The sequence below is a fragment of the uncultured Agrobacterium sp. genome, assembly GCF_913777885.1.
Taxonomy (GTDB): domain Bacteria; phylum Pseudomonadota; class Alphaproteobacteria; order Rhizobiales; family Rhizobiaceae; genus Agrobacterium.
Map to the genome: position 1 here is coordinate 229994 of NZ_CAJYTV010000017.1, position 56608 is coordinate 286601.

At 58.9% G+C, this 56608-nt stretch carries 56 protein-coding genes (2 of these 56 cut by a window edge); 40 read left to right on the forward strand and 16 right to left on the reverse strand.

Going from position 1 to position 56608, the window contains the following annotated elements:
* From acnA to QZ869_RS16240, 3 genes are all read left to right on the forward strand, one after another.
* A protein-coding gene (acnA, locus tag QZ869_RS16230) for an aconitate hydratase AcnA (RefSeq protein WP_296098897.1) crosses the window boundary here: on the forward strand, positions 1–299 show its final stretch. 2395 nt of this gene lie to the left of the window's left edge; the window shows 299 of its 2694 coding nt (coding positions 2396–2694); its start codon lies off the left edge, out of view; the stop codon is at positions 297–299.
* Between the two features lie 268 nt (positions 300–567).
* Positions 568–1350 (forward strand): thioredoxin family protein, encoded by a 783-nt coding sequence (locus tag QZ869_RS16235; protein WP_296020507.1) that lies wholly within the window; start codon positions 568–570, stop codon positions 1348–1350.
* 305 nt (positions 1351–1655) lie between these two features.
* The gene (locus tag QZ869_RS16240; RefSeq protein ID WP_296020505.1) at positions 1656–2048 is read left to right on the forward strand and encodes a DUF2794 domain-containing protein; all 393 of its coding nucleotides are present in this window, start codon (positions 1656–1658) and stop codon (positions 2046–2048) included.
* Between the two features lie 193 nt (positions 2049–2241).
* Here the strand turns inward: QZ869_RS16240 and QZ869_RS16245 are convergent, their stop codons facing one another.
* From QZ869_RS16245 to QZ869_RS16255, 3 genes are all read right to left on the reverse strand, one after another.
* Positions 2242–3024, reverse strand: a complete 783-nt coding sequence (locus QZ869_RS16245) for a Bax inhibitor-1/YccA family protein (RefSeq protein WP_296039729.1) — start codon at positions 3022–3024, stop codon at positions 2242–2244.
* A gap of 265 nt (positions 3025–3289) precedes the next feature.
* The gene (locus QZ869_RS16250) at positions 3290–5839 is read right to left on the reverse strand and encodes an ABC transporter permease (protein WP_296105933.1); all 2550 of its coding nucleotides are present in this window, start codon (positions 5837–5839) and stop codon (positions 3290–3292) included.
* Positions 5836–6549, reverse strand: coding sequence for an ABC transporter ATP-binding protein (locus QZ869_RS16255; RefSeq protein ID WP_296105935.1), 714 nt, complete (start codon positions 6547–6549; stop codon positions 5836–5838). The genes QZ869_RS16250 and QZ869_RS16255 overlap by 4 nt, the downstream gene beginning before the upstream one ends.
* Positions 6550–6616: 67 nt before the next feature.
* Here QZ869_RS16255 and QZ869_RS16260 point away from each other — a divergent pair, with 67 nt between their 5' ends.
* The 10 genes from QZ869_RS16260 (at position 6617) to QZ869_RS16305 (ending at position 15567) form a co-directional block, all read left to right on the forward strand.
* Positions 6617–7267 carry an arylesterase gene (locus QZ869_RS16260; RefSeq protein ID WP_296105936.1) on the forward strand — a complete coding sequence of 217 codons (651 nt, stop codon included), beginning with the start codon at positions 6617–6619 and terminating at the stop codon, positions 7265–7267.
* A 68-nt stretch (positions 7268–7335) separates the two neighbouring features.
* Complete coding sequence (thpR, locus tag QZ869_RS16265) at positions 7336–7929, forward strand: RNA 2',3'-cyclic phosphodiesterase (protein WP_296020490.1); 594 nt, start codon at positions 7336–7338, stop codon at positions 7927–7929.
* A gap of 155 nt (positions 7930–8084) precedes the next feature.
* Positions 8085–8390, forward strand: a complete 306-nt coding sequence (locus tag QZ869_RS16270) for a 4a-hydroxytetrahydrobiopterin dehydratase (RefSeq protein ID WP_112519409.1) — start codon at positions 8085–8087, stop codon at positions 8388–8390.
* A 51-nt stretch (positions 8391–8441) separates the two neighbouring features.
* A complete protein-coding gene (locus QZ869_RS16275) occupies positions 8442–8819 on the forward strand; it encodes a YkvA family protein (RefSeq protein ID WP_296105938.1) in 378 nt (125 codons plus the stop codon).
* Positions 8820–9182: 363 nt separating this feature from the next.
* The gene (locus QZ869_RS16280; protein ID WP_112519410.1) at positions 9183–9686 is read left to right on the forward strand and encodes an invasion associated locus B family protein; all 504 of its coding nucleotides are present in this window, start codon (positions 9183–9185) and stop codon (positions 9684–9686) included.
* A gap of 269 nt (positions 9687–9955) precedes the next feature.
* Positions 9956–11128: a 23S rRNA (adenine(2503)-C(2))-methyltransferase RlmN gene (rlmN, locus tag QZ869_RS16285; protein ID WP_296106072.1), complete on the forward strand. Its 1173-nt coding sequence runs from the start codon at positions 9956–9958 to the stop codon at positions 11126–11128.
* 521 nt (positions 11129–11649) lie between these two features.
* The gene (locus QZ869_RS16290; protein WP_296075042.1) at positions 11650–12603 is read left to right on the forward strand and encodes an ABC transporter substrate-binding protein; all 954 of its coding nucleotides are present in this window, start codon (positions 11650–11652) and stop codon (positions 12601–12603) included.
* A 167-nt stretch (positions 12604–12770) separates the two neighbouring features.
* Positions 12771–13652, forward strand: a complete 882-nt coding sequence (locus QZ869_RS16295; protein ID WP_112519413.1) for an ABC transporter permease — start codon at positions 12771–12773, stop codon at positions 13650–13652.
* Positions 13649–14443 (forward strand): ABC transporter ATP-binding protein, encoded by a 795-nt coding sequence (locus tag QZ869_RS16300; protein WP_296105942.1) that lies wholly within the window; start codon positions 13649–13651, stop codon positions 14441–14443. The genes QZ869_RS16295 and QZ869_RS16300 overlap by 4 nt, the downstream gene beginning before the upstream one ends.
* 164 nt (positions 14444–14607) lie before the next feature.
* On the forward strand, positions 14608–15567 hold the full coding sequence (locus QZ869_RS16305; RefSeq protein WP_296081022.1) for a DUF3829 domain-containing protein: 960 nt from the start codon (positions 14608–14610) through the stop codon (positions 15565–15567).
* A 241-nt stretch (positions 15568–15808) separates the two neighbouring features.
* Here QZ869_RS16305 and QZ869_RS16310 read toward each other — a convergent pair whose 3' ends face one another.
* A complete protein-coding gene (locus QZ869_RS16310) occupies positions 15809–16456 on the reverse strand; it encodes a LysE family translocator (protein ID WP_112519415.1) in 648 nt (215 codons plus the stop codon).
* 78 nt (positions 16457–16534) lie between these two features.
* Entirely contained in the window at positions 16535–17389 is an 855-nt protein-coding gene (locus QZ869_RS16315; RefSeq protein ID WP_296105944.1) for an SDR family oxidoreductase, read from the reverse strand.
* Between the two features lie 259 nt (positions 17390–17648).
* Between QZ869_RS16315 and QZ869_RS16320 the strand changes: the two genes are divergently transcribed.
* Entirely contained in the window at positions 17649–18872 is a 1224-nt protein-coding gene (locus tag QZ869_RS16320; protein WP_112359232.1) for an argininosuccinate synthase, read from the forward strand.
* 64 nt (positions 18873–18936) lie between these two features.
* Here the strand turns inward: QZ869_RS16320 and QZ869_RS16325 are convergent, their stop codons facing one another.
* Positions 18937–19404, reverse strand: a complete 468-nt coding sequence (locus QZ869_RS16325) for a MarR family transcriptional regulator (RefSeq protein ID WP_296105945.1) — start codon at positions 19402–19404, stop codon at positions 18937–18939.
* A 279-nt stretch (positions 19405–19683) separates the two neighbouring features.
* Between QZ869_RS16325 and QZ869_RS16330 the strand changes: the two genes are divergently transcribed.
* The 4 genes from QZ869_RS16330 to ppa all read left to right on the forward strand — a co-directional run bounded on the left by QZ869_RS16330 (position 19684) and on the right by ppa (position 25224).
* Positions 19684–21750, forward strand: coding sequence for a M3 family metallopeptidase (locus QZ869_RS16330; protein ID WP_296105947.1), 2067 nt, complete (start codon positions 19684–19686; stop codon positions 21748–21750).
* Positions 21751–21918: 168 nt separating this feature from the next.
* Positions 21919–23739, forward strand: coding sequence for a translational GTPase TypA (gene typA, locus QZ869_RS16335; RefSeq protein ID WP_296039711.1), 1821 nt, complete (start codon positions 21919–21921; stop codon positions 23737–23739).
* A 210-nt stretch (positions 23740–23949) separates the two neighbouring features.
* Positions 23950–24456, forward strand: coding sequence for a GNAT family N-acetyltransferase (locus QZ869_RS16340; protein WP_296020465.1), 507 nt, complete (start codon positions 23950–23952; stop codon positions 24454–24456).
* 234 nt (positions 24457–24690) lie between these two features.
* A complete protein-coding gene (gene ppa, locus QZ869_RS16345) occupies positions 24691–25224 on the forward strand; it encodes an inorganic diphosphatase (protein WP_296020462.1) in 534 nt (177 codons plus the stop codon).
* A gap of 2 nt (positions 25225–25226) precedes the next feature.
* Here ppa and QZ869_RS16350 read toward each other — a convergent pair whose 3' ends face one another.
* From QZ869_RS16350 to hemC, 7 genes are all read right to left on the reverse strand, one after another.
* The gene (locus QZ869_RS16350) at positions 25227–25535 is read right to left on the reverse strand and encodes a DUF167 domain-containing protein (RefSeq protein WP_296020543.1); all 309 of its coding nucleotides are present in this window, start codon (positions 25533–25535) and stop codon (positions 25227–25229) included.
* 2 nt (positions 25536–25537) lie between these two features.
* Positions 25538–25852 (reverse strand): YggT family protein, encoded by a 315-nt coding sequence (locus QZ869_RS16355; RefSeq protein ID WP_296020460.1) that lies wholly within the window; start codon positions 25850–25852, stop codon positions 25538–25540.
* 260 nt (positions 25853–26112) lie between these two features.
* Positions 26113–26604, reverse strand: a complete 492-nt coding sequence (locus tag QZ869_RS16360; RefSeq protein WP_296020458.1) for a TerB family tellurite resistance protein — start codon at positions 26602–26604, stop codon at positions 26113–26115.
* Between the two features lie 26 nt (positions 26605–26630).
* Positions 26631–28424 carry a heme biosynthesis protein HemY gene (locus QZ869_RS16365; RefSeq protein WP_296098868.1) on the reverse strand — a complete coding sequence of 598 codons (1794 nt, stop codon included), beginning with the start codon at positions 28422–28424 and terminating at the stop codon, positions 26631–26633.
* Positions 28425–28427: 3 nt separating this feature from the next.
* A complete protein-coding gene (locus tag QZ869_RS16370; RefSeq protein WP_296105951.1) occupies positions 28428–29930 on the reverse strand; it encodes a hypothetical protein in 1503 nt (500 codons plus the stop codon).
* A gap of 132 nt (positions 29931–30062) precedes the next feature.
* On the reverse strand, positions 30063–30821 hold the full coding sequence (locus QZ869_RS16375) for a uroporphyrinogen-III synthase (protein WP_296020453.1): 759 nt from the start codon (positions 30819–30821) through the stop codon (positions 30063–30065).
* Between the two features lie 3 nt (positions 30822–30824).
* Positions 30825–31754: a hydroxymethylbilane synthase gene (gene hemC / locus QZ869_RS16380; protein ID WP_296035205.1), complete on the reverse strand. Its 930-nt coding sequence runs from the start codon at positions 31752–31754 to the stop codon at positions 30825–30827.
* Between the two features lie 72 nt (positions 31755–31826).
* Between hemC and tsaD the strand changes: the two genes are divergently transcribed.
* Genes tsaD through QZ869_RS16405 form a run of 5 tightly spaced genes read left to right on the forward strand, consistent with a single transcriptional unit; the run spans position 31827 to position 35342 of the window.
* Positions 31827–32924, forward strand: coding sequence for a tRNA (adenosine(37)-N6)-threonylcarbamoyltransferase complex transferase subunit TsaD (gene tsaD / locus QZ869_RS16385; RefSeq protein WP_296105952.1), 1098 nt, complete (start codon positions 31827–31829; stop codon positions 32922–32924).
* Positions 32921–33910 (forward strand): NAD(P)H-dependent glycerol-3-phosphate dehydrogenase, encoded by a 990-nt coding sequence (locus QZ869_RS16390; RefSeq protein ID WP_296105954.1) that lies wholly within the window; start codon positions 32921–32923, stop codon positions 33908–33910. The genes tsaD and QZ869_RS16390 overlap by 4 nt, the downstream gene beginning before the upstream one ends.
* Positions 33911–33936: 26 nt before the next feature.
* Complete coding sequence (locus QZ869_RS16395; RefSeq protein WP_296020444.1) at positions 33937–34230, forward strand: YciI-like protein; 294 nt, start codon at positions 33937–33939, stop codon at positions 34228–34230.
* 14 nt (positions 34231–34244) lie between these two features.
* Positions 34245–34688, forward strand: coding sequence for an EVE domain-containing protein (locus QZ869_RS16400; protein WP_296020442.1), 444 nt, complete (start codon positions 34245–34247; stop codon positions 34686–34688).
* A 9-nt stretch (positions 34689–34697) separates the two neighbouring features.
* A complete protein-coding gene (locus QZ869_RS16405) occupies positions 34698–35342 on the forward strand; it encodes a methyltransferase (protein ID WP_296105956.1) in 645 nt (214 codons plus the stop codon).
* A gap of 30 nt (positions 35343–35372) precedes the next feature.
* Here the strand turns inward: QZ869_RS16405 and QZ869_RS16410 are convergent, their stop codons facing one another.
* Positions 35373–35738: a hypothetical protein gene (locus QZ869_RS16410; protein ID WP_296105958.1), complete on the reverse strand. Its 366-nt coding sequence runs from the start codon at positions 35736–35738 to the stop codon at positions 35373–35375.
* 303 nt (positions 35739–36041) lie between these two features.
* On the opposite strand from QZ869_RS16410, the gene sdhC reads away from it, so the two are divergent.
* The 16 genes from sdhC to QZ869_RS16490 all read left to right on the forward strand — a co-directional run bounded on the left by sdhC (position 36042) and on the right by QZ869_RS16490 (position 53252).
* Positions 36042–36434 carry a succinate dehydrogenase, cytochrome b556 subunit gene (sdhC, locus tag QZ869_RS16415; RefSeq protein WP_296035216.1) on the forward strand — a complete coding sequence of 131 codons (393 nt, stop codon included), beginning with the start codon at positions 36042–36044 and terminating at the stop codon, positions 36432–36434.
* Between the two features lie 12 nt (positions 36435–36446).
* Complete coding sequence (sdhD, locus tag QZ869_RS16420; RefSeq protein WP_296020435.1) at positions 36447–36827, forward strand: succinate dehydrogenase, hydrophobic membrane anchor protein; 381 nt, start codon at positions 36447–36449, stop codon at positions 36825–36827.
* 6 nt (positions 36828–36833) lie between these two features.
* Positions 36834–38675 carry a succinate dehydrogenase flavoprotein subunit gene (sdhA, locus tag QZ869_RS16425; protein WP_296105960.1) on the forward strand — a complete coding sequence of 614 codons (1842 nt, stop codon included), beginning with the start codon at positions 36834–36836 and terminating at the stop codon, positions 38673–38675.
* A 17-nt stretch (positions 38676–38692) separates the two neighbouring features.
* The gene (locus QZ869_RS16430; RefSeq protein ID WP_296020430.1) at positions 38693–39472 is read left to right on the forward strand and encodes a succinate dehydrogenase iron-sulfur subunit; all 780 of its coding nucleotides are present in this window, start codon (positions 38693–38695) and stop codon (positions 39470–39472) included.
* 203 nt (positions 39473–39675) lie between these two features.
* Entirely contained in the window at positions 39676–40206 is a 531-nt protein-coding gene (locus QZ869_RS16435) for a protease inhibitor Inh/omp19 family protein (protein ID WP_296020427.1), read from the forward strand.
* Between the two features lie 64 nt (positions 40207–40270).
* Complete coding sequence (gene zapE / locus QZ869_RS16440; RefSeq protein ID WP_296105963.1) at positions 40271–41434, forward strand: cell division protein ZapE; 1164 nt, start codon at positions 40271–40273, stop codon at positions 41432–41434.
* Between the two features lie 178 nt (positions 41435–41612).
* Positions 41613–42575: a malate dehydrogenase gene (gene mdh, locus QZ869_RS16445; RefSeq protein ID WP_296020422.1), complete on the forward strand. Its 963-nt coding sequence runs from the start codon at positions 41613–41615 to the stop codon at positions 42573–42575.
* 32 nt (positions 42576–42607) lie between these two features.
* Positions 42608–43801: an ADP-forming succinate--CoA ligase subunit beta gene (sucC, locus tag QZ869_RS16450; protein WP_296020420.1), complete on the forward strand. Its 1194-nt coding sequence runs from the start codon at positions 42608–42610 to the stop codon at positions 43799–43801.
* An 18-nt stretch (positions 43802–43819) separates the two neighbouring features.
* On the forward strand, positions 43820–44722 hold the full coding sequence (gene sucD, locus QZ869_RS16455; protein WP_296035224.1) for a succinate--CoA ligase subunit alpha: 903 nt from the start codon (positions 43820–43822) through the stop codon (positions 44720–44722).
* 255 nt (positions 44723–44977) lie between these two features.
* Entirely contained in the window at positions 44978–47974 is a 2997-nt protein-coding gene (locus QZ869_RS16460; protein ID WP_296020415.1) for a 2-oxoglutarate dehydrogenase E1 component, read from the forward strand.
* Between the two features lie 55 nt (positions 47975–48029).
* Positions 48030–49274: a 2-oxoglutarate dehydrogenase complex dihydrolipoyllysine-residue succinyltransferase gene (gene odhB / locus QZ869_RS16465; protein WP_296105965.1), complete on the forward strand. Its 1245-nt coding sequence runs from the start codon at positions 48030–48032 to the stop codon at positions 49272–49274.
* A 67-nt stretch (positions 49275–49341) separates the two neighbouring features.
* Complete coding sequence (locus tag QZ869_RS16470) at positions 49342–49755, forward strand: MAPEG family protein (RefSeq protein ID WP_296020412.1); 414 nt, start codon at positions 49342–49344, stop codon at positions 49753–49755.
* 13 nt (positions 49756–49768) lie between these two features.
* The gene (locus QZ869_RS16475) at positions 49769–50407 is read left to right on the forward strand and encodes a LysE family translocator (protein ID WP_296105968.1); all 639 of its coding nucleotides are present in this window, start codon (positions 49769–49771) and stop codon (positions 50405–50407) included.
* Positions 50408–50439: 32 nt separating this feature from the next.
* Entirely contained in the window at positions 50440–51192 is a 753-nt protein-coding gene (locus tag QZ869_RS16480) for an SDR family oxidoreductase (protein ID WP_296105969.1), read from the forward strand.
* A gap of 24 nt (positions 51193–51216) precedes the next feature.
* Positions 51217–52623: a dihydrolipoyl dehydrogenase gene (lpdA, locus tag QZ869_RS16485; RefSeq protein WP_296105971.1), complete on the forward strand. Its 1407-nt coding sequence runs from the start codon at positions 51217–51219 to the stop codon at positions 52621–52623.
* Between the two features lie 134 nt (positions 52624–52757).
* The gene (locus QZ869_RS16490) at positions 52758–53252 is read left to right on the forward strand and encodes a cytochrome b/b6 domain-containing protein (RefSeq protein WP_296020404.1); all 495 of its coding nucleotides are present in this window, start codon (positions 52758–52760) and stop codon (positions 53250–53252) included.
* Positions 53253–53325: 73 nt separating this feature from the next.
* On the opposite strand, the gene QZ869_RS16495 is transcribed toward QZ869_RS16490, so the two are convergent.
* Positions 53326–55323, reverse strand: coding sequence for a BCCT family transporter (locus QZ869_RS16495; RefSeq protein WP_296081299.1), 1998 nt, complete (start codon positions 55321–55323; stop codon positions 53326–53328).
* Between the two features lie 270 nt (positions 55324–55593).
* On the opposite strand from QZ869_RS16495, the gene QZ869_RS16500 reads away from it, so the two are divergent.
* Positions 55594–56058 carry a DUF2867 domain-containing protein gene (locus QZ869_RS16500; protein WP_296105973.1) on the forward strand — a complete coding sequence of 155 codons (465 nt, stop codon included), beginning with the start codon at positions 55594–55596 and terminating at the stop codon, positions 56056–56058.
* Here the strand turns inward: QZ869_RS16500 and QZ869_RS16505 are convergent.
* Positions 56055–56608 carry the 3' portion of a TraB/GumN family protein gene (locus QZ869_RS16505; protein ID WP_296105974.1) on the reverse strand. It continues 544 nt past the right edge of the window, so the window shows 554 of its 1098 coding nt (coding positions 545–1098); its start codon lies off the right edge, out of view; it ends in the stop codon at positions 56055–56057. The genes QZ869_RS16500 and QZ869_RS16505 overlap by 4 nt on opposite strands.

The window sequence follows — 56608 nt, forward strand, 5'->3', positions numbered from 1 at the left end:
TGGCGCAGTCCTTCGAGCGTATTCACCGCTCCAACCTGGTCGGCATGGGCGTCGTGCCCTTCACCTTCCAGGAAGGCACAACTTGGGCAAGCCTGGGTCTGAAGGGCGACGAAACCGTCACCATCGAAGGCCTCGAAGGCGAGATCAAACCGCGCGAAACCAAGATCGCAAAGATCACCTATTCGGACGGCACAGTGAAGGAAGTTCCGCTGCTTTGCCGCATCGATACGCTGGACGAAGTGACCTACATGGACAATGGCGGCATTCTGCAGACCGTTCTTCGCGATCTGGCAGCCTGATCCATCCGTCAAAGACATCGAACGCCGGGAGCAATCCCGGCGTTTTTTTGTGTCCGATCGGGACGCTCTGCGCATGAGATCATAATTGGGAAATTGCGTGAACGCGACGGCTCGCCATCCAGGTCTTTTGCACCCGCACGGGGCTTGCGATGCTCACCCCATCGTGACTTCCTCTTGAACAGAGTTCGAGGCTATTTTCCGCCTTGCCTCCACACCCAAATTGATTGCATCAATGGTTCGGACCGGCATTCAGACAAGGGTTCATATCATGCCGAATAAAATTGGCCCGCAGCGAAGCGGCACTTTTCGAAATGGGCTTCGCAGCTTCGGCGTTTCCCTGTGCCTTTTCGGCGGGCTTTCTGGCGGTGCAGCCTATGCACAGGACGGGCTGAAAGGCGTGGTCGAACTCTTTACCTCGCAGGGCTGCGCGTCCTGCCCACCGGCGGATGCCAATTTGCGCAAGCTTATCCAGAACGGCGATGTGATTGGCCTGTCCTATCACGTGGACTACTGGAACTATCTCGGCTGGACGGATTCGCTGGCGTCGAAGGAAAACACCGAGCGGCAATATGGCTATGCCCGGGCGCTCGGGCGCAACAATGTCTATACGCCGCAGGCCGTGGTCAACGGACGCGACCATGTGAAGGGCGCGGATATCCAGACTATCTACAAGCGGCTCGACGATTTCAATCATGCGGGCGAGGGCCTGAGCGTTCCCGTCAGCACCGAGCGCGTCGGCGACGAGATCGAGATCGACATTGGCGCCGGTGAGGGCAAGGCAGAAGTCGTCGTTGCCTATTTCAACCGCGAGCAGGTCGTGGACGTCCAGAAGGGCGAGAACCAGGGCAAGACCATTTCCTACTGGCACAGTGTCTATGACGTGCAGACGGTGGGCATGTGGGATGGCAAAGCCATGACGGTCAAGCTGCCAGCAAGTGTTATGGCAAAGGCCAAGTCCGGAGGTTGCGCCGTGTTGCTGCAAAAAATGGATGCAGCGGGCAATCCCTCAGCTATCGTCGGCGCGAACGTGCTGATGCATTCTGAGGGGTAAGGCTCTCGGAACAGGTTTTCCCGATCCCCGCGAGGGGGAGATCCGGTCCGGGCATTGGGGGCTGGGGGTAAAGGGTCAATGCACCGGACCGGGTCATCTTGGTGCCTAGGCATCAATTGACGATCGCACTATTCCATCGAATTCGGGCCATGATTTGTTTGAAATTGGGCATTTGAGCCCGTTTACGTGCCTCATTGGTTACCGATCATGATGTCGTTTGCGCATCGACGTTGCGGGCTTGCAATTTGTCCAAGCCGGGCACAGACTGTCGCGCAGATGTCATATGCAGTCGAGCGAGGTGCCGGATGACCGATCAGCCGGATTTGCATTACGCGAATTCTCAGACGCGAGAAGGCTCAACCGTCGTTGATCTTCGGGAGTATAAACAAAGCAAGGATCCCTTGCCTGTCACCTTCCACCGCCGGGAATTGGACGCGATTCTGCGCATCTATGGCCGCATGGTGGGCGAGGGCGAGTGGCGCGACTATGCCATCGACCACATGAAGGAAAAGGCGGTGTTCTCCGTCTTCAAGCGCTCCGGCGAAATGCCGCTGTTCAGGATCGAGAAAAACCCGAAGCTAGCTGCCAAGCAGGGCGCTTACTGCGTTATCAACACCGATGGCCGCATTCTCAAGCGTGGGCATGAGTTGCCTCAGGTGCTGAAGGTATTCGACAAGGCTTTGAAGCTGATCGACTAGAGCGCCGTGCGCCTATTGGACGCGCAACGAGCGCTTCGCCGCTTTGAATTGATGTATCGTGCTTTCCGCAGATCGGGTCCGATTTTAGGGCCGGTGCTAAAAAACAGTCGGAAGCGGCGCTTCCTCTGCCTCGTAAGTGGACATGAAAAAGGCGGCCGGTGGCCGCCTTTATGTTTGAGCGCTGTCGCGACCCTTAGTTGTTCCGGTTGCCCAGGAACTGAAGCAGGAACATGAACAGGTTCAGGAAGTCGAGGTAGAGCGTCAGCGCACCCATGATCGCCTTGCGACCGGCTACGAGAACGTCGTCACCTTCGAAGTACATTTCCTTGATCTTCTGCGTATCGTAAGCCGTCAGACCCGCAAAGATCAGGACACCGATTGCAGAGACAGCGAAGCCTAAGCCGTCGGACTGCAGGAAGATGTTGACGATCGACGCGATGATCAGACCGAACAGGCCCATGATCAAGAACGAGCCCATGGCGGACAGGTCCTTCTTGGTCGTGTAGCCGTAGAGCGAAAGCGCGCCGAAAGAAGCAGCCGTGATGAAGAACGTCTGGACGATGCTGGCTTCAGTATATCTCAGGAAGATCGAAGAGATCGAGAGACCGACAAGAGCCGCATAGACCCAGAAGGTCGACTGGGCGGCAGACACGCTCATCTTATGCACGCGGAAGCTCAGGAAGAAAACCAGAGCTAGCGGAGCCAGCATGACGGCCCAGCGAAGCGGGGATGCATAGATCGCGTAGCCCAATTCCGTCAGCATCTTGCCGTTGGGCAAAGTCGCGACAGCCGCAGCTGGATCAGATGTCACAGCGAGGCTAGCAAAACCGAAGGCAGCAACACCGGTAATCACCAGTGCGAGCGCCATAAGGTTGTAGACCTTCACCATGTAGGAGCGAAGACCTTCGTCGATCATCGCACCAGACTGAGCACGGCCCTGGGCCACGCGGTTCTGGTAGTTGTTAAAGTCAGCCATTGTTTCCTCTTTTAGCTCCGAAGTTGCTACGGTGTCGGGATAAGACCGTTGTACGGACATTACCCCAGGCGCCGCTGCGGAGCTACAGCAAGCCTACCAGAGAATATGAGACGATGGCGCATTTGTTACAAGAGCGGAGAATGCCGAAAAAACACCGTATGCGCGAAAAGCGATAACGTTTTTGACATCATTACGAAGAATTAATCGTAAAAGTTAAATCGCGCACAACTTTTCCGATTTCAGCTTCTGCTTTGCATCTAGTGGATTATTCACCCGCCTGGCGCAGCACAGGTGCTGCCTTCTGCCCGAGAATGCGCCATGTGCCGATCAGGCCGATGCCCACCGTCATCAGGAGCGACACGACAAGCGTGCCGATCGCCACATCTGGCAGGAAGCTGGACGGCAGCTTCATGATGCGGGCAATCACGAACCACGCGGAGACACCACCCGCCAGAAGGGCAAAGGTGGCGGTCGCAAAGCCGAGGATGATATACTCATAGGAGAAGGCTCGGATCAGCATGGAGCGGGTGCCGCCGAGCGTCTTCAAAATCACCGCATCACGGGTGCGCGCACGGTTCCCCGCCGCCAGCGCACCGGCCAGCACCAGCACGGAGGCAATCAGCGCAACGGCAGCCGCCGCACGGATCGCGGTGGCCAACTGTCCCACCAGCCTGTCGACGATATCGAGCGCATCCTTGACTCGCACGGTGGTGATTGTCGGATAAGCATTGGTGATGCTGCGCAGGATCTCGCCTTCCTTGGCGGGTGTCGCCGAAGGGTCAGCGAGGGTTGCGAGCCAGGCATGCGGTGCACCGCGGAAGGTGTTGGGCGAAAAGACCATGACGAAATTGATCGACATGGACTGCCATTGCACGTCACGCAGATTGGCGATCCTGGCGGTGATGCTACGGCCAAGGACGTTGACGGTCACCGTATCGCCGATCTTCAGGCCAAGCTCGCGCGCTTCTTCGGCGGCAAAGGACACCAGCGGCTCGCCGCTATAATCCTTGCCCCACCACGTGCCTTGCGTGAGCTTGGCATTTTCGGGCAGATCTTGAGAATAGGTGATGCCGCGATCGCCGCGCAGAACCCAGCGGCCCGATGGTGGCACCTCGATCTTGGTGACGTCCTGACCGTTGAGCGCCAGGATACGGCCGCGCAGCATTGGGACCTCGGTGAGGGTGCCTTCCGGCGCTTCGCGCTTGACGAGGTCGCGGAAACCGTCGCGCTCGCTTCCCTGGATATCCACGAAGAAGAAATTCGGCGCTTTCTCCGGCAGTGTCGACGTCAATTCCCGCCGCAGATTGCCGTCGATCAGCGTCAGCGTCACCAGAAGTGTAAGGCCAAGACCAAGCGACAGCACCACGGAGGGCGTTAGCGCGCCTGGGCGGTGGATATTGCCGATCGCAAGTCTGAGAGCTGCGGAATGGACGCGTGGGCTGCGTTTCGCCAAGGCTTTGATGCCGGCGGCGACCAGCCGCAAGACGACGAAAGCAAACGCGATGGCGCCAAGGAAGACCGAGGCGATGAAACGATCATCCGCCGTGAAGATCGCAAGGCTCGCGAGCACTGCGAGAAGAACTGCCGTGGCAGCGAGATACGGCCAGGAAGGAAGCCGTCCCTCTTCGAAACCCTGTTCGCGGAAGAGGGCCGTGGCTGGAACCTCCCGCGCCTGGCCGAGCGGCACGATGGCGAAAGCAAGCGTGGTCAGCATGCCGAAGACGGCGGCAAGCCAGAGTGCCGATGGGTAGAAGGCAAGCTCCTTCGGCACCGGCAGCACGCCGTCCATAAAGCGCATGGCGATGAGGGGGGCTACGGCACCGAAGAGTAGTCCAATCAGGATTCCGACGCAGGCAATGAAGCCGATCTGGAACAGATAGGTCATTGTTACTACGCTTGCCGGTGCGCCGAGGCATTTCAGCGAAGCAATAGTCGTGCGCTTGGAATCGAGAAAGGCGCGCACGGCATTCGCCACTCCGACACCGCCGACGATCAGCGCCGTCAGACCAACCAGAGTCAGAAATTGGGAAAAGCGGTTGACGTTTTCGGTCAGTTGCGGTGCTGCGCGGTCGCTGGTGCGAATGGACCAACCGGCATTGGGAAATTCCTTGTTGGTCGTCTCAATAATCGTTGCGCGCTTGGATTGGTCGGTCAGGCGAACCTTGTAAGCATGCTCGATCAGGCTTCCTGTCTGGATCAGACCGGAGGCGACAAGCGCATCCCGGCTGATGAGCAGGCGGGGGGCGAAGCCGAAGCCGTCGGAAAGCGTGTCCGGCTCGGTCACAATGGTACCCGTCAGTTTCAGCCTTGCATTGCCAAGAAGCAGGTCGTCGCCGACCTTGATGCCCAGACGCTCAAGAAGCATGGGAGCGGCCACCGCGCCGAAGCTCTCACCCTGTTTGGCCAGAAGCTCGGGAAGCGGACGCGCGGGTTCGGAAACGAAATCCCCGTAGAGCGGATAGGCACCATCGACGGCCTTCACTTCGGCGAGCGTCTGCTGCGATCCGTCCTCAAGGCGGGCCATAGAGCGCAGACCGTCGGAGACGGCGACCTCGCCGAGACTGTCGATATAAGCGCGTTCGTCTGTATTGGCTTCGCGGTTTCTGAGCTCGAAACGCACATCGCCGGCCAGAATGGACTGACCCTCATCGGCAATGGCGCTGGTGACGGCCCGCGAGACGGAATTGACGGCGGCAATCGCTCCAGTGCCAAGTGCAATGCAGGCGAGGAAAATGTAAAAACCGCCGAAACCGCCGCGGATTTCCCGGCGCGCCAGTCTCAGCGCATTTCGAATGTTGGCGGCTGACGGAATCATGCGCTTGCCGCCTGTCTGGCGGCGTTGGAACTGGCGCTATCCCCTTCGATCTGACCGGAGCGCACCTTGATCTGACGGGTGCAGCGGGCCGCGAGCGAGGGATCGTGGGTGACGAGGATCATCGTCATGCCGCGCTCGGCCTGTTTGGAGAAAAGAAGGTCGGCGATCTGCTTGCCGGTGTCGGTGTCTAGATTGCCGGTGGGCTCATCCGCAATCAGCACGGCAGGCGAAGGCGCCAGCGCTCTGGCAATCGCCACGCGCTGCTGTTCACCGCCCGACAACTGGCCGGGGTAGTGGTTGAGGCGTTGCCCGAGACCAACGGCGGTCAATTCGCGGGTCGCAATCTCGAAGGCATTGGGCACATTGGCAAGCTCGAGTGGAACGGCGACATTCTCCAGCGCAGTCATATTGGCGATCAGGTGAAAGGACTGGAAGACGATGCCGATATTCTTGCCGCGAAAATCGGCCAGCGCGTCCTCTCCAAGCGTATGGAGATGCGTTCCCGCAATCGTGATCTCGCCGCTATCCAGTCTCTCAAGGCCTGCCAGCACCATCAGCAACGTGGACTTGCCAGAGCCGGAAGGCCCGACAATACCGACTGCTTCGCCTTCCTGAATGGTGAGATCGATGCGTTTCAAAACGTGGACGGAAGCAGCAGCACTGCCAAGAGTGAGATCCGCTTTCTTCAGCTCGATGGTGCTTTTCGCCACGTTTCGCGTTCCTATATATCCAAGAGTGCAGAAGCCTTGCCCGGCTTCACCAATTAGGAAGGCTGGTATGAATTTTAAAGCCGCTGCCGCTCACTTCGTCGTCATTTGTGGAGCGCTCTTTTCATCCTCTTATGCGCAGGCTCAAGACAAGCCATTGCAGATCGTCGGCTTTGGCGACAGTCTCATGGCCGGTTATCAGCTGGCGCCAAACGAGAGCTATGCCGCGCAGCTTGAAGCGGCGCTGAAGGCCAAGGGCGTCAATGTGGTGGTCACCAATGCCGGCGTTTCGGGCGATACGAGCTCCGCCGGGCTCGCCCGTGCCGAATGGTCGGTCCCGGACGGGACGGACGGCGTAATCCTGGAACTTGGTGCCAACGACGCGCTGCGGGGCATTCCGCCGGCCGATACCGAGAAGAACCTCTCAGCCATCATCGAAGGGTTCCAGAAGCGCAAAATTCCGGTCCTGTTGGTGGGCATCATCGTGCCGCCGAATATGGGCGGCGATTACGGCAAGGCGTTCAACCCGATCTATGAGCGGCTGGCGCAGAAGTATCAGGTACCGCTCTATCCGTTCTTCCTGGATGGTGTGGTGCTCGATCAGAGCCTGCAACTGGAAGACAGGATACATCCCAATGCTAAGGGTGTGGCGGTGATGGTGGAAAAGTCGCTGCCAGCAGTCGAGGCCTTTGTTAAGACTATCAGTGCGCAAAAAAAATAAGCACTTGCGCAGCCAAGCGTTGCATGATTCGCTGCTCTTGTTCTGCCAAAAGATTCGGGGAGCTCGCCATGCCGAGACTGTTTACCGCCCTCGAAATTCCGCGCAACGCGGCGATGAGCCTTTCATTGTTGCGCGGTGGTCTACCGGGAGCCCGGTGGATTGACGTGGAGAATTATCACATCACCTTGCGCTTTATCGGGGATATAGACGGCCGCACTGCCGATGAGGTGGTCGACCGGCTGGATCGCATCGAGCGTGAGGAATTTCAGATCAACCTGACGGGCATCGGTTCCTTCGGATCGAAGAAGCCGCACTCCATCTGGGCAGGGGTGTCTCCTTCCCCGGAAATGGTCGCTCTCCAGGCAGAAATCGAGCGCATTTGCCAGAGACTTGGCCTGCCGCCGGATCCGCGAAAGTTCACGCCGCATGTCACGCTGGCAAGGCTTCGCAATTCGAGGCTAGACGATGTGGTCCATTATCTTTCGGGCCGCGGGGATTTTCGCACCTCCACCTTCACCGTCGGACGCTTCGTCCTGATGTCGTCGAAAGAGTCGGTCGGTGGCGGCCCTTACATCGTCGAAGAGGCTTTTCCACTATATGAAAGTCGTTCGGGCGGCATCTATGCCGATGCCGGCCTGCTTCCGGAAAAGACGCTGTTCTGAAACGTGTCTTGGAGACGCCCGATCATAGCATCGCTTGGCTGTCGCTTTGGTCGTGCGCCATTTTCAGACGGTGGTCTGTGGGCCCCGAGTGAACCAAAGTGTATGCATTTCCGTTGAACCCCGGGCGAAACAGGAATGCGAGGGGAGGGTTCATCGTGACCTATGCGAAGCTTGAAACGGACGCGGTGCTGACGGCGCTTGAGGAGATTGACGGTTGGTCACTGCGCGAGGATGGTTTGGCGATCGTCAAGGCATACAAATTTGCCAGTTTCGCCGAGGCTTTCGGCTTCATGGCGGAATGTGCGCTCGTGGCGGAAAAGCTCAACCACCATCCTGAATGGTCGAATGTCTATTCGCGGGTGAAGGTCTGTCTCACCACGCATGATTCCCAGGGGATCACCGAGCGTGACATCCTGCTGGCCAAGGCGATGGAGAAGGCGGCTGCCGGGCGCGGCAATTGAACGCTGCACCAGCTTTCCTATATCATGGCCATGACCAAAGGAAACTCGACCATGGATGACGTCAAGATCGGTGAAATCCTGCTTCCCGGTGATCCCGACACGCAGAGGGAGCGCGAGCAGACGGTGCGCTCCAAGTTCTGGCCCAAGATGAAGCGGGTCGTCAGCAAGGTGCCTTTTGCGAGAGACGCTGCGGCTGCCTATTATTGCGCGGTCGATCCGGGAACGCCGCTTCGTGCGAAGGGTATTCTTCTTGCCGCGCTTGGCTATTTCATCATGCCCATCGATGTTGTGCCGGATATGTTGGCGGTCATCGGCTTCACCGATGACATCGCCGTTTTGACCGCAGCGCTCGCCATGATCCGTGCCCACATCAAGATGGAGCACTACGACGCTGCGGATGTGGCGCTGGAGAAGATGCGCGAAGAGTAACGGCCCTGTGATGCGCCGTTAGCAACGCTTCCAAATCCTGACAAATTCTTGCCTGAATTGGCGTGTCATAGCTGTGGATGTGGCGCTGTCTCGCGTCGCCTGGAGCATCTTCTTGCATGCGTCAGGACGTTCTGACGCATGTGCTTTGTCCGAGCTTTCGTAAGCTTCGGTAGGGCAGGCTTCTCAGGGCGCGCGGGAAGTATCCGAACTGTAACACCGCGATACAATTCTCACCTTTTAACGATGGCGTTGACGGTTTGGTAACCGTTCCTTAGCCAAAATAAAGATGACGGCCTTCACCTAGCACCGGCCCGGCCTAGCCGTTCGGGCAACTGGAAGACAATAAACCCGGCAGGAAATTCAATGTTTGTAAGAAGTGTAGCAACCGCAGCCGCCATTTTGCTGACCAGTGTCAGCATTGCCTCTGCACAGTCGCCCACGCGCATCCAGCAGTTCAACGCTTGGGGTGCCTATTCGTACAAATCGGGTAAAAGCACCGTTTGCTATGTTCTGTCCGTCCCAACCGCCAAGGAGCCGGCGAGCGTCGACCATGGCGATATCTTTTTCATCGTGTCGCAGCGCCCTGGCCAGAACATCTCCTATGAGCCGCAGGCTATGGTGGGCTATCCTTTGAAGGAAGGCTCCAAGGTCAATGTGACGATCGATGCCAAGAACTTCGTCATGTTCACCAAGGACAAGGCGGCTTGGGTCGAGAACGCCGCTGAAGAGCCGGCACTTGTTGCAGCCATGAAGACGGGCAAGAGCATGACCGTCAAGGCGACGTCGGGTCGTGGCACGGCAACCTCCTATTCCTATTCGCTGTCCGGCATCTCGGCAGCACTGAAGCAGATCGAAAGCTGCAAGTAAGCAAACGTCGAAGATCAAGTCTGATGGCCGGTCTCTTGACCGGCCATTTGCGTTTTGGCCGGTTTGATGCTAGATGCGCGCCCAACACAAATGCTGGCGACACCAGGATGATCGCCGCAGTTTTGGATTTCTCGACATGCAGATGACGTTCCGCCGTTTCGACAGGTCGGTTTCGCTCGTGCATTGGATGATGGGATAGGACGATGTCCACTTTGGAAGCTACACCCGGTCTTGCAGTCAAAGCGCCTCTGGTCGCCAACAGCGATCTCATGTCGGACAAGCCGTCGCTCATCGGCATGACGCGCGAAGAGATGGCCGACGCGCTGATGGAGATCGGCGTACCGCAAAAGCAGGTGAAGATGCGCATCAGCCAGTTGTGGAACTGGCTTTACGTGCGCGGCGTCTCCGATTTCGACAACATGACCAATGTCGCGAAAGACCTCCGCGAGACGCTGAAGGCGAAGTTTACCATTGCCCGGCCCGAGATCGTCGAAGAGCAGATTTCCAATGACGGCACGCGCAAGTGGCTGATGCGTTTTCCCCCGCGTGGTGCCGGTCGTCCGGTGGAAATCGAAACCGTCTATATTCCTGAAGAAGGCCGTGGCACGCTGTGCATCTCCAGCCAGGTCGGCTGTTCGCTCACCTGTTCCTTCTGCCACACCGGCACGCAGCGTCTGGTGCGTAATCTGACGGCCGAGGAAATTCTGTCGCAGCTTCTGCTTGCGCGTGATCGTCTGGGCGATTTTCCGGATGGCTCAACGCCGGTCGGCGCCTATGTTCCGAGCGAGGGCCGCAAGGTGTCCAACATCGTGATGATGGGCATGGGCGAGCCGCTCTATAATTTCGAGCATGTGAAGACCGCACTTTTGATCGCTACCGATGGCGACGGCCTGTCGCTGTCCAAGCGCCGCGTGACACTTTCCACCTCCGGGGTCGTGCCGGAAATCTTCCGCACCGGCGACGAGATCGGCGTGATGCTGGCAATCTCCCTGCATGCCGTGCGCGACGAACTGCGCGACATGCTGGTGCCGATCAACAAGAAGTATCCGCTGAAGGAACTGATCGAAGCCTGCCGCAACTATCCGGGTCTTTCCAATGCGCGCCGTATCACCTTCGAATATGTGATGCTGAAGGACGTCAATGACAGCCTGGAAGATGCCAAGATGCTGATCCAGCTTCTTAAGGGTGTTCCAGCCAAGATCAATCTCATCCCCTTCAACCCATGGCCTGGCACCAACTATCAGTGCTCGGACTGGGCGCAGATCGAGAAGTTTGCCGACTTCATCAATCAGGCCGGCTACGCCTCACCGATCCGCACGCCGCGCGGGCGCGATATTCTGGCAGCCTGCGGCCAGCTGAAGTCGGAATCGGAACGCATGCGCAAGACCGAGCGCCTGGCGTTTGAAGCGATGATGATTGCCAATCATGGGGCTGACGACTGAGTTTACGGTGTCGTCGCTCCGAGAGCAGCTTCAGTCTTGAGCTTCTCCGGTACGGGTCTGTGGCGACGCTCTTTCTGACGTCGCGCAGGATGGTTTCCTGAACATTCCGATGACATTTCCCAGCCACCGTCTCAAGACCCTCATTCCTGTGACTTTGGTGATCTATCCAGGATAGTGCATGCCGACAAAGGCGTAAGGCGTCCTGTTTGCGGCAGGTTTGAGTGCTTATTGCAAGAACAAACCTCCATCGCGACCGCGGAAAACTTGTTTTACGTCAAGCGGTCGTGCGCTTCCGGCTTCAGAGTATCAGGCTTGCGCGGTATGGACCGCATTTGCGAGTAGAGGATCGGCAGTTTCGTTCCATTTTTCGACGGACTTATAGACCTCAGCAGCTTTTGATTGAACCTTACCCCTCCACCTAATCAAATATTTGATCGCTCCGATCTCTCCCGCGCGATTGATTTCGGCTTAACCCTTTCTTAAAGAGAGCGGGAAAAGCAAAATAATCGGAGGAATACCCTATGCGCGCACTTATTCTGGCGCTCGCCGCCGCCACGGCTCTCGTCCTGCCTGCCAAAGCGGAAGACGTGACCGTCGCTGTGACTGCCATCGTCGAACATCCGGCCCTCGATGCCGCACGTGATGGCGTAAAGGCAGCACTTGCCGAAGCTGGCTACAAGGAAGGCGAGAATCTCAAGTTCGTCTACCAGTCCGCGCAGGGCAATCCAGGTACCGCCGCGCAGATCGCTCGTCAGTTCGTCGGCGACGCTCCAAATGTCATCGTGCCGATCTCCACGCCGTCGGCGCAGGCCGTCGTTGCCGCAACGCGCGACATTCCGGTCGTCTTCACCGCGGTTTCCGATCCCGTCGGCGCGCAGCTTATCAAGTCGATGGAAAAGCCCGGCCGCAACGTCACCGGTCTTTCGGACGCGCTTCCCGTCAACGAGCATCTGGCTCTGGTCAAGGAAATCGTGCCGTCTGCCAAGACGATCGGCTACATCTACAACTCGGCCGAGGCCAACTCTGTCTCGACGCTCGCTCTGTTGAAGGAAGCAGCGGCAAAGGCCGGTCTGACGGTTGTCGAATCCGTCGCCACCAAGTCCTCCGAAGTTCAGGGCGCGACCCGCGCATTGGTCGGCAAGGCGGATGTAATCTACGTTCCGACCGACAACACTATCGTTTCCGCCTTCGAGGCGGCTGCCGGTGTTGCGGCTGAGGCGAAGATTCCGCTCTTTGCTGCCGATACGGATTCCGTGGCACGTGGCGCTATCGCAGCGCTCGGCTTCAACTATTTCGATGTGGGCAAGCAGACGGGTGCTGTCGTCGTGCGTATCCTGAAGGGTGAGAAGCCTGGCGATATTGCGGCAACCACAGCTGTCGGCACCGACCTCGTTCTCAACAAGAAAGCCGCTGAAAAGATTGGCGTGACCTTCCCTGAGAGCGTCGTGAAGCGCGCTACGAAGGTGATCGAGTAACGTCTCCTCGTCGGCCTCGCGCGATTGACATTGTTTATGTCGTTCCGTCCACACAAGGCCGGATCACCGAGATACATCACTTCCAATCGAGAGTGCCGCGCTTCAGCGGCACTCTTGCTCTATCGGCCCGGCGAAACGCCCGGTCGAAAAACCCAAGGACTTCTGTCGTGAGCCAAATCGCCTTCTGGGGTGCCGTCGAACTGGGGCTGGTCTTCGCCTTTGTCGCGATCGGTGTTTATCTCGCCTTTCGCGTGCTCGATTTTCCCGATCTGACCGTTGATGGTTCTTTTCCGCTCGGCGCTGCCGTGGCGGCGGTGCTGATCATTGCCGGTCTCAATCCATGGCTTGCGACAGGCGTTGCGATGATTGCCGGTGCTGGCGCCGGCATGGTCACAGCACTTTTGAATGTCCGCTTCAAGATCCTCAATCTTCTGGCCTCGATCCTGACGATGATTGCGCTGTTTTCTGTCAATCTGCGCGTCATGGGCAAGCCGAATGTCGCCCTTCTCAATCAGGAAACGGTCATCGAGCCTTTCTATGGTCTTGGCTTATCCGATTATCTGGTGCGGCCTCTCTTCGTTGGTTTGCTGGTTATCGTTGCTGTCATCCTTGTGTGGCGCTTTCTGGAAAGCGATGCAGGTCTTGCCATGCGCGCCACTGGCGCGAATGCCCGCATGGCCCGCGCTCAAGGGGTAAAGACCGGCAACCAGATCTATCTCGGCATGGCGCTTTCCAATGCGCTCGTTGCGCTGGGCGGGGCGCTGTTTGCCCAGACTAACGGCTTTGCCGATGTGACATCGGGTGTCGGCACCATCGTTGTCGGGCTTGCCGCCGTCATCATCGGCGAAACGCTGTTCGGCTCTCGCGGCATTCTGATCGCGTTGATCGGCTGCGTCTTCGGCTCGATTGCCTATCGGCTGGCTATCCAGCTTGCGTTGTCGAGTGATGCGCTTGGCCTCAAGGCCTCCGACCTCAATTTCGTTACCGCCGTTCTGGTTGCCGTCGCCCTCATCCTGCCGCGCCTGCGCCGTGGAGGAGCCGCATCATGATTTCGCTGTCCGATATTCAGGTCATCTTCGGCAAAGGAACGCCGCTGCAAAAGCAGGCGCTGGCGAAGATCAATCTCACGATTGAAACCGGCTCCTTCGTCACCGTGATCGGCTCGAACGGTGCTGGCAAGTCGACGCTTCTCGGCGTTCTGGCGGGCGACGTGCTGCCGAGTGCTGGCAAGGTCACGATCAGCGGCGTGGACGTCACACGCAAGCCGACCGCCAGCCGTGCGGGGCAAGTGGCGCGTGTGTTTCAGGATCCGTTGGCCGGAAGCTGCGGTGCGCTCACCATCGAGGAAAATCTGGCGCTGGCAGCCGCACGCGGAAAGGTTCGCGGTCTGCTTCCGGCGCTCGGCGGTGGACGTCGCGCCTTCTTCCAGGATCGTATCGCTTCGCTGGGCCTTGGGCTGGAAAACCGGTTGAAGGACCGCATGGATCTTCTCTCCGGCGGCCAGCGCCAGGCGGTCTCGCTGGTCATGGCAACGCTTGCCGGGTCCGATGTTCTGCTGCTGGATGAACATACTGCTGCGCTCGATCCGGGCATGGCCGAATTCGTCATGGAACTGACCCGCAAGGTGGTGGAGGAGCGCAAGCTTACCACGCTCATGGTGACGCACTCCATGCGCCAGGCGCTGGATTACGGGGACCGCACCATCATGCTGCATGCCGGTGAAATCGTGCTCGATGTTTCCGGCGAAAGCCGCAAGGGTCTCCAGGTGGAAGATCTGATCGAGATGTTCCGCAAGATCCATGGTCAGACTCTCGATGATGATGAATTGCTCATCGGGTGATGCACAGGACGGGCTATGCTCCTGTCACCGTTAAAGTGCGGGCAACAAGACCACGCTGGAACTTCACGACCGCTGCACCATTTCTACCGCATCCAATCCCTCACGAGGGACTGGATGTCCTGTCATGTTCGTTTCAGGTCGAATGTCACAGTCATGGAGAAATGATGTTTTTCAGAAAAAGTCTTTTCGCCGCACTCGCAGCCGCTTTTGCAATTCTTCTGACCGGTTGCAACGACAAGGATAATGAAAATAAGGGTGTTGTCGCCCCAGCGGCAGACCAGGCGGCGGTTTCCAAATACAACGCTTATGTCAAGGCAGCCAATTCGCTGGCCGTGAGCTTCAACCAAGTTCTGCAAAGCCACGCTCAGACATATGCTCGTGCCTTGGCTGGCGACAAACCGCTTCAGAATTACTCCGTCGCAAGCCCCATAGACGTTACCAAGGTCAAGTCTGCCCTGAATGAGGCGTTCGTCAAGGAGGCGACGTTTGCAGATATCGATCCTGCAGCGAAGTCTTATGCCGATGCTCTGGCCGGTTTCGAGCCGATCAACACTGACCTTGCGAATTATGCGCAATCCAAAGGGTATCTCGCAGATGGTGGCAAGACCGCACGTGAGAAGGACCCAGCCTTTGTGGATGCCCTGAAGAAGGTAGCGGCGGCAGAGGAGGCCTTCTTCAATAGTATGCAGAAGCACGATTACGATTTGGCGCGCAAAGCCTATGACGAGGCTGCGCCGGATAGTGTGGAGCGTGATCGAGCAGGGATCATTTTGTTTTCAAAGGACACAGTCTCCAAACTGACTGCCATGTTCGCAGCACCTGGTGACGCCAATCTCCGCGATGATACGAAAGCCAGCCTTAACCGCCTGAGTGATGTGTCGGTGGCATGGGACAAGAAACTTCGGTCCAGCGATGCGAAGGGATGTCCCGCCACGATGAGCGCTATCAACACCTTCATTGCTGGCGCACGCACAGCCGTGCAAAGAGCGGAAAAGGGGGATTACAGCGTTGAAATTGATCCTCGCTACGTCAACACCATCCAAGATCCCGTTTACACGGATGGCCGTCAGTTGAACATGAACTATAGCTGGCTGATCAGTTCATTTAATGGCAACAGGTGCTGATGGGCGCTGACTTGTAAGCTCACCCTCATCCTCGCCCTCGAGGCGGAGATCAATGTACTACGATGACTTATAAACGGTCTTGAACAGTCAGACCACACGACGTTGCGGCTCCGTCTGGCAAGGCGGCAGTATGGTCCACGCAAAAATGTGCAACGGTTGCGATAACGACATGCGATAAACAATGATCCAGAGCTTGTGAGCAGATCTGAAAGATCGCGAAACGCTTTTGACAGCTCTCGCCTTACTTCGCCTGCGTCAGGAAAATCTTGACGGCGAAGAGGGAGAAGACGCCAGCGATGGTGTAATCCAGACCGCGCAAAACCTTGCGATTGCGCTGCAGCCAGTCGGAGAGCGAGTCTGCAGCCACCACGATTCCGATGCCGATGGGCAGCGCGACGATGATCGACCAGAGACCGAGGAAGATCAGCTTTCCGGTAACGTGCGGATCTGTCGCCGTGACGAATTGCGGCAGGAAGGTCATGAAGAAGATGATGACTTTCGGGTTGAGCAGGTTGACCCATAGACCGTTGACCAGAGCCGATGTCATCGATGCGCCCGCCTTCTGTTCCTTCGGGCGCTCCATGACGAAGTTGGAACCGTGGCGGATGGCCTGGATGGCCAGCCAGACGAGATAGGCGGCACCGCCTGTCTTCAGCACCATGAAGGCTGTCGGTGAAGCGACGATGAGGGCTGCCACGCCAAAGGCGACCAGCAGCGTATGGACGGTGATACCGAGATTGGTGCCCACGAGCGTCATGAAGCCTGCCTTGCGGCCCTCGCGCAGGGAGCGGCTGATCCAGAGCGTCATGTCCGGACCGGGCGTCACCGCCAGAACCAGGATGGCGACGGTAAAGGCAATCAGGGTTGGCAGGCTCGGAATGAAGTCCACGGTGATACCATCCAAAACGGGGTTGCTGCATACTCATAACGCCGTTTCGTGAGCCTGCCAATTCCTCTTCGTATTGCGTCAGCTATTCAAAAACGTCTTGAAGTGCTCGGCATAATCGCCATGCCAGCGCGACAGCGGTGGTCTGTTCTGGACAATGTCGTTGGCAGCCCAAAGAATGCGCTTCTCGTCGGTCTTTCTATCCACCTCGTTGTCGGGGCAGAGAATGTAGAAATCGCCGCGCCCAATGCTCTCCAGCATGAAGTCCACCGTCTGCTCCGGCGTCCATGCGCCATCCGGCTTTTTCGTACGCTCGCCTGCGGTAAGACCGGTGAAGACGAAGCCGGGAATCAGGAGATGCGCTGAAATCGCGCCGGTGTTTGAAGTGCGCAGCTCATGTTGAAGCGCTTCGGTGAACGCCTTCACGCCCGCTTTCGATACGTTATAGGCCGGATCGCCGGGTGGCGTGGTGATGCCCTGTTTCGAGCCGGTATTTATGATGAGGCCCGGCTCTCCATGGGCGACCATGCCCCCGCCGAATACGCGGGTGCCGTTGATGACGCCCATAAGGTTGACGCCGATCACCCTGTCCCAGTTGACTTGGGGGCCGAAAAGGGCGCTGCCCGGCTGGATGCCGGCATTGTTCATCAGCACATGGACGCGGCCAAAGCGCTGGATCACCGCTCGTTCGAGTGCCTCGAGTTCATCGAGCTTGGAGACATCCGTCGGGATGGCGACGATCTTCGCCGCGCCATCCTCAACCGTGGCGGCAATGTCACGTTCTGCCGCTCGCAATTTCTCACCGTCCAGATCGACCAGCACGACGCTCATGCCGAAACCGGCACATTGTTTTGCCGCTGCAAGACCTATGCCGGAGGCGGCTCCGGTGATGACGGCAACATTATCCTGTTGGAATGCGGGGTGAAATGTCGACATTGGTTTCTCCTTCTCCAGGGCCGTCCTTATCAAACGGCAGTGGCATCCCATGCAACCAGACGCCTTTTGGTGCGCCTTATGAAATCTATCGCTTTTCTCGTTTCAGTCACGTGACAAGTCATCCGGCAAGCAAAGCGTTCCCAGTTCCGATCAGTTTTCATTATCTCTTGCGCCGACCGATAAACTCGCTAAAAGTGCCGCAATCCCAAGGAAAGGCGAGGCTTGAAGCGATCGCCGGTTATGCAAATGGATTTCACGAATGGCACTCCCGAAAGACGTTAAAAAAGTCGTTCTCGCCTATTCCGGCGGTCTCGATACCTCGATCATCCTGAAGTGGCTCCAGACCGAACTCGGGGCGGAAGTCGTCACCTTCACCGCCGATCTCGGTCAGGGCGAAGAGCTCGAGCCGGCGCGCAAGAAGGCCGAAATGCTCGGCATCAAGGAAATCTTTATCGAGGATGTGCGCGAGGAATTCGTTCGCGATTTCGTCTTCCCGATGTTCCGCGCCAATGCCGTCTATGAAGGCGTCTATCTGCTCGGCACCTCGATTGCCCGCCCGCTGATTTCCAAGCACCTGATCGAAATCGCCAAGAAGACCGGCGCTGATGCCATTGCCCATGGCGCCACCGGCAAGGGCAACGACCAGGTTCGCTTCGAGCTTTCCGCTTACGCGCTGAACCCGGATATCAAGATCATCGCCCCTTGGCGCGACTGGACGTTCAAGAGCCGTACGGATCTCTTGAACTTCGCCGAACAGCACCAGATCCCGGTTGCCAAGGACAAGAAGGGTGAGGCACCGTTCTCCGTCGACGCCAACCTGCTGCACTCCTCCTCCGAGGGCAAGGTTCTGGAAGACCCTGCACAGGAAGCCCCGGAATACGTGCATATGCGTACTATTTCTCCGGAAGCGGCTCCCGACAAGGCAACCATCATCAAGGTCGGTTTCCGCAAGGGTGATGCCTGCTCGATCAACGGCGTTGAAATGTCGCCAGCGACAATTCTCAAGACGCTGAACGATTATGGCCGCGACAATGGCATCGGTCGTCTCGATCTCGTAGAAAACCGCTTCGTCGGCATGAAGAGCCGCGGCGTCTACGAAACCCCCGGCGGCACGATCCTGCTGGCAGCCCACCGCGCCATCGAATCCATCACGCTCGACCGCGGTGCAGCCCACCTCAAGGACGAGTTGATGCCACGTTATGCCGAGCTGATCTATTACGGCTTCTGGTTCTCGCCGGAGCGCGAGATGCTGCAGGCCCTGATCGACAAGAGCCAGGAGCATGTGGAAGGCGAAGTGACGCTGAAGCTCTACAAGGGCAACGTCATGGTCACCGGTCGCGAGTCTGCCAAGTCGCTCTATTCCGACAAGCTCGTTACCTTCGAAGACGACCAGGGCGCTTATGACCAGAAGGATGCGGCCGGCTTCATCAAGCTCAACGCTCTGCGCCTGCGCACGCTCGCCAAGCGTAATCTCGGCAAGTAAGTCTGCGCGTAACCTTGCGTTTTCAAAGCCCCGCTTAAAGGCGGGGCTTTTTCATGCCCTCATGTCAGCTTTCCGCGCGAGTCTTGTCCATGGCGGCGGTGTGAAGATTCTTCTGCATGACAGACAGCAGCGCATGGAAGCGTTCGATGTCTTCCCTGTCCAACCCTTCTGTCGCCTGCGCTATCAGGCCATCCACCTCTTCGCGCACCGATTTCAGCATGTCTGTCGAGCTTTCGGTCAGGTAGATGCATTTCGACCGGCGGTCGTCCGGGTTCGGGCGGCGCTCCACGAGTGCAAGCGATTCCAGCTTGTCGAGATAGGTGCAGACCGTCATCGGTTCGAGACCGATGCGGGCGGCAATATCGGCCTGCTTGGCGCCATCGATGGCAGCAACCGTCAACAGCGCGCGGGCTTCGCCCGGTGTCAGCCCAAGGCCAGCCGTTGCGATGCGTCGCTCGAAAACGCTGTTGAGAAAACGGGCGCTGCTGTTCAGCAGAAAGGCCAGAGGTTCTCGTTCGGGATTTGATGTCATCAATCGGTGCTTTTCATTAGAATTCTTCTACTTTGTGACAATTTCTCGTCTTCCATGCAATCCGACAAAAGGAGAAAGTCATCGCCACGTCGCTGCACATGGTGCGTGCGCGTCTCTTGGATGCAGGCGCTCATGCGCTTTCAATCTCCACTTCTTGATTTTTCCAAAATCCAACCCGGTTTTCGCGGTGATGCCCTGGCCGTTCTTGGCGTCAGATATTGAAAGCTGCTAGCGGGCATGCCCATATGGCTGACAATCACATTTGCATGAGGACAAACCATGACATCGACGATCGCGCACTACTCCGCTCTGACCGACTGGAACGGGAAAAACGGGCTGCCGCGTTTCGATACTGTCAGGGATGAGGATTTTGCCGGTGCTTTCGATGCGGCACTGACAGCCCACAATACGGAGATCGACACCATAGCAGGCGATGGCGAAGCGCCGACATTCGCCAATACGGTTGTTGCGCTGGAAACTGCTGGCGACGAACTCTCTCGCGTTTCGGCCCTGTTCTGGAATAAGGCTGGCGCCCACACCAATCCGCAAATCCAAGCGTTGGAGCGTGAGATCGCGCCCAAGATGTCGCGCCACTATTCGCGCATCGGCATGAATGAGGCGCTGTTCAAGCGCATCGATACGCTCTGGGAGAAGCGCGAGACGCTTGGACTGACCAATGAGGAACTGCGGGTCTTGGAACGCCACTGGAAGGGCTTCGTGCGCGCAGGCGCCAAGCTCGAAAAGCCGCAGCAGGAGCGCTTGGCCGCGATCAACGAAGAGCTCGCAGGTCTTGGCGCCCAGTTTGGCCAGAATGTTCTGGCGGATGAGAAGAGCTGGAAGCTATTGCTGTCCTCAGATGAAGAGCTCGTCGGTATTCCAGATTTCCTGCGCGACGCCATGGCAGGTGCCGCGAAGGAGCATGGCGAAGAAGGCAAGTTCGCAGTCACGCTGTCGCGCTCCATCATCGAGCCTTTCCTCACCTTTTCCGAAAGCCGCGATCTGCGCGAGCAGGCCTTCAAAGCCTGGGTGGCGCGGGGTGAAAATGGTGGTGAGAGCGACAATCGCGAGATCGTCAAGAAGACGCTGGCGCTGCGCGAGGAAAAGGCAAAGCTGCTCGGCTATGACAGTTTTGCCGCCTACAAGCTGGATGACACGATGGCGAAGACGCCGGATGCGGTGAACGGTCTTTTGACGGAGGTTTGGGAACAGGCTGTTGCGCGTGCGGGCGAAGAGGAAGCCGAGCTTGCCACGATCATTGCGCAGGAGGGCAAGAACCATGAGGTCATGCCCTGGGACTGGCGCCATTATGCCGAGAAGCTCCGAGCAAAGCGCTTCAACTTCTCCGAAACCGAGCTGAAGCCCTATCTGCAACTGGAGAAAATCATCGAGGCCTGCTTCGATGTGGCCACACGTCTCTTCGGCATTCGTGCCGTCGAGTTGAAAGACGTGCAGGCCTATCATCCGGATGTGCGCACCTTCGAAATCCGCGATGCCAATGGCGAACTGAAGGCGATGTTCCTTGGCGATTATTTCGCCCGGCCCTCCAAGCGGTCGGGCGCATGGATGAGTTCCTTCCAGTCGCAGCACAAGCTGCCGCTGAAGAATGGCGCGGTTGGCGAATTGCCGATTATCTACAATGTCTGCAACTTCGCCAAGCCATCGGCAGGCAAGCCAGCGCTTCTGTCACTCGATGATGCACGCACACTGTTCCACGAGTTTGGCCATGCTCTGCATGGCATGATGTCGAACGTCACCTATCCGTCGGTCTCAGGCACCGGCGTTTCGCGCGATTTCGTCGAACTGCCTTCGCAGCTTTACGAGCACTGGCTGACGGTGCCGGAAATCCTCGAAACCTATGCGCTGCATTACGAGACCGGCGAGCCCATGCCGAAGGCGCTGCTCGACAAGGTGCTGGCGGCCCAGACATTCAATGCCGGCTTCAACACGGTGGAGTTCACGTCTTCCGCGCTTGTCGACATGGCATTCCATACCCGCGGCACAGTGGAGGATCCGATGGCGGTGCAGGCAGAGGTTCTGGCCTCGCTCCGTATGCCGAAGTCGATCACCATGCGTCATGCAACGCCGCACTTCCAGCATGTGTTTTCCGGCGATGGCTATTCGGCTGGCTACTATTCCTACATGTGGTCGGAAGTGCTGGATGCCGACGCCTTCGAGGCTTTCGAGGAAACCGGCAATCCCTTCGATCCGGAAACGGCGCGCAGGCTTCTCGACAATGTCTATTCCGTCGGTGGTGCGGTCGATCCGGAGGAGACCTACAAGGCCTTCCGCGGCAAGATGCCGAGCCCCGAGGCCATGCTTAAGAAGCGCGGACTGGTGGCAGCCTGACCCCGTTCAGGGCGCAAAAACCTGTCACACATCTCTGATACGGCGTTTTCGCAAGGGGCTTATGTCGTAAGCCCCCCTTTCGCATTTGCAAAAAAAAGGTTATGAGCCCGCCAAACTAAATTGGCGCATCCCATACGATCAGCGCCCCAACCTCAGAGATATAATCATATGGCCCTTCGCAACATCGCGATCATCGCGCACGTTGACCATGGAAAAACGACACTTGTTGACGAGCTTTTGAAGCAGTCTGGTTCGTTCCGCGACAACCAGCGCGTTGCCGAGCGTGTTATGGATAGCAACGATCTGGAAAAAGAACGCGGCATCACCATTCTCGCCAAGGCGACGTCGGTTGAGTGGAAGGGTGTTCGCATCAACATCGTCGACACCCCCGGCCACGCCGACTTCGGTGGTGAAGTCGAGCGTATCCTGTCCATGGTGGACGGCGCCATCGTTCTGGTCGACAGCTCCGAAGGCCCGATGCCGCAGACGAAATTCGTCGTCTCCAAGGCGCTGAAGGTTGGTCTCCGCCCGATCGTCGCGATCAACAAGATCGACCGTCCGGATGGCCGCCACGAAGAAGTCATCAACGAAGTCTTCGACCTTTTCGCCAACCTCGACGCGACCGACGAGCAGCTGGACTTCCCGATCCTTTACGGCTCCGGTCGTGATGGCTGGATGAACGTCAACCCGGAAGGTCCGAAGGATCAGGGTCTGGCACCGCTGCTCGATCTGGTTCTCGAGCACGTTCCGGAGCCCAAGGTCGAAGAAGGTCCGTTCCGCATGATCGGTACGATCCTCGAAGCCAACAACTTCCTTGGCCGTATCATCACCGGCCGTATCGCGTCCGGCTCGATCAAGCCGAACCAGGCCGTCAAGGTTCTGGGCCAGGATGGCAAGACGATCGAAACCGGCCGTATTTCGAAGATCCTCGCCTTCCGCGGCATCGAGCGTACCGCGATCGAAGAAGCCCATGCAGGCGACATCGTCGCTATCGCTGGCCTTTCCAAGGGCACCGTCGCTGACACCTTCTGTGACCCGTCGGTCACCGAAGCGATGACGGCGCAGCCGATCGACCCGCCGACCGTGACCATGTCCTTCATCGTCAATGACAGTCCGCTGGCTGGCACCGAAGGCGACAAGGTGACGAGCCGCGTCATCCGCGATCGTCTCCTCAAGGAAGCCGAAGGCAACGTTGCGCTGAAGATCGAAGAGGCCGAAGGCAAGGACTCGTTCTTCGTGTCCGGCCGTGGCGAATTGCAGCTGGCCGTTCTGATCGAAACCATGCGTCGCGAAGGCTTCGAGCTTGCCGTGTCGCGTCCGCGCGTCGTGATGCACAAGGATGAGAACGGCACTCTGCTGGAGCCGATCGAAGAAGTCGTTATCGACGTCGATGAAGAGCATTCCGGTGTCGTCGTCCAGAAGATGTCCGAGCGCAAGGCTGAAATGGCCGAGCTTCGTCCTTCCGGTGGCAACCGCGTTCGTCTGAAGTTCTATGCCCCGACCCGTGGCCTGATTGGCTACCAGTCGGAACTGTTGACCGACACGCGCGGTACGGCGATCATGAACCGCCTGTTCCACGACTATCAGCCCTTCAAGGGCCAGATCGCTGGCCGTGTTAACGGCGTTCTCTTGTCGAACGGTTCGGGCGAAGCTGTCGCTTACGCCATGTTCAACCTGGAAGACCGTGGTCCGATGATCATCGAGCCGGGTGAAAAGGTCTATGCCGGCATGATCATCGGCATTCACACCCGCGACAACGATCTCGAAGTCAACGTGCTGAAGGGCAAGCAGCTCACCAACATTCGCGCCGCCGGCAAGGATGAAGCCGTGAAGCTGACGCCGCCGATCCGCATGACGCTCGACCGCGCGCTGTCGTGGATCCAGGACGACGAGTTGATGGAAGTCACGCCGAAGTCGCTTCGTCTGCGCAAGCTGCACCTTGATCCAAACGATCGCAAGCGCTTCGAAAAGGCCAAGATGGCCGGCTGATCACAGCCATTAACCAGTTTTTGCGAAACCCGGCCTGAGCACCCCTCAGGCCGGGTTTTTCTTTGTGCGGGCGAATCAGGCCCGCTTGTCTGATTGGTAAAAAAAGCGTTAATCTCAGCGCCATCGTCCACATGAATAGGCTGTGGGTAAGCTTCCCGCCGTTAACCTTTATGGCTGGTAAGTTTTCATGGCTGGGGCCAGAATCGCGTTATGAAGACGTTATCCATAGATGTTCGCCGGGCTGAACCGGAAGACGCTGGCGCTATTGCACAGACGCACAGGCTGTCCTGGGAACAGGCCTATTCGGGTCTTATCCCGCACAAGCCGCTATGGCAGATGCTGGACCGCCGCGACGAGGACTGGTGGCGGCGCGCTGCCCGTGGCTCCGCAACACTTCTGGTGGTGGAGGTTGCCGGCGTCCTGGCCGGTTACACGACGCTTGGGCTGAACCGTGCCCGCGGTCTTCCTTATGATGGCGAGATCTACGAGCTTTATCTGCGTCCGGAATATCAGGGCATCGGGCTCGGTACCGTGCTTTTCAAAGAAGGCCGCCGCCTGTTGAAGTCGCTCGGCTGCAACGGCGTGGTGGCGTGGTGCCTCGAAGACAGCGATGTCGCCAGCCGCTTTTTCCGCTCGCATGGCGGAAAGGATATTGCCGAAGGCATGGAAGACTTTGCCGACAAGCAGTTGCGCAAGATCGGTTTTGCCTGGCGCTAAGGACGCTTCGAGCTGCAGGCTATGTATGAGCAACACGATGATATCGATCGTCGAAGGTTGGAACGCGTGTGCGTTAGGACTTCTCGCCCGCTGTTTCTTGTAACCGTCTCAATCCTTTAGACTGCGCCCATTCTTGGTTCGCCAAAAGCGCAAAGGTTGCGGCGGGTGATGTTGCAATAAGGCTGCTTTCCCAGTATCGAGAACCATCTCAACTCACCGAAATAAGGAAAGAGTATGCGTATAGATGCAATCTCCGTCGGCAAGAACCCGCCTGAAGACGTCAATGTGATCGTTGAAGTGCCGGTCGGCGGCCATCCTATCAAGTACGAGATGGACAAGGATGCAGGCGCACTGATCGTCGATCGCTTCCTTTACACACCGATGACCTATCCGGGCAATTACGGCTTCGTGCCGCACACGCTCTCGGATGATGGCGACCCGATCGATGTGTTGATCTGCAATACCCGCCCACTGGTTCCAGGCTGCGTCATCAATGTCCGCCCGATCGGCGTGATGATCATGGAAGACGATGGCGGCAAGGACGAAAAGATCCTCGCGGTTCCGGTTCCGAAGTTGACGCGCCGTTACGACAAGGTCGTCAACTACACGGACCTGCCAGAAATCACGCTGAAGCAGATCGAGCACTTCTTCGAGCACTACAAGGATCTGGAACCCGGCAAGTGGGTGAAGATGGGCGGCTGGCAGGATGTCGACGTTGCCAAGAAGCTGATCGTCGAAGCTGTCGAGCGTTACAAGGCTCAGGGCTGATTTCAGCCCAACATCGTCTTGAGTTTTAAGATGATCTCCTCCGGTTCGCCTTCGAGCCGGAGGATTTTTTTGCGCGATGTTTCGCCTGAGATGAAGCTGATCGAGGATTTGGTGATCTTGAGCGCCTTCGACAGAAGCGCAATCAGCGCCTTGTTCGCTTTGCCATCCTCAGGCACGGCGGTAACACGGGCTTTCAGGTAAGCCTGCCCTTCGGCGTCCCGCTCTACGCCGTCGATCGCGTCACGCCCGCCAGAGGGCGTGAGCCTTACCCTCAGTTCAATCTGCGAACCGACGATCTTCCAGGGCTTCAGCGTCAAATGAAGAGCGAGATCAGGAAAGGTCTGATCGGATTCATCAGGATCATCTTGATAAAGACGATGGCCAGCAGCACGATGAGCGGCGACAGATCGATACCGCCCATATTGGGAAGGCGGTTACGGATCGGGCGCAGGACAGGCTCGGTGGCTTGATAGAGGAAGTTGCCGATTGCGTTGACGAACTGATTGGAAGAATTGATGACGTTGAACGCATAGAGCCAGGAGAAGATCGCGCTCGCGATCAGAATCCACCAATAGATGTCAAGCGCCAAGCTAATGACGGTAATCACTGCATCAATAAACCCTGGCATCCGTGTCTCCTATGTTGTTGGAAGACATTTAGACATTGCCAGATGAGCCGACAAGTGGTGCGGTGCGGGAACAGATCAATTGCGCGCCATCCAGCGAGCGTTTTCAAAATCAGCCTTAACACGAGACGAAGAAGCCGGCGGGTGCCACCGGCTCTTAAGCGTTACGCGCCCTTTTGGACGCACAAAGGACGATTCATATCTTGCATCTACCGTCATCCGGTCAAAATCGGCTTCGAGTTTTAGACGGGTACTGTTACCGATCAGGTTACGTCAGCCTCGCTTGCGTCTTGGACCTCAAGGTGCTTGTGGCCTTCCACTTGTTGGCGCTGGAGGACGCGGTCTCGGACGGAGACGCCAAGAAGCTCGGCGATACGCCAGATCACGTTGTCTTCCATCTCGTTGCGCTCGCCGTCTGCGTAGACGATGTCCCAGAGGATGCCGATGAGTTCGACGCGCTCCTGCTCGTTCAGATGGCGGCGGATATCGGTGGTGAAGCGGTAGTAATCCACGGCCTCCTTGCCGGCCTCCTGGCCTGCATCCATCAGCGCGTCCAGCTTGCCTGAACTGAGGTCGTAATGCTCCTGTAGCAATTCGCGCAGGCGTTGGCGCTCCACCTTGGACACCGTGCCATCCGCTTCCATCACTTGAAAGCAGAGAGCAGCGATGGCGACGCGCAGGTCATCGGGCGGAAAATCGCGAGACGTATCGCTGTTCGTCAGGCTTTGAAAGAAGGACTGGATACGTTCGAGCATGGCTCTCCTTGAGCATCAATGGCGCCTTAAAACAGATTGAGGCGAGTTTTTCCGTCGGTGGCGGCAGAGGTTTTTTTTACGCCCGGATCATCCGGAAGACCGCCGAAGAAAGGCACGGCTTCACCGTCCTTTTCAGCAGCTGTGGTTTTCTGCACGGATGGTTTGGCGTCGGGGCTTTTCGGGACCACGGGCTTTGCGGGTTCGACAAGGGGACTGCCCTCTGCTTTTTTAACGCCCGGATCATCCGGCGCACCGCCGAAGAAAGGAACCGGCTCCTCCGTCTTTGCAGGAGAGACTGCCTGCGGCGATTGTGCTGGTGCTGGTGGAGCCTTTGGCTTCGATGCCTCGATCACGGGCTTGATCTCAGACATCGGCTCAATTTTAGCATCGGCCTTAGGCTCGATATGCGGCTTGGGTTCGGTCTTCACCGGAACTGGGATTTCGATAATCCGCTCACGGATTTCAGGCTGCGCCACGTCAGGCAGTGATGCAAGTGCCGTGTCGACGCTCACATCTTCCACCGGGCCCTCGAGCTGGCCGAAAGGCGCCTTCCATTCAAAGGCATCGAGACGACCGGAGACGGGCGAGACGGGGTGCCACTTTTCCGAGACGATACCGTCCGCTACCCATGCCGGGTCGCGTGGCGCGCGCAACGCCTGCGCCATCCAATGGCGTATACGGCCCTGATCGCCGCTTTCGGCCTCTTCTATATCGGCAAGCAGCAGGAAAATGCTTTCGCGGGGTGCGATGCGGGCTGCGGCCTGGGCCTTTGCTCTCGCCTTGTCGAAATCCTGTGCGGCGAGCGCGGCTTGCGCCACGGCAAACAGTGACTCGATATTGTTGGGTTTCAGGCTCTCCAGACGCTCGGCACGCTTCAGCCTGTCAATGGCAGTGTCGCCGCTACGGGCTCGGACATAAAGCTCGGCGATCTGAGGATGCGGTTCGGCCCTCCAGACAGGTTCCAGAACAGCCGCGGCCTTGCGTAGATTGTCCTCGCGCAAATAAGATTTAGCAGCCACGAGCGCAGCTGGGACCAATGCCTTAGAGAGCTTCAATGCAGCCTTGGCATCGTCGCGTGCCGCTTTAGGATCGCTTTCGAACTTTTCTTCCGCCTTGGCCGTCAGAAGAACAGCCTTCAGACGTTCGGCTTCGCCCCGCTCGATGACGTGGGCGGCTTTCTGCTGGTCGAGCAGACGAATTGCGTCATCCCACTCGCCACTACGGCATTTGCTTTCCAGCGTTGCCTGAGCCGCCCAGGGTAGGTAGGGCGCGTTTCGTGCCGCGTCCTCGGCATATTGCAGAGCAGCCTCGTGCGCGCCTTGGCGGCGAGCTTCGATATAAAGACCGCGAAGGCCGAGCTCGCGTGTTTCGGGATCGTTCGCCATCGCCTCGAACTTGCGACGCGCGGCGTCATACTTGCCTTCGATCAGATCGGCCTGCGCTTCCAGCAAATGGATCAACGGTTCCTGGTCTGCACTGAGCAGGCCTTGCGTCCTTGCTGTCATCTTGCGGGCGAGGAGGGCGTTGCCAGCGCCAGCGGCAATCAGACCGGTGGAGAGGGCCTGATAGCCGCGGTCACGCTTGCGGGCGCGGAAATAGCGCCTTGCCATGTGCGGCGAGTTCCACAGTGTGCTGATCATCCACCATACCAGCATGATTGCGGCGACCAGCGTGGCGACGATGGTGGCGGCCACCATAAGGCTCATCTCGATCAACTGTCCCTGCCAGGTGATGGCAAGGACGCCCGGACGATCCGCCAGCCAGGCGAAGCCGACCGCAATGAGAAGGACGATGACGACGAAGCTAACGATCCTGGTCATGTCTTACCCCTGCTGGCCCGTGCTGCTGACAGCGCGGTTCAATGTACTGTTGACGAGATCCTCGACCTGAATGCGGGCATCGAGAGATTTCTTGTAGTCGGCGGATGAGGTTCTGGCCGGTTCCGGCAGTGCATCCCATTCGAGAGCGGCACCCTTCAGATCGCCATTCTGCAGCTTGTCTTCCATGCGCGCGATCTTTGCATCCGCGCCTTCGCCTTCGACATTGCCGACGGGACGAACCTTGACCAACGACATGGCGCTGTCTGCGAGGCGGTCGAAGATGCCCTGGTTTGGATCGGACGGTGTAAGTGCTGCAAGCATCCCGTTGGCCACATCTGGGAAACGGCGTACCAGTTCGGCGCGGGTCGGCACGCCAGTATTGGCGAAGGGCTTCAAAGCCTGGACCGCGGGGTCGTCCGGCGTGACCTTCGACAGCGTATCGAGTTCGGTGAGGAAGGGGCCGCCGCGATCGATCGCCGCCTTCAGCGCTGCCGAGGCTATCGCGCGCGCAACTTCGACATCGTCACGCGGCTCGTTGATCTTGGCTTCTGCTGCATCCAGTCGCTGCGTCAGCGTCGCGATCGTCTGGCTCTCGGCGGAGCGCTCGGATTGCAAGGTCGAAATCGTCTTTTCGAGCTCGGCGATCTTGGCGGAAGCATCGCCGCCGGAGGCGGTGGAGCTTTCCAGCGCGGCAAGGCGTTGCTCAAGCGCCGAGGCATCTCCTGTCTGCGTCTTGGGCGCGTCCGCGATCTGCTGCTGCAGGGTCGCGACCTGAGATTTTAGCGCGGCAAGTTCCGACGACGATCCGCCATCCGCTGTGCTGGACGGCAGATAGCCTGCATATTGCATGCTACCGGCGGCGAGAAGCGCAATCAGCCCGCCGACGATACCCGCAGCCATCAGGCCGGAGCTTCCCTGCGTTTTCGTATCGCGCGATGCGGTCGTCGAGGCTGTCGCTGGCTTATCCGCGGCCGATGTGGCGGATGACGACGATGCGGAGCTTTGCGGCTTGAAGCTGTCACTTTTGAGCGCGTCTTTTGGGGAGTCGCCAAATGACCCCGCGGCGGTGTTTTTGGTCGCATCGGAAGATGGCGCAGCGGAGGCCGCAGAGGCTGCTGCGGTCGCGGAGGTGACAGGCTTTTGCGCGTCCTGCTTTCCGGCTGCGTTCTCCGCGCTATCCTGCTTTCCGGTTGTGTCTTTTTTGATCGAAGCTTCCGTCTTGGAGACATTCGGCTCCGGTTCGATCGGCGGTTTCGTCGGCTGCTCCCAGATCGGCTTCAGTGTCTCGGCCTTCTCGGTGTCCGTCGCGCTGGTGGCAGGTTTTACCGGCTCGGATGCGCTTGTTTCCGTGACCGACGTTGGTTCATCGGCAGCAGGCTTTGACTGCTCTTGCGTATCGCTCGATGGCTTGGCCGCACTGATATCCGTCACGTCTTTGGCATCCAGATCGATCGTGACCGGTTCGGTCTTGGATTTGGAGTGGCGTGGCGGCTTTCCGGATACCATGACAACCTCATTTCGTCTTGTCTATTCCTCGGTCGCGGTGGCGACGTACCACCTTTCGGAAAGACGGGGTCGCTGGTCGCCACATTGCAAACCTAGTCAGTGATGGTGGCAAAGGAAAGAGGTGAAAGGGAATTAGGTTCCAGTACCTCGGTCCAGAAGATGGAACATTGCGTCCTCGCGTGGTGTAGCGCTTGCCAACGCGCGACTGCGATGTATGGCCGGAACGACGTCCAGAACATTCTCGCTGATGCAGATGAAACGTATCGCGCTGATCAGCGGTGCCAGATCGAGCCTGTCGGAAAGCTCGAAGAAAATCCGGGCGGTTTCCCGAGAGTAGAGCAGAACCACGTCCGGAAGCGGTTCGAAGCGCGCTTGCAGCGTCGGTCGTTCCCAATGAACCGGCTGCATCTCGTAAATCTCCGCCACACTCACTCGTATCGCGTTCTCTGCAAGAGTGCTTTCGAATCCGCCTTCACGCGGGCGTCCGGCAAGATAAAGCAGATGCGGCGACCCATCATCGGGCGCGGGCTTGCTTGCCTGCGGCTTAAATGTGGTTTGCACCAGCCGCGCCAGCGCCACGCCATCACCATCGCCGCTGATGATGGTTCTGAAGCCGATGTCGCGTGCCGCCTTGGCGGTGGCCTCTCCCACGGCAAAGAGTGGGCGGTCCAGGTGGTTGGACAAATCCACGCTGGACGCGCTCAAGGCGCGGATTGCCTCGGCGCTGGTGACGGCCAAAGCGGCGGGCTTGCGCGCCAGTGTCTCTCTGGTGACGTCCGTCTTGTAGACAGGCTCCGTCATGGGCAGGAGAATCGGCTGGTGGCCGCGCTCGCGCAAAAGCGTCGCCGTCTTCTGCCCCGAACGGATCGGACGGGTCACGACGACGCGCATGGCTTATGTCCAGCTTTCGAAGAAGCTGGGACCGGCGGCTTGGCGCACTTTTTCGCCAGCCTGACGTCCGAGCGTTTCGGCATCTGCAAGTCTGCCCGAAACTTCTACGGCATGCTCCGTCTGCCCATCGGGTGTAAGGATGACTCCGTGGAAGTGCAGCTCCTCACCATGACAGGTGGCAAGGCCTGCAATCGGGGTTCGACAGGAGCCGTCGAGCGCTGCTAGAAAGGCGCGTTCGCACATCACTGCATCATAGGTCGGCACGTCGTTGATGGCCGAGAGCAGGTCCTGAATCCGGCTATCGCCGATGCGACATTCAATACCGATGGCGCCTTGGGCTGGGGCAGGGGGAAACGCCTTTGGGTCCAACAGTTCGGTTGGAACCTCGTCCTTGTTCAGCCGCTTCAGGCCGGCGAAGGCAAGCAGAGTGGCGTCCGCCTGACCTTCCGCCAGCTTGCGCAGTCTCGTATCGACGAGCCCGCGAAAGATGATGACCTCAAGATCTGGGCGCAGGCGACGGATGAGTGCCTGACGACGCAACGAGGCCGAGCCGACGATTGCGCCATGCGGTAGCTCCAGAAGGCGAGGCGCTGTTCTGCCGATGAAGGCATCGCGGACGTCTTCGCGCGGCAGGAAGGCGCGAAGCTCCAGTCCCTCCGGCAGCTTGGTCGCCATGTCTTTGGAGGAGTGGACGGCAAAGTCGAGATCGCCGGACAGCAGTTGCGCTTCCAGTTCCTCGGTGAACAGACCCTTGCCGCCGATTTCCGACAAGGGGCGGTCGGTCATGCGGTCGCCCTTGGTTGCCAGCGGCACGATTTCGAACATCTCCGGGGGCAAGTCATGCGCTGCCGCCAGCCGGTCGCGCGTTTCGAACGCCTGCGCCAGTGCCAGCGGGCTACCGCGCGTGCCTATTCGGAAAGGTTTTGTTTGCATCGGCATCTATCCGTTGTTACCGGAGGTGTTCGTACCTAAGTTTCAAAAGCACCGCAATCAACGAACCGGCAGATGACCCCCTTTCTTCGTATCCTCGGCATAGAGACCAGTTGTGACGAAACCGCTGCATCTGTGGTGGTTCGGCATGCCGATGGCCGTGGCGAGATCATCTCCGACGTCGTTTTGTCGCAGCTGGAAGAACACAGCGCCTATGGTGGCGTGGTACCGGAGATTGCTGCGCGTGCCCATGTGGAAGTGCTCGATACGCTGATCGAGGAAGCGCTCGGCAAGGCCGGAGTAACGCTGAAAGACGTCGATGCGATTGCCGCCACATCTGGACCCGGTCTCATCGGCGGGCTGATCGTCGGGCTGATGACCGGCAAGGCGATTGCCAAAGCGGCGAGCAAGCCACTCTATGCCGTCAACCATCTGGAAGGCCATGCGCTGACGGCGCGGCTGACGGACGGGTTGTCATTCCCCTATCTGATGCTGCTCGTTTCCGGCGGCCATACGCAGCTCATTCTGGTGCGCGGTGTCGGCCAGTACGAGCGCTGGGGAACGACCATCGATGATGCACTCGGCGAAGCCTTCGACAAGACGGCCAAGCTGCTTGGTCTGCCCTATCCTGGCGGACCGGCGGTTGAAAAAGCGGCAAAGACCGGTAACCCGGATCGTTTTCCCCTGCCGCGCCCGATGGTGGGTGAGGCACGGCTCGACTTCTCCTTCTCCGGTCTGAAGACCGCCGTGCGGCAGGCGGCGACCGCCATTGCGCCGCTGACGGACCAGGACATTGCCGATATCTGCGCCTCGTTTCAGAAAGCGGTTTCGCGCACCCTTCAGGACCGGATCGGCCGCGGACTTCAGCGTTTTACCGAAACATTTCCTACTGTAGAGGGTGGCCCGGCCCTGGTCGTTGCCGGTGGTGTTGCCGCCAATCAGGAGTTGCGCGGCACCCTGCAGGCGCTCTGCGACAAGCACCGCTTCCGCTTCATCGCGCCGCCGTTGCAACTCTGTACCGACAATGCGGCGATGATTGCCTGGGCGGGGCTCGAGCGCATGGCCCAAGGCATGGAGCCAGATAGTCTCGATGTGCAGCCGCGCTCGCGCTGGCCGCTCGATGCCGAGGCTCAGACCCTTGTCGGCTTCGGCAAGCGTGGGGCCAAGGCATGAGCAAGCGCGAAACCATCGTCGTCATCGGTTCCGGTGCGTTCGGCACGGCGATTGCGGTGGTGATTGCGCTGGTAAATCGTCATGAGGTGACGCTGCTCGGTCGCGATCCGTCGCTGATGGCAGACTTGCAGGCCGATGGCGTGCATGAGGCAGCACTCCCCGGCATTACGCTCCCCGATGCGCTGAAATACTCGGCCGAACCTGAGGTGTTGCGCAATGCAGACATCGTGCTCTTCGCCATGCCTTCGCAGGCGCAAGGCGATGCGGCGCGTCACTATGGTCCTTATCTGGCTAAGGATGCTGTGGTGATGACGCTCGCCAAGGGTATCGACCGCTCCTCCGGCCAGTTGCTGACGGACGTGCTGGAAAAGGAACTGCCTTCGCACCCTATCGCCGTGCTCTCGGGTCCGGGCTTTGCCGCCGATATCGCCAAGGGGCTGCCGACAGCCATGGCGGTTGCTGCAAGCGACGCAGCGCTTGCAGAGCATCTGGCGCAAACCATTTCCGGACAGACCTTCCGGCTTTATGCGTCGACCGATCGGATCGGCGTGCAGCTTGGCGGCGCTCTGAAGAACGTGCTGGCGATTGCCGCCGGGATTGTCGAAGGGGCGGGCCTCGGAGAATCGGCACGTGCTGCACTGATTGCGCGCGGACTTGCCGAAATGTCGCGGCTTGTCGTGGCAATCGGCGGGCAGGCGGATACGGTTCGCGGGCTTTCCGGTCTCGGCGATCTTGTGCTGACGGCCACCAGCCACCAATCGCGCAATCTGCGCTTCGGCATAGCGTTGGGGCAGGGGGACTCGCCGTCCGCCTTCCATGGCGGGCTGGTCGAGGGCGCTTATGCAGCCTCCGTGGCCTCGCGTCTTGCGGCAAAGCATCAGGTCGATATGCCGGTGACCGATGCGGTTGCGGCGATCATCGACGGACGGCTGGACATTCTGACCGCCATGCGACAATTGATGACACGGCCCATCACCACTGAGTAGTGACTGGGCGACAAGAGGAGAAGACAATGCTGTTTGCCTTTATCTGCAAGGATAAGCCCGGCCACCTGAATGTGCGTATGGATACGCGCCCGGCGCATCTGGAGCATCTCAACAAGCTGAACGCCGAAGGCACGCTGAAGATCGCTGGCCCGTTTCTCGATGCCGAAGGCAAGCCGAATGGCAGCTTGGTGATCGTTGAAGCCGCCGATATCGAGGCTGCGCGCGCTCTCGCCGATGCCGATCCTTATGCGAAGGCAGGGCTGTTCGAGAGCGTCGATGTGAAGCCCTATAACTGGGTCTTCAACAATCCGGCGGCGTGAGGACAAACAACGATATGGCGAATTACTGGCTTTTCAAATCCGAACCCGACACATGGTCCTGGGAACAGCAGAAGGCCAAGGGCGAGTCTGGCGAAGAATGGACCGGCGTGCGCAACTATCAGGCACGCAACAACATGCGGGCCATGAAGCTTGGCGACAAGGGCTTCTTCTACCACTCCAATGAGGGGCTGGAAGTCGTCGGGATCGTCGAGGTTTGCGAATTGTCTAAGCCGGATTCCTCTGCAGAGGGGGATGCGCGCTGGGACTGCGTGCACATCAAGGCGGTCCGCGATGTGCCAAAGCCCGTGACCTTGAAGGCGGTGAAGGCCAATCCGAAGCTTGCCGACATGTCGCTCGTCACCTCCATGCGTCTTTCCGTCCAGCCGGTGACGGAAGAGGAATATCTGGAAGTCTGCCATATGGCGGGCGTCGACAAGCCACCGCGCTCGCCAGACTGATCTTCCCCGTTGAAAACCGCGCCAGACGATTTCATCCGCGCCAATACCAGCATCATGGCGCCGCCGCATGTTCCAGAGCTTCGCCTGCATCTGGCGAGTGAAGCGCATGATCTGTGGTTGAAGACGGAAGAAGAACTGGAAGAGATCGGCCTGCCGCCGCCCTTTTGGGCTTTCGCATGGGCCGGCGGCCAGGGGTTGGCGCGCTATATCCTCGACAATCCCGAGATTGTTCGCGGCAAGCGCGTCGTCGATTTTGCCAGCGGCTCAGGTATGGTGGCGATTGCTGCGGCTCTTGCTGGTGCCGCACAAGTGCTGGCGGTCGATATCGATCCCTGGGCAAAGAGCGCGGTTCTGCTGAACGCCGCGGTGAATGGCCTGACGATCGATGCGGTCTCGGACGACGTGATCGGCAAGGACATCGACGCCGACGTTCTGCTTGCCGGCGACGTGTTCTACGACAAGGGATTTGCCGATGCGCTCATCCCTTGGTTCTCAGCCCTCGCCGCCAGAGGTATTGCCGTGCTGGTCGGCGATCCGGGTCGCGCCTATCTCCCGAAGACCAAGTTGACCGCCTGCGCCACCTATCAGGTGCCAGTCACGCGCGCGCTGGAAGACAGCGAAGTCAAGCAGACGACCGTCTGGCGTCTATCGTAAAGCTACAGCATCGCGCTTTAGGCAAGGCTGTTAAGGGCGAATGACGCAGACGCCGGCTTCATACTGGCAGTTGGCGTTCATCGTGCGCTGGTTCACGTGGATGATGCGCGGTTCGACCGTCGTTTTGCGGTATCCGTCCGGCAGATAAGCACCGCCGCTTTGGGCGTAGAAATAGTTTCCGTTGCCAGGAAAACGCGCCGCCGACAATCCGCCTGCATAGGTGCCAAGGCCTCTGATATAAGACGGCAGACCATAACCGCCGACGACAGAGGGCTGCGAATGGCTGTAGGAACGGTACGAGCGATGGTCGCGGTGGTCGTCGTTAGCGCTCGCCAGAGAGGGGGAACCAATGGCGATCAGGAGGGTTGGAATGATCCAATGGGCCCGCTTGAACATGATCTTCTCCATCTAGTTTTTTAGGCTCTCCGTTGAGTCGGAAAGGCATTCTTGTGTTTACGTTTACGTAAATTAATTTGAATGTTGACGTCTGGAAACGCTCGACATTTTATTTTCGATCCCAAGAATCACGCAGAATTTTTAGACCACAATCGATTAAATTCAAAACGGTTGCCGATTGTACTTGTCGTGATGCCCTCGTGCGATTAAAGGTCGCGCTTGGTGCAATGCACATTCTTTCGTCATGTGCGTTGTTTGGGGGCGCCCGGCTATGATCGGCGCCAAAAACGCCGTGAGGTTCATATGGCGAACACGACAAACAATCGGCCTTTGTCGCCGCATCTTCAAATCTATAAGCCCATTCCGACGATGGTTGCGTCCATTGTACACCGTATTACCGGTGGCGCACTCTATTTCGGCACGCTTCTGGTTGCCTGGTGGTTGATCGCGACCGCGTCTGGCGTCGATGCCTACGCGTGGGTGCAATGGGCCATGAGCTCGCTGATCGGCAAGCTGATCCTGATTGGTTATACCTGGGCGCTGGTTCACCACATGCTAGGCGGCCTGCGCCACTTCATGTGGGATCTCGGCCACGGCTTCGAGAAGCATTTTACCACCAAGCTCGCCAAGGCGTCCTTCGTCGTTTCGATCTGTCTGACCGCGCTGATCTGGGTTGTCGCCCTGATCGTGCGCTGAGGAGATATAATCATGGATATGCGCACCCCTCTCGGCAAGGTTCGCGGTCTCGGCTCCGCCAAGGAAGGCACCGAGCACTTCTGGCGCCAGCGCGTGACGGCTGTTGCCAACGTGCCGCTGCTGATCTTCTTCGTCGGTTTCCTGGTCATGTATGGCGGCGCACCCTATGAGGTCGTCGTTTCGGCTCTGTCCAATCCGCTCGTTGCAGTGATCATGGCGCTCGTTGTCGTGTCCGGCCTCATCCATATGAAGCTTGGCATGCAGGTCATTATCGAGGACTATATTCATGCAGAAGTTCCCAAGCTGGTTCTTCTGATGCTGAACACCTTCTTCGCGGTAGTCGTCGGCGGTCTCTGTCTCTTCGCCGTTCTGAAAATCGCATTCGCAGGATAATCCGTCATGGCACCGAACAGTTCATCTTCCCAGAACGGCAAGGCCTATACCTACGTCGACCATTCCTATGACGTCATCGTCGTGGGTGCGGGCGGCGCTGGCTTGCGCGCAACGCTCGGCATGGCCGAGCAGGGCTTCAAGACAGCCTGCATCACCAAGGTTTTCCCCACCCGCTCGCACACGGTTGCGGCGCAGGGCGGTATTGCCGCCTCGCTCGTCAACATGACGCCCGACTGTTGGCAGTGGCACCTTTACGACACCGTGAAGGGCTCCGACTGGCTCGGCGACGTGGACGCCATGCAGTATCTCGCCATGGAAGCGCCGAAGGCGGTCTATGAGCTTGAGCATTACGGCGTGCCGTTTTCGCGTAACGCCGAAGGCAAGATCTACCAGCGCCCCTTCGGCGGCCACATGCAGAATTACGGCGAAGGCCCGCCAGTACAGCGCACCTGTGCTGCCGCCGACCGTACCGGCCACGCCATCCTGCACACGCTTTATGGCCAGTCGCTGCGCAACAATGCGGAATTCTTCATCGAGTATTTCGCGCTCGACCTGATCATGTCGGATGACGGCCGCTGCACCGGCGTCGTTGCCTGGAACCTCGACGACGGCACCATTCACCGTTTCTCCGCCAAGATGGTCGTTCTGGCCACCGGCGGTTACGGTCGCGCCTATTTCTCCGCCACCTCCGCGCATACCTGCACGGGTGACGGCGGCGGCATGATCGCGCGTGCCGGCCTTCCGCTTCAGGACATGGAATTCGTTCAGTTCCACCCGACCGGCATCTACGGTGCGGGCTGCCTGATCACAGAAGGCGCACGCGGCGAAGGCGGTTATCTCGTCAACTCCGAAGGCGAGCGCTTCATGGAGCGTTACGCTCCGTCGGCCAAGGACCTGGCATCGCGTGACGTCGTGTCGCGCTGCATGACCATGGAAATTCGCGAAGGCCGCGGCGTTGGCAAGAACAAGGACCACATCTTCCTGCACCTGGATCACCTCGATCCGGCAGTTCTTCATGAGCGCCTTCCGGGTATTTCCGAAAGCGCCAAGATCTTCGCAGGCGTGGACGTGACGCGCGAGCCGATCCCGGTTCTGCCGACGGTCCACTACAATATGGGCGGCATTCCGACCAACTATTGGGGCGAAGTGCTGAATGCCGACAGCGAAAATCCTGGTCGCATCGCACCCGGCCTCATGGCTGTGGGCGAAGCGGGCTGCGCCTCGGTCCACGGTGCAAACCGTCTCGGCTCCAACTCGCTCATCGACCTCGTGGTCTTCGGTCGCGCAGCCGCCATCCGTGCGGCCCAGGTCATCAACCGCGAGGATCCGGTGCCGGCGCTCAACATTGCTGCCTGCGACAAGATCATGGATCGCTTCGATCGTCTGCGCAACGCCAGCGGCAGCACGCCGACGGCGGTGCTGCGCGACAAGATGCAGCGCGCCATGCAGGAAGATGCCGCCGTGTTCCGCACGCAGGAATCGCTTGCAAACGGTTGCCAGCGTCTCTCCGCCATCTGGAAGGAACTTCCGGACGTGAAGGTCACCGACCGTTCGATGGTGTGGAATTCCGATCTGGTGGAAACGCTGGAACTGGAAAACCTGATGGCCAACGCCATCACCACGGTCTACGGCGCGGAAGCCCGCAAGGAAAGCCGCGGCTCGCATGCACGCGAGGACTATACCGATGGTCCGTTCGCTGGCCGCGACGACGTCAACTGGCGCAAGCACACGCTGGCCTGGGTCAACGAAGCGGGCGACGTCAAGCTCGACTACCGTCCGGTTCACACCGAACTCATCGCCGATGGCATCGATCCTAAGAAGATCGAGCCAAAAGCACGCGTCTATTGATTTGAGAGGTATTGGACATGGTTGAACTTGCTCTCCCAAAAAACTCTCAGATGACCGAAGGCAAGGTCTGGCCGAAGCCCGCAGGCGCGAAGAATGTTCGCGAGTACCGGATCTACCGCTGGAACCCCGACGACGGTCAGAACCCGCGCATCGATACCTATTACATCGATATCGACGATTGCGGCCCGATGGTTCTCGATGCGCTTCTTTACATCAAGAACAAGATCGACCCGACGCTGACGCTTCGCCGTTCCTGTCGTGAAGGTATCTGCGGTTCCTGCGCGATGAACATCGACGGCACGAATACGCTGGCCTGCACCAAGGGCATGGAAGAGATCAACGGTACGGTGAAGGTCTATCCTCTGCCGCATATGCCGGTGGTCAAGGATCTGGTGCCGGACCTGTCGAACTTCTACGCCCAGCACCGCTCCATCGAGCCATGGCTGAAGACGGTATCTCCGACGCCTGCCAAGGAATGGAAGCAGAGCCATGAAGACCGCCAGAAGCTGGATGGTCTTTACGAGTGCATTCTGTGCGCCTGCTGCTCCACCTCCTGTCCCAGCTACTGGTGGAATGGCGACCGTTACCTTGGTCCAGCCGTTCTGCTCCAGGCCTACCGCTGGCTGATCGATAGCCGCGACGAAGCAACGGGCGAGCGTCTCGACAACCTCGAGGACCCCTTCCGTCTGTATCGCTGCCACACGATCATGAACTGCGCACAGGCCTGCCCGAAGGGTCTTAACCCTGCCAAGGCGATTGCCGAGATCAAGAAGATGATGGTCGAGCGTCGCGTTTGATGGTGGCCTGATCCTTGAGACATGTCCAAGCCGCGGCCCGAGGTCGCGGCTTCTTTATTCGCAAGCGGCCAGGAATTTTCCTAAAATGCCGTCGAAATGGCAATTATCGTTGCTGCGTCTTGCGTTAGCTAAGGCTTTGGTAATAATTCAGCCGCTTTGTGTAACCATGAATTTTCCGAAGCGAAGAGAATCGGGAGCTTGAGATGCAAGTTAGATATGTGGTGACGGGCCTTATGGTCGTTATCGGCCTCGCCGGTTGCCAGCGTACCTCTTACGACTATAGCAGCAATTCCAATGCTGGACCCGGCTATACGCCGCCGCTTCAGGCTCAGCCCGTTCCCTCCGTCCAGTCCGGCGCGCTTCCTCCTCCAGGCGGCTCGTCGCAGTTCCCGACAGCGCCGGCAGCGGCAGCACCGACAAGCACGACAATGGCATCTGCGCCGACGACGGCGCTCGACGTGACCAAGGAATCGATGGTTGGCAACTGGCGTGTGTCCAACGGCGCCGCCAACTGCGACATGTTCCTGACGCTCACCAATCTCGGCAGCGGCTCGCGTGGCGGTACGCGCGGTTGCACCGGCGATCTGACGGCCATGGGCTCCTGGGAAGTCTCTGGCAAGATGGTCCAGTTCAAGAACCGTGCAGGCGATACGATCGGCCGCGTCTACAAGACGTCTGACGCCCGTTACGACGGTACGACCAATAACGGCCAGCCTCTGAGCCTCAGCCGATAACAGATCGACGGGGAGCGCGCGTCTGCTTCAAGCGACGTGCGCTTCGCGCGCGGGGTCTTTCTCCATGCAGCCAGTGCCGGCCTATAACCAGAGTGTCGTTGAGCAACTCAACGCATTGACGGCGTCCGGCGAGTTGAAGGCCGATGCCGCCCAACTCGGTGTTGCGGCCCATCTCGACAGAATCCTCTCCGATCTGAAGCTGCGCAAGCCAGCCAAGAAGAAAAGCGCGCTCGGCTGGATGTTTGCCCGCAAGGCTGCATCTTCCCCTTCGGTCAAGGGTCTTTACGTTCATGGCAGTGTCGGGCGCGGCAAGACCATGCTGATGGACATGTTCTTCCAGATGGCGCCGATCGAGAAGAAGCGGCGTTGCCATTTCCATGAATTCATGGCCGATGTTCATAACCGGGTCCATGCGCACCGGCAGAAGCTGAAAAGCGGTGAGACCAAGCAGGCCGATCCAATCCCGCCGGTGGCCGCGCAGTTGCTTGCCGAAGCCGAACTGCTTTGCTTCGACGAGTTCACCGTGACAGACATTGCCGATGCGATGATCCTGGCCCGGCTCTTCACAGAACTCTTCGCCAATGGCTGCACGCTGGTGACGACCTCCAACGTCGTGCCAGACAATCTCTACAAGGATGGCCTCAATCGCGGTCTCTTCCTGCCGTTCATCGATCTCTTGCAGCAGAATGTCGAGGTCGTCAGCCTAGATAGCCCGATCGACTACCGGATGGAGAAGGTCAAGAGCCTTCCTGTCTATGCCACGCCGCTCAATGGCGCTGCCGATCAGGCGATGGACATGGCCTGGCATCATCTGACTGCGGGGCAGGCCGTCGCGCCGGTGGAGATCGAGATGAAGGGTCGCTCGGTCCTCGTGCCACGAGCGGCGGGGCGGGTCGCACGCTTCACCTTCCGCGATCTCTGCGAGAAGCCCCTCGGCGCGTCCGACTTTCTGGCCATCGCCGACCGGTTCGATACCGTCTTCATCGATCACATTCCGATGCTGAGCGCGGATCGCCGCAATGAGACCAAGCGCTTCATCATTCTGATCGACACGCTTTACGATCACACCGTTCGGCTCTTCGCTTCCGCCGCGGCCATGCCGGAGGATCTTCTGGGGACCAGAAAGGGTATCGAAGGTTTCGAGTTCGATCGTACTGCATCTCGACTTTTCGAGATGAGAAGTGCCGACTATCTCGCGCTGCACAATGAAAAGCGGCAGACAGCATGACGTTTTAATGACACAATATATTACGTTTACGTAAGAATTTTATCATCTAAACGATTGAAAAACCTTGCTCTGAAAGAATCGGTTGCCATTTTTGGCCAATGCGTCTAAGCCGAGTGCGACAATTTCAGCCGCAGTCCATCTGCGGAAAATTGAGTTGAAGCTTAAGAGGAAGCATTCGATGTCTCGCAAAAAAATTGCACTTATTGGTTCTGGCATGATCGGCGGCACGTTGGCGCATCTCGCCAGCCTGAAGGAATTGGGCGACATCGTCCTCTTCGATATTGCTGACGGTGTTCCGCAGGGCAAGGGTCTGGATATTGCCCAGTCCGGTCCGGTCGAAGGCTTCAACGCAAAGCTCACCGGCGCGTCCGACTACGCTGCCATCGAAGGTGCAGACGTTTGCATCGTCACCGCAGGCGTTGCCCGCAAGCCTGGCATGAGCCGCGACGATCTTCTCGGCATCAACCTCAAGGTCATGGAACAGGTTGGCGCGGGCATCAAGAAGTACGCCCCCAACGCGTTCGTGATCTGCATCACCAACCCGCTCGACGCCATGGTCTGGGCTCTGCAGAAGTTCTCCGGCCTGCCGAAGAACAAGGTCGTCGGCATGGCAGGTGTTCTCGACAGCGCCCGTTTCCGCCTCTTCCTCTCCGAAGAGTTCAACGTTTCGGTTGAAGACGTCACAGCCTTCGTTCTCGGCGGTCACGGCGACACGATGGTGCCGCTCGCACGCTACTCCACCGTTGCCGGCATTCCGCTGACCGACCTCGTCAAGCTTGGCTGGGTTTCTGCAGAGCGTCTCGAGCAGATCATTCAGCGCACCCGTGATGGCGGCGCCGAAATCGTTGGCCTCTTGAAGACCGGTTCTGCCTACTACGCACCTGCAGCTTCCGCCATCGAGATGGCCGAATCCTACCTCAAGGACAAGAAGCGCGTCCTGCCTGCTGCCGCCTACCTTTCTGGCCAGTACGGCGTCAACGACATGTATGTCGGCGTGCCGACTGTTATCGGTGCTGGCGGTATCGAGCGCATCATCGAGATCGAACTCAACAAGGACGAGGAAGCAGCCTTCCAGAAGTCCGTCGGTGCCGTTGCCGGTCTTTGCGAAGCCTGCGTCAACATCGCTCCGTCGCTGAAGTAATTGCCTCTCAGGCTGTAAACAGGGAATAATCCATGAATATTCATGAATATCAGGCCAAGGCTCTTCTGAAGAGCTTCGGTGCGCCGGTTGCCGAAGGGGTTGCCATCCTCAAGGTCGAAGAAGCCGAAGCTGCTGCCAAGCAGCTTCCTGGCCCGCTTTACGTGGTCAAGAGCCAGATCCACGCCGGTGGCCGCGGCAAGGGCAAGTTCAAGGAACTCGGCCCCGATGCCAAGGGCGGCGTTCGCCTTGCAAAGTCCATCGAGGAAGTCGTTTCCCACGCCAAGGACATGCTCGGAAACACGCTGGTTACCGCCCAGACGGGCGACGCCGGCAAGCAGGTCAACCGTCTCTACATCGAAGACGGCGCCGACATTGCTCGCGAACTCTATTGCTCGCTGCTGGTTGACCGTTCGGTCGGCAAGGTTGCTTTCGTCGTTTCGACCGAAGGCGGCATGGACATCGAAGCTGTCGCCCACGACACGCCCGAGAAGATCCACACGATTGCTATCGATCCGCAAGCCGGTGTAACGGCTGAAGACGTTGCCAAGATCTCCAGCGCGCTGGAACTTGATGGCGCTGCTGCCGAAGACGCAAAGTCGCTGTTCCCGATCCTCTACAAGGCCTTCGTCGAAAAGGACATGGCGCTTCTCGAGATCAACCCGCTGATCGTCATGGAAAATGGCCATCTGCGCGTTCTCGACGCCAAGGTGTCCTTCGATGGCAACGCGCTGTTCCGCCATGACGACGTCAAGGCTTTGCGCGACGAGACCGAAGAAGACGCCAAGGAAATCGAAGCCTCCAAGTGGGACCTCGCCTACGTTGCTCTCGACGGCAATATCGGCTGCATGGTCAATGGCGCCGGTCTTGCCATGGCGACGATGGACATCATCAAGCTGTACGGCAAAGAGCCTGCAAACTTCTGCGACGTCGGCGGTGGCGCTGGCAAGGAGAAGGTCGCTGCAGCCTTCAAGATCATCACCGCAGACCCGAAGGTCGAGGGCATCCTCGTCAACATCTTCGGCGGCATCATGAAGTGCGACGTCATCGCTGAAGGCGTTATCGCCGCAGTGAAGGAAGTCGGTCTTAAGGTTCCGCTCGTCGTGCGCCTGGAAGGCACGAATGTCGAACTTGGCAAGAAGCTCCTGAACGAATCCGGCCTCGCCATCACGGCTGCCGACGATCTGGACGATGCTGCCAAGAAGATCGTCGCCGCGGTCAACGGCTAATTTTAAGGATCCTGATTCATGTCCATTCTCGTCAATAAAGACACAAAGATCCTCGTACAGGGCCTGACCGGCAAGACCGGTACGTTCCACACCGAACAGGCGCTTGCCTATTACGGCACGCAGATGGTCGGCGGTATTCACCCCTCCAAGGGCGGCACCAACTGGACCGGCTCCAAGGGCGAAACCCTGCCGATCTTCGCAACCGTTGCCGAAGCCAAGGAAAAGACCGGTGCAGACGCATCCGTGATCTACGTTCCGCCAGCAGGTGCAGCGGACGCGATCATCGAAGCGATCGACGCCGAGATCCCATTCATCACCTGCATCACCGAAGGTATTCCGGTAGCAGACATGGTTCGCGTCAAGGCTCGCCTCGACCGTTCGAACTCGCGCCTGCTTGGCCCGAACTGCCCAGGTATCCTGACGCCGGAAGAATGCAAGATCGGCATCATGCCGGGCTCGATCTTCCGCAAGGGTTCGGTCGGTATCGTCTCGCGCTCCGGCACGCTGACCTATGAAGCCGTGTTCCAGACATCCAACGAAGGCCTCGGCCAGACGACGGCTGTCGGTATCGGTGGCGACCCGGTCAAGGGTACGGAATTCATCGACGTGCTGGAAATGTTCCTCGCAGACGAAGCCACGACCTCGATCATCATGATCGGCGAAATCGGCGGTTCGGCTGAAGAAGATGCAGCCCAGTTCCTGATCGACGAAGCCAAGAAGGGCCGCAAGAAGCCAATGGCTGGCTTCATTGCCGGTCGTACCGCGCCCAAGGGCCGCACCATGGGTCATGCCGGTGCTGTGGTTTCCGGCGGCAAGGGCGACGCGGAATCGAAGATCTCTGCCATGGAAGCAGCGGGTATCAAGGTTTCGCCCTCTCCGGCACGCCTTGGCAAGACGCTGGTCGAAGTCCTCAAGGGCTGAGACTCACATAATCTGGCAGCGGGCAGGGGCCGGAGACGGTAGCCTGCCCGAAGCCGCATGAAGACGGATGCAAGAGCCTGACCACGATGGGTCGACCGGTTTTCGCGTCTGACATGCAAGACCAGAGGCTTTCGAGCATCCCGGCGTTTCTTCTCAGAAACATGGCGATGCTCAAGCGGCAAGAATGCAAGCGACCGGTCGCGAATGACCATCAACGGGATTGAGGAGGCGGACCACCACGTCCGCGGAAAAACAATGGCAAGGCAAGAAGCCAACGAGCAGTTTCAGATCACGTCGTTTCTCGACGGCGCGAATGCGGCCTATATCGAGCAGCTCTATGCCCGGTACGAGGAGGACCCTTCCTCGGTATCGCCTGAGTGGCAGAGTTTCTTCAAGGGTCTGTCCGACAATCCCGACGATGTGAAGAAGGCCGCCAAGGGCGCCTCCTGGAAGCGCGACAACTGGCCGATCGCGGCTGGCGGTGAGCTGATTTCCGCACTCGACGGCAATTGGGCGACGGTCGAAAAGGCCATCGAGAAGAAGGTTCAGGCCAAGGCCGAAGCCAAGGGTGCTGCGACCGGCAAGCCGGTCTCCGAAGCCGAAGTGCTGCAGGCGACCCGTGACAGCGTTCGCGCTATCATGATGATCCGCGCCTACCGCATGCGCGGCCACCTGCATGCCAAGCTCGATCCGCTCGGCATTGCCAGCGCTGTCGAGGATTACAACGAGCTGTCGCCGAAGTCCTACGGCTTCGAGGAAAGCGACTACGACCGCAAGATTTTCATCGATAACGTGCTTGGTCTCGAATATGCGACCGTGCGCGAGATGATCGATATTCTGGAGCGCACCTACTGCTCCACCATCGGCGTCGAATTCATGCACATGTCCAACCCGGACGAAAAGGGCTGGATCCAGGAACGCATCGAAGGTCCGGACAAGGGCGTGGCCTTCACTGCCGAAGGCAAGAAGGCGATCCTGTCGAAGCTCGTCGAAGCTGAAGGCTACGAGCAGTTCCTCGACGTGCGCTTCAAGGGCACCAAGCGTTTCGGTCTGGATGGCGGTGAATCGCTGATCCCGGCGCTCGAACAGATCATCAAGCGCGGCGGCCAGGACGGTCTGGAAGAAGTCGTTCTCGGTATGGCTCACCGTGGCCGTCTGAACGTCCTGACCAACGTCATGGGCAAGCCGCACCGCGCCGTGTTCCACGAGTTCAAGGGCGGCTCCTTTAAGCCTGACGATGTCGAAGGCTCGGGTGACGTGAAGTACCACCTCGGTGCCTCTTCCGACCGCGAATTCGATGGCAACAAGGTTCACCTGTCGCTGACGGCAAACCCCTCGCACCTGGAAATCGTCAACCCTGTGGTCATGGGCAAGGCCCGCGCCAAGCAGGACCAGTTGGCGAAGGTCTGGGATGGCGACACCATTCCGCTGTCGGAGCGCGCCAAGGTACTGCCGCTTCTGCTGCATGGCGATGCCGCATTCGCAGGTCAGGGTGTCGTTGCCGAAATTCTCGGACTGTCCGGTCTTCGCGGTCACCGCGTTGCCGGCACCATGCACTTCATCATCAACAACCAGATCGGCTTTACGACGAACCCCGCTTTCTCGCGCTCGTCGCCTTATCCGTCCGACGTTGCCAAGATGATCGAAGCGCCGATCTTCCACGTCAATGGCGATGATCCGGAAGCGGTGGTCTATGCGGCCAAGATCGCGACCGAATATCGCATGAAGTTCCACAAGCCTGTCGTCATCGACATGTTCTGCTACCGCCGCTTCGGCCATAACGAAGGCGATGAGCCGTCCTTCACGCAGCCGAAGATGTACAAGGTCATCCGTGGCCACAAGACCGTCGCCCGCATCTATGCCGACCGCCTGATTGCCGAAGGGCTGATGAACGAAGGCGAATTCGAAAAGATGAAGGCCGACTGGCGCGGCCATCTGGAGCAGGAATTCGAAGCCGGCCAGAGCTACAAGCCGAACAAGGCCGACTGGCTGGACGGTCAGTGGTCGGGTCTGCGCGCCGCCGACAATGCCGACGAGCAGCGTCGCGGCAAGACCGGCGTGCCGATGAAGCAGCTGAAGGAAATCGGCAAGAAGCTGTCGACCATTCCGGAAGGCTTTACCGCGCACCGCACGATCCAGCGTTTCATGGAAAACCGCGCACAGATGGTCGAAACCGGTGAAGGAATCGATTGGGCGATGGCCGAAGCCTTTGCCTTCGGTTCGCTTGCCGTCGACGGCCACAAGATCCGTCTTTCCGGTCAGGATTGCGAACGCGGCACCTTCTCGCAGCGTCACTCGGTTCTCTACGATCAGGAGACAGAAGAGCGCTACATTCCGCTGGCAAACCTGTCGCCGACCCAGGCGCGTTACGAAGTCATCAACTCGATGCTGTCTGAAGAAGCCGTTCTCGGTTTTGAATATGGCTATTCGCTTGCTCGTCCGAATGCGCTGACCCTTTGGGAAGCCCAGTTCGGCGACTTCGCCAACGGCGCCCAGGTGGTGTTCGACCAGTTCATCTCGTCTGGTGAACGCAAGTGGCTTCGCATGTCCGGTCTCGTCTGCCTTCTGCCGCATGGCTATGAAGGTCAGGGTCCGGAGCACTCTTCCGCCCGTCTGGAGCGTTTCCTCCAGCTTTGCGCCGAAGACAACATGCAGGTTGCCAACTGCACCACGCCTGCCAACTACTTCCACATTCTGCGCCGTCAGGTGAAGCGCGACTTCCGCAAGCCGCTGATCATGATGACGCCGAAGTCCCTACTGCGCCACAAGCGTGCGACCTCGTCTCTGACGGAAATGGCGGGCGAATCCTCCTTCCACCGTCTGCTGTGGGACGATGCGGAAGTCATCAAGGACGGTCCGATCAAGCTGCAGAAGGATTCCAAGATCCGTCGCGTCGTGCTCTGCACCGGCAAGGTCTATTACGACCTTCTGGAAGAGCGTGAGAAGCGCGGTGTGGACGATGTCTACCTGCTGCGTATCGAACAGCTCTATCCGTTCCCGGCCAAGGCGCTCATCAACGAGCTGTCCCGCTTCCGCAATGCGGAGATGGTCTGGTGCCAGGAAGAGCCGAAGAACATGGGCGCGTGGTCCTTCATCGACCCGTATCTCGAATGGGTTCTGGCGCATATCGACGCCAAGTACCAGAAGGTCCGTTACACGGGCCGTCCGGCTGCCGCCTCTCCGGCGACCGGCCTGATGTCCAAGCATCTGGCGCAGCTTGCTGCGTTCCTCGAAGACGCATTGGGAGAGTAACCGCTCTCCCGCTTCGACCCTCGCAACAAAGACACCTGAATAACGGAACGATAACATGGCCACTGAAATCCGCGTACCAACACTGGGTGAGTCCGTCAGCGAAGCGACTGTCGGGACCTGGTTCAAGAAAGTCGGCGATACCGTCAAGGCTGACGAGCCGCTAGTCGAACTGGAAACCGATAAGGTTACCGTCGAAGTCCCGGCTCCTGCCTCCGGCGTGCTGACCGAGATCGTTGCCCAGAATGGCGAAACCGTCGGCCTCGACGCACTCCTCGGCCAGATCGCCGAAGGTGCTGCCGGTGCCGCAACCTCTGCACCGGCTCCTGCCGCTCCTGCTCCTGCTGCCGCTCCGACTCCTGCCGCAGCGCCTGCTGCTGCAGCACCGGCGCCTGCCACTTCCGGCTCGGTTCCGCCAGCGCCTGCTGCCGGCAAGCTCCTGTCGGAAAACAACCTGTCTGCCGATCAGGTCGATGGTTCGGGCAAGCGCGGTCAGGTTCTGAAGGGTGACGTTCTGGCTGCTGTCGCCAAGGGCGTCTCGGCTCCTGCCGCTGCCCCTGCACCGGTTGCCGCAGCGCGTCCGGTTTCTGCAGAGCAGGACGCCGTTCGCGAAGAGCGCGTGAAGATGACGCGCCTGCGCCAGACGATTGCTCGCCGCCTCAAGGACGCGCAGAACACTGCCGCCATGCTGACCACCTATAACGAGGTGGACATGAAGGCGGTCATGGATCTGCGCAACCGCTACAAGGACGTGTTCGAGAAGAAGCACGGCGTCAAGCTCGGCTTCATGGGCTTCTTCACCAAGGCCGTGACCCACGCGCTGAAGGAACTGCCTGCCGTCAATGCCGAGATCGACGGCAACGACATCATCTACAAGAACTATTGTCACGTCGGCATGGCTGTCGGCACGGACAAGGGTCTTGTCGTTCCAGTCATCCGCGATGCGGACCAGCTCTCCATCGCTGGCGTCGAAAAGGAACTTGGCCGTCTTGCCAAGGCAGCCCGCGATGGCTCGCTCGGCATGGCAGACATGCAGGGCGGAACCTTCACCATCACCAATGGTGGCGTTTACGGTTCGCTGATGTCCTCGCCGATCCTCAACGCACCGCAGTCCGGCATTCTCGGCATGCACAAGATCCAGGAGCGTCCGGTCGCCATCGGCGGTCAGGTCGTCATCCGTCCGATGATGTATCTGGCGCTCTCCTACGATCACCGCATCGTTGACGGCAAGGAAGCCGTGACCTTCCTCGTGCGCGTCAAGGAAAGCCTGGAAGATCCGGAACGTCTGGTTCTCGATCTCTAATCGACTTGCTTTTCGTTTCAGCGGGGTTTCAAGTGAAATCCCGCTGAATTCCTATAAGGAGCATCCCTTGCAACCGACATTCCTCGCCGCTTCGCCCTTTCTGCCGGTTATCGGCTTGAGCGTCATGATCCTCGTGATCCATGTGATGTTGCAGGCGCTAATCGCGACCAAGGAGCTTGGGCGCGAGTGGAATGCCGGTCCGCGTGATGATGAGCGCCAGGCCAAGGGCAAGCTTGCCGGTCGCGCCAAGCGCGCTTCGGCTAATTTTCGCGAGACCTATCCGGCCTTCATCGCTCTCGCTTTCGGCGTGATCATGGCGGGCGACCCGTCCGGTTTTGCTTTGATCGGCGCATGGATCTGGTTGGTGTGCCGCATCATCTACATCCCGCTCTATCTGATGGGCATACCTTATATCCGGTCCCTCATCTGGGTCGGATCGATGATCGGCTTGCTGCTGATGTTCTTCGTATTGATGTTCTGAAGGCGGTCAAATCATGCACCAGTATGTCGTCGAACTTGCATCCCTGATGGCCATTTTTGCATTCGCGATCGTCTCCCCCGGCGCTGACCTCGCCATGGTCATGCGTCAGGCCATGGTACATGGGCGCCGCGAGGCCATCATAACCAGCTTCGGTATCGGCACGTCGCTGATGTTTCACGTCACCTACACGATCCTCGGTCTTGGCCTGATCATCTCGCAGTCGATCTATCTCTTCAATATCGTCAAGTGGCTCGGCGTCGCTTACCTCATCTATATCGGCATCAAGGCCCTGCGCGCTGGCAAGATGGAACTGCCGGAGGTTTCGGAGAACGCGGTGGCGCATAAGCGTCAGTCCGCTCTCAAATCCTTCACGCTTGGCTTTGCCGCCAATGCGCTGAACCCGAAGCCGGTCTTCTTCTTCCTGTCCATCTTCTCCACCGTGGTGCATGCCCACAAGCCGGTCATGATCAAGTTCGGCTACGGCATCGTCATGGCAAGCTGCCTCATCGCATGGTTCGTCGGCGTCAGCCTCTTCATGACGACGCCGCGCATGCGCTCAGCCTTTGCCCGCGCCAGCCAGTGGATCGACCGTACCAGCGGCGTGGTCTTCATTGCGCTTGGCATCAAGCTCGCAACCGAAAAAGCGGCCTGACATGCAGTTGCGACACGGCAGGGTAGGCGCTGATGACTGAAGGTCCGGTTCTTCTCGTGACGGGTGGCAGCCGTGGTATTGGTGCGGCCACCGCGCGTCTCGCCGCCAACCGCGGATGGCGCGTGCTCATCAATTACGCCACCAACGAAGCGGCGGCACAAAGCGTGGCCGATTACGTTGCCCGCGATGGCGGCACTGCCCATATCGTGCAGGGCGACACTGGGACTGAAGAGGGCATCGCCTCGATCTTTGCCGCATTGGATAGCCGCTTCGGTCGCATCGACGGCCTGGTCAACAATGCCGGCGTCGTCGACCAGACGGCCCGCGTCGATGAGTATTCGCGCGAGCGGCTCGACCGGATGTTTGCGATCAACGTCATCGGCAAGATCCGCTGTGCCTCCGAAGCCGTCCTCCGCATGTCCACAAAGCATGGTGGGCGCGGCGGCTCGATCGTCAACATTTCGTCGATGGCTGCAGTGCTTGGAAGTGCCGGCCAGTATGTGGACTATGCCGCGTCCAAGGGGGCGGTGGACACGTTCACCATTGGTCTGTCACGGGAAGTCGCCGCGGAGGGTATCCGCGTCAACGCGATCCGCCCCGGCATCATCGATACCGACATCCATGCATCGGGTGGGCTGCCGAACCGTGCAACGGATCTGGCCCCCATCGTGCCGATGCAAAGACCCGGTACAGCTCAGGAGATCGCGGACGCGATCCTCTATCTTCTTTCGCCCGAGGCGTCCTATGTGACGGGCGCCATATTGAATGTGAGCGGCGGCAGATAGCTGCCCAACAATAAAGGAAATCCAATGGCTTATGATGTAGTTGTTATCGGTACCGGCCCTGGTGGTTATGTTTGCGCCGTCAAGGCCGCACAGCTCGGTCTCAAGGTCGCCGTTGTCGAGAAGCGCGCCACCTATGGCGGCACCTGCCTGAATGTTGGTTGCATTCCTTCCAAGGCACTGCTGCATGCATCGGAAATGTTCGCCCATGTTGCCCATGGCATGGATAGCCTCGGCATCGAAGTTGCAGCACCGACGCTCAATCTTGAGAAGATGATGGGGCACAAGGACGGCGTGGTGAAAGCCAATGTCGATGGCGTGGCCTTCCTCTTCAAGAAGAACAAGATCGATGCCTTCCAGGGCACCGGCAAGGTCGTGTCCGCCGGCAAGGTGTCCGTCACCGCCGAAGATGGCTCGGTGCAGGAACTGGAAACCAAGAACATCGTGATTGCCACGGGTTCGGATGTCGCTGGCATCCCAGGCGTTCAGGTCGATCTTGACGAGCAGATCATTGTCTCCTCCACCGGCGCGATTGCGTTGCCGAAGGTTCCGGAAAAGCTCATCGTCGTTGGTGGCGGTGTGATCGGTCTCGAACTCGGTTCCGTCTGGCAGCGTCTCGGCGCCAAGGTCACCGTCGTCGAATATCTCGACAACATTCTCGGTAGCATGGATGGCGAACTGTCCAAGCAGGCGCAGCGTTTGTTTGCCAAACAGGGCATCGACTTCAAGCTTGGCGCCAAGGTAACGGCGGTCGAAAAGACCGGCGCAGGCGCCAAGGTCACGTTCGAGCCGGTCAAGGGCGGTGCGGCTGAAACGCTGGAAGCCGATGTTGTTCTGATCTCCACCGGTCGCAAGCCCTACACCGACGGTCTTGGCCTTGCCGAAGCCGGTGTTGCGCTCGACAGCCGCGGTCGCGTTGAAATCGACGGTCACTACAAGACCAATGTTGCCGGCATCTACGCCATTGGCGACGTGGTCAAGGGCCCGATGCTGGCGCACAAAGCAGAAGATGAAGGCGTGGCACTCGCCGAAATCCTTGCCGGTCAGCACGGCCACGTCAATTACGACGTCATTCCGGGCGTGGTCTACACCCAGCCGGAAGTTGCCTCCGTCGGCAAGACCGAAGAAGAACTGAAGGCCGCAGGCATCGCCTACAAGGTCGGCAAGTTCCCCTTCACCGCCAATGGCCGCGCACGCGCCATGCAGGTCACCGACGGCTTCGTCAAGATCCTCGCAGACAAGGAAACCGATCGCGTTCTTGGCGGCCACATCCTCGGATTTGGCGCTGGCGAACTGATCCAGGAAATCTCGGTTCTGATGGAATTCAGCGGTTCGTCCGAAGATCTGGGTCGTACCTGCCATGCGCATCCGACCATGTCGGAAGCGGTGAAGGAAGCGGCACTCGCAACCTTCTTCAAGCCGATCCACATGTAATCGGCGCGTTCGGCTCTCTCGCAGGTGAGGCGGGCCGAACATTCTATTTCGGTAAGCTTGAAAGCCGCATCTTGTTCTTCAGGATGCGGCTTTTATTGTGGCCTTTCGAACAACTCCATCGAGAGGGATAGTCCATGGGTTCAACGTCCGTCACCGGCTACAGCATTCCGCAGAAAGCGCTCCACTGGATGATGGCGCTGCTCATCTTCTTCAACCTCATCTTTTCCGATGGCATGGAACACTGGAACCGGTTGATGCGCCGCGGCGAGCCGATCACGCCGGACGATATTTTCTCAGCCAATATCCATGCCTATGTCGGAATCGCCATTCTGGTGCTCTGTCTTGTGCGTCTCTGTCTTCGGGTGGTGCAAGGGGTGCCTGCGGCGCCTGCCGACGAGCCGCCAATCGCAAAGCTGGTCGCCAAGGTTACCCACTGGGCTTTCTACGCAATCTTCCTGGCCATGCCTCTCAGCGGCATCGGCAAATATTACTTCGGCAATGACATTGCAGGAGAGCTGCATGGCGGACCGATCAAGATTCTGCTGTGGGCACTGATCGGCTTGCACATTCTGGGCGTGCTGGTTCACCAGTTCCTCTGGCGTACCAACCTGCTGCGCCGCATGGCCTGAAGCGTCGGGCAAATGAGACGAGGGGCGGGCTACTTGATCGCGACCTGCCCCTCGGGGTTTCTACAAGACCAAGCTACGCGCGAATGGCGTGGAGGTACTGGAAGTGGCGCTCATACTGTTCCAGCACATCCTGGATCAGTTCGTCCTTTGAGAACTCCATGACGTCGTAATCCTGGCCGCCATCGAGGAGGAAGACCTCGGCACGGTAGTAATATTCGGCGCGTCGGCGGTTGCTCTGGCTTTCGAAGAAGCTATAGCCCGGGGTCTCGTAGCGGCGCATGCGCACGCCATAGACGAATTCCTCCGGCTCACCAGGCGCTACCGTAAGCTTCAGCTTGCCCGGCTCTTCGCCAAGTGTCGTGACCAGTGAACGTTTTTCCAGTTCGGTCGCCACGGCGCGTAGCGCCTCGGTGGCGATGCCGCTCATGAAGCGTTCGCCTTCTGCCTTTGACGGATGATGCAGAATGCCCTGCAACTGTCGCTGCCAGGAGACCGCGTTGCGCGGTCGCAGGTTTTGGACCAACGCGTTCTGGCGCGCACCCTCGCGTCTCAGACCCTTCCACAGGCCCCAGCACATCAACAGCATGACGAAGGTGAAGGGTAGGGCGCCTGCTATGGAGGCCGTTTGCAAGGCGTCGAGGCCGCCCGCGTAGAGCAGGATCGCGCCGATGACACCGGATATGATGGCCCAGAAAACACGGCGCGCCACTGGTCCGTCTTCACGTCCGCCCGATGTCAGCGTATCGATGACGAGTGCTGCCGAATCCGCCCCTGTGACGAAGAAGAAGACGATCAGCGCCATTGCGAACCAGGACACGTAAAGTCCAAGCGGAAACTGTTCCAGAAGCACGAAGAGCGCCAGCGATACATCCTTCGACACGGCCTCGGAGACGGCAGTGGTGGCGCCCGTCAGGTGGAGCGACAGGGCCGTATCGCCAAAGACGGTCATCCAGGCGAAGCTGAAGCCAGCCGGCACGATAAGAACACCGGCGATGAATTCACGGATGGTGCGACCCCGCGAGATGCGCGCGATGAACATGCCGACGAAGGGCGACCAGGCAATCCACCAGCCCCAGTAGAACAGCGTCCAGTTGCCGAGCCATTTGCTTGGACCCTCATCCGGCGAATAGGCGTACATGTAAAAGGTGCGCATGACGAAGTGATCGAGATAGGCGCCTAGATTCTGGACGAAGGCGCGCATCAGGAAGGTCGTCGGCCCCATGACAAAGACGAAGAGCATCAGCGCGACGGCCATCAACATGTTCATGTTGGACAGAAACTTGATGCCCTTGTCGAGGCCTGTCGCCACGGAGACGGTCGCCATCGCGGTGATGATGACGATGAGCGGTAGCTGCACCCAAAACGAGATCGACCAGCCGAGCACGTGGTTGAAGCCGGCATTGACCTGAAGCACACCAAGTCCAAGCGATGTCGCGACGCCGAACAACGTACCAATAACGGCAAAGATATCGACGGCGTTTCCAATCGGACCGTAGATGCGGTCTCCGATCAGAGGATAGAGCGCCGAGCGCATGGTGAGTGGAAGACCATGGCGGAAGGAGAAGTAGGCAAGCGACAGGCCGATAACCGCGTAAACGGCCCAGGCATGCAGGCCCCAATGGAAATAGCTGATTTCCATCGCGGTTCTCGCCGCTTCGACCGTCTCTGGGTCGCCGATCGGCGGTGCGGTGAAATGCTTGATTGGCTCGGCAACGCCGAAGAAGACCAGACCGATGCCCATGCCGGCTGCAAACAGCATGGAGAACCATGCGCTATAACTGTAGTCCGGCTCCGCATGGTTCGGACCGAGCTTGATGCGGCCATAGCTGGAACAGCCAAGATAGAGCATGAAGATCAGAAAGATCGCGACCGACAGCAGGTAGACCCAACCGAGTTCAGTAACAATCCATGACTGTACCGCACTGAAGACGGAAGCGGAGCCCTGAGGCCAGATGACGCCGGCCAGCACGAAGATGGCGGTCAAACCGGCCGACCAGAAAAATACGGGTTTATTGACGCCTTCCATCAATCCCATAGGCTTCGTGTCTTCAGACGCTTGTTCCTCGCCCATCTGTTTTCCCTCTCAATCGATAACGTGATCAAATACCTATTGCGCGGGCGCGCATGCCCCACGCTAAACGCGCCCATGCCGCAAATGTATTGCGCGCCAAATAGTTGCGTATGCATGTCCGTTTTCGTACGCGGCCTCTAATACACGCTGAAGCCGAAGCTGCCGAAGTCGCAGCAGCGTCGGATTGTCGCGTATTCGCGCCTTACGAAAAGGACCATAGTCCCTCTTGGGGAAACCGAGGTGGAAGGCGAAGCGTTGGTGACGAGAGATTTGAGCAACATATTGCCGGGCGCGGATTGGCGCGATTGCTTCGAGGGGAAGGTAGACGATCTGAGGCCGCACTCGCTCGATGTCGCTCGGCGTCTTCTCGATCATCCGCCGGCTTGGATCAGCGGGTTGATGGCGCTCCGCAACACCATCGTCGCAGTCTTCGGTTTGAAAACGGTGGCGCTGGCGGCAGGCGAGCCAGCCGGTGGCTTTCCTGTCATCTCGTCTTCACCGGAGCGGACGGTGCTTGGTTTCGACGACCGCCATCTGGATTTCAGGATCGTAGTGGATTTCGAAGAAAGGACAGGCGGCACTTTGGTCCGCGTGACAACTCTGGTTCGACGCAAGAACCTGTTCGGCCGGATGTACCTTCTCGCCGTCGGGCCGTTTCACCGTCGCATCGTGCCGGCGACAATGCGACCCTTTTGCACGCAAATTCATCCGGTCTTGCTTACGGAAAACCGTTAGTTTGCCGGGCTCAGCGTAAAGCCCTTTTTCCGCAGCAGTTCGATCACGCCCTCATTGCCCGGCAGGTGAAGCGCGCCGACGGCCATGAACACGCCGCCTTCATCGAGGTAGTGTTCGGCGCGATCCGCCATCACGTGGTTACGGTCGGTGATCAGCCGTTGTTCGAAAGCGGCGTAACCGTCATCGGAGTTTTTGTCCTTTGTGGGGTCGATGCTTTTCATCATCGGCGTGATCGTGGCGATCTCGCCCTTTAGATAAAGGTCGATCATGGTGGCCATGAGGTCCTCCATCTTGTCACCCATGTCCAGCATCTCGATCAGCGACTGCACATGAAATGTCATGGGCAACTCGGACATGGCGGTCAATTGCTCCGCCACCGTTTCCAGCCCGACGAGATGCTTGCCTTGTTTCAAAGCGTCATTGGCAAGCTTCATGTCGAGAAATTCGGCACCCTTTGCCTTGCGGGCCAGTTCGCAGGCGGGCAGGGCAACGAAGCTGGACAGGATCCATGGCTTCATCTTCATCACCGCATTCAGCGGTATGCCGCGCT

What these genes read in the sequence shown, in the direction of transcription:
- QZ869_RS16235 (WP_296020507.1), top strand. Translation starts at nt 568, where the DNA reads ATGCCGAATAAAATTGGCCCGCAGCGAAGCGGCACTTTTCGAAATGGG.
- QZ869_RS16240 (WP_296020505.1), top strand. Translation starts at nt 1,656, where the DNA reads ATGACCGATCAGCCGGATTTGCATTACGCGAATTCTCAGACGCGAGAA.
- QZ869_RS16245 (WP_296039729.1), bottom strand. Translation starts at nt 3,024, where the DNA reads ATGGCTGACTTTAACAACTACCAGAACCGCGTGGCCCAGGGCCGTGCT.
- QZ869_RS16250 (WP_296105933.1), bottom strand. Translation starts at nt 5,839, where the DNA reads ATGATTCCGTCAGCCGCCAACATTCGAAATGCGCTGAGACTGGCGCGC.
- QZ869_RS16260 (WP_296105936.1), top strand. Translation starts at nt 6,617, where the DNA reads ATGAATTTTAAAGCCGCTGCCGCTCACTTCGTCGTCATTTGTGGAGCG.
- thpR (WP_296020490.1), top strand. Translation starts at nt 7,336, where the DNA reads ATGCCGAGACTGTTTACCGCCCTCGAAATTCCGCGCAACGCGGCGATG.
- QZ869_RS16275 (WP_296105938.1), top strand. Translation starts at nt 8,442, where the DNA reads ATGGATGACGTCAAGATCGGTGAAATCCTGCTTCCCGGTGATCCCGAC.
- QZ869_RS16280 (WP_112519410.1), top strand. Translation starts at nt 9,183, where the DNA reads ATGTTTGTAAGAAGTGTAGCAACCGCAGCCGCCATTTTGCTGACCAGT.
- rlmN (WP_296106072.1), top strand. Translation starts at nt 9,956, where the DNA reads ATGTCGGACAAGCCGTCGCTCATCGGCATGACGCGCGAAGAGATGGCC.
- QZ869_RS16290 (WP_296075042.1), top strand. Translation starts at nt 11,650, where the DNA reads ATGCGCGCACTTATTCTGGCGCTCGCCGCCGCCACGGCTCTCGTCCTG.
- QZ869_RS16300 (WP_296105942.1), top strand. Translation starts at nt 13,649, where the DNA reads ATGATTTCGCTGTCCGATATTCAGGTCATCTTCGGCAAAGGAACGCCG.
- QZ869_RS16305 (WP_296081022.1), top strand. Translation starts at nt 14,608, where the DNA reads ATGTTTTTCAGAAAAAGTCTTTTCGCCGCACTCGCAGCCGCTTTTGCA.
- QZ869_RS16315 (WP_296105944.1), bottom strand. Translation starts at nt 17,389, where the DNA reads ATGTCGACATTTCACCCCGCATTCCAACAGGATAATGTTGCCGTCATC.
- QZ869_RS16320 (WP_112359232.1), top strand. Translation starts at nt 17,649, where the DNA reads ATGGCACTCCCGAAAGACGTTAAAAAAGTCGTTCTCGCCTATTCCGGC.
- QZ869_RS16325 (WP_296105945.1), bottom strand. Translation starts at nt 19,404, where the DNA reads ATGACATCAAATCCCGAACGAGAACCTCTGGCCTTTCTGCTGAACAGC.
- QZ869_RS16330 (WP_296105947.1), top strand. Translation starts at nt 19,684, where the DNA reads ATGACATCGACGATCGCGCACTACTCCGCTCTGACCGACTGGAACGGG.
- typA (WP_296039711.1), top strand. Translation starts at nt 21,919, where the DNA reads ATGGCCCTTCGCAACATCGCGATCATCGCGCACGTTGACCATGGAAAA.
- QZ869_RS16340 (WP_296020465.1), top strand. Translation starts at nt 23,950, where the DNA reads ATGAAGACGTTATCCATAGATGTTCGCCGGGCTGAACCGGAAGACGCT.
- ppa (WP_296020462.1), top strand. Translation starts at nt 24,691, where the DNA reads ATGCGTATAGATGCAATCTCCGTCGGCAAGAACCCGCCTGAAGACGTC.
- QZ869_RS16355 (WP_296020460.1), bottom strand. Translation starts at nt 25,852, where the DNA reads ATGCCAGGGTTTATTGATGCAGTGATTACCGTCATTAGCTTGGCGCTT.
- QZ869_RS16360 (WP_296020458.1), bottom strand. Translation starts at nt 26,604, where the DNA reads ATGCTCGAACGTATCCAGTCCTTCTTTCAAAGCCTGACGAACAGCGAT.
- QZ869_RS16365 (WP_296098868.1), bottom strand. Translation starts at nt 28,424, where the DNA reads ATGACCAGGATCGTTAGCTTCGTCGTCATCGTCCTTCTCATTGCGGTC.
- QZ869_RS16370 (WP_296105951.1), bottom strand. Translation starts at nt 29,930, where the DNA reads ATGGTATCCGGAAAGCCGCCACGCCACTCCAAATCCAAGACCGAACCG.
- QZ869_RS16375 (WP_296020453.1), bottom strand. Translation starts at nt 30,821, where the DNA reads ATGCGCGTCGTCGTGACCCGTCCGATCCGTTCGGGGCAGAAGACGGCG.
- hemC (WP_296035205.1), bottom strand. Translation starts at nt 31,754, where the DNA reads ATGCAAACAAAACCTTTCCGAATAGGCACGCGCGGTAGCCCGCTGGCA.
- tsaD (WP_296105952.1), top strand. Translation starts at nt 31,827, where the DNA reads ATGACCCCCTTTCTTCGTATCCTCGGCATAGAGACCAGTTGTGACGAA.
- QZ869_RS16390 (WP_296105954.1), top strand. Translation starts at nt 32,921, where the DNA reads ATGAGCAAGCGCGAAACCATCGTCGTCATCGGTTCCGGTGCGTTCGGC.
- QZ869_RS16395 (WP_296020444.1), top strand. Translation starts at nt 33,937, where the DNA reads ATGCTGTTTGCCTTTATCTGCAAGGATAAGCCCGGCCACCTGAATGTG.
- QZ869_RS16400 (WP_296020442.1), top strand. Translation starts at nt 34,245, where the DNA reads ATGGCGAATTACTGGCTTTTCAAATCCGAACCCGACACATGGTCCTGG.
- QZ869_RS16410 (WP_296105958.1), bottom strand. Translation starts at nt 35,738, where the DNA reads ATGTTCAAGCGGGCCCATTGGATCATTCCAACCCTCCTGATCGCCATT.
- sdhC (WP_296035216.1), top strand. Translation starts at nt 36,042, where the DNA reads ATGGCGAACACGACAAACAATCGGCCTTTGTCGCCGCATCTTCAAATC.
- sdhD (WP_296020435.1), top strand. Translation starts at nt 36,447, where the DNA reads ATGGATATGCGCACCCCTCTCGGCAAGGTTCGCGGTCTCGGCTCCGCC.
- sdhA (WP_296105960.1), top strand. Translation starts at nt 36,834, where the DNA reads ATGGCACCGAACAGTTCATCTTCCCAGAACGGCAAGGCCTATACCTAC.
- QZ869_RS16430 (WP_296020430.1), top strand. Translation starts at nt 38,693, where the DNA reads ATGGTTGAACTTGCTCTCCCAAAAAACTCTCAGATGACCGAAGGCAAG.
- QZ869_RS16435 (WP_296020427.1), top strand. Translation starts at nt 39,676, where the DNA reads ATGCAAGTTAGATATGTGGTGACGGGCCTTATGGTCGTTATCGGCCTC.
- zapE (WP_296105963.1), top strand. Translation starts at nt 40,271, where the DNA reads ATGCAGCCAGTGCCGGCCTATAACCAGAGTGTCGTTGAGCAACTCAAC.
- mdh (WP_296020422.1), top strand. Translation starts at nt 41,613, where the DNA reads ATGTCTCGCAAAAAAATTGCACTTATTGGTTCTGGCATGATCGGCGGC.
- sucC (WP_296020420.1), top strand. Translation starts at nt 42,608, where the DNA reads ATGAATATTCATGAATATCAGGCCAAGGCTCTTCTGAAGAGCTTCGGT.
- sucD (WP_296035224.1), top strand. Translation starts at nt 43,820, where the DNA reads ATGTCCATTCTCGTCAATAAAGACACAAAGATCCTCGTACAGGGCCTG.
- QZ869_RS16460 (WP_296020415.1), top strand. Translation starts at nt 44,978, where the DNA reads ATGGCAAGGCAAGAAGCCAACGAGCAGTTTCAGATCACGTCGTTTCTC.
- odhB (WP_296105965.1), top strand. Translation starts at nt 48,030, where the DNA reads ATGGCCACTGAAATCCGCGTACCAACACTGGGTGAGTCCGTCAGCGAA.
- QZ869_RS16475 (WP_296105968.1), top strand. Translation starts at nt 49,769, where the DNA reads ATGCACCAGTATGTCGTCGAACTTGCATCCCTGATGGCCATTTTTGCA.
- QZ869_RS16480 (WP_296105969.1), top strand. Translation starts at nt 50,440, where the DNA reads ATGACTGAAGGTCCGGTTCTTCTCGTGACGGGTGGCAGCCGTGGTATT.
- lpdA (WP_296105971.1), top strand. Translation starts at nt 51,217, where the DNA reads ATGGCTTATGATGTAGTTGTTATCGGTACCGGCCCTGGTGGTTATGTT.
- QZ869_RS16490 (WP_296020404.1), top strand. Translation starts at nt 52,758, where the DNA reads ATGGGTTCAACGTCCGTCACCGGCTACAGCATTCCGCAGAAAGCGCTC.
- QZ869_RS16495 (WP_296081299.1), bottom strand. Translation starts at nt 55,323, where the DNA reads ATGGGCGAGGAACAAGCGTCTGAAGACACGAAGCCTATGGGATTGATG.